Below are 55,158 nucleotides of genomic sequence, written 5' to 3' on the forward strand. Positions count from 1 at the left end.
TGAGGGCGGCGAGCCCGTCCACGTTGCCGTTCGCATTCGCCTTGGCCAGGCCGTTGAAGTCGTTGATGGACGCGTTCCCGATACCCGCGATCAGCAGGATGCCGAAGCCGAGCCCGCACACCAGGGCCAGCCAGCGCTGACCCTTGATGGTCTCCTTCAGGGAGTCCGCCGCGGTGACACCGACGAGCATGACCACGAAGAGGAACAGCATCATGATCGCGCCGGTGTAGACGATGATCTGGACGACGCCCAGGAAGTACGCGCCGTTGGCGAGGTAGAAAACCGCCAGGACGATCATGGTCCCGGCGAGACAGAGCGCGCTGTGCACGGCCTTCTTCATGAAGACGGTGCCCAGAGCGCCGATCACAGCGACGGTGCCGAGGACCCAGAACTGGAAGGCCTCTCCGGTGGAGGTGGAGTAGGCGGCCAGGTTGCTCATGCCTCCACCTCCTCACCCGCGGGCTTCTCACCTTTGGAGACGGCCACTTGGCGTTCCGTGCCGGGCGCCGCCTCCGTCACCAGGCCCCGGTAGTAGTCCTGCTCGTCCATGCCGGGGAAGATCGCGTGCGGCGTGTCGACCATGCCCTCTTCGAGACCGGCGAGCAGCTGCTCCTTGGTGTAGATGAGGTTGGCGCGGCTGCTGTCGGCGAGCTCGAACTCGTTCGTCATCGTGAGCGCGCGCGTGGGGCACGCCTCGATGCACAGGCCGCAGAGAATGCAGCGGGCGTAGTTGATCTGGTAGACGCGGCCGTACCGCTCGCCCGGCGAGTAGCGCTCCTCGTCGGTGTTGTCCGCGCCCTCCACATAGATGGCGTCCGCGGGGCAGGCCCAGGCGCACAGCTCGCAGCCGATGCACTTCTCCAGGCCGTCCGGGTGGCGGTTGAGCTGGTGCCGGCCGTGGAACCGCGGGGCGGTGGTCTTCTGCTGCTCCGGGTACTGCTCGGTCAGCCGCTTCTTGAACATGGCCTTGAAGGTCACGCCGAAGCCGGCGACGGGGTTCTGGAAACCGGGCTTGGTCTCCTTCGGCTCCTCAGCCATCGGACCCCTCCTTTCCGTCACGAGATCCGTCAATTGATCCGTCACTCGCAGTATCGGACCCACCACTGACAATCAACTCCCGCTCGCGGCGCGGGCGGCGCCGCGGCACCGGCGGAAGCTGCTGTCCCGGCAGCGGCGGTACGGGGAATCCGCCCGCCATCGGGTCGAAGGCGGCGGGTTCGGCGGGCGCCTCCTGAGCTCCGTGCTTGTCGCGGAAGATGTCCGCGGCGAACGAGAGCAGCAGCAGGACGAGGACGCCTCCCCCGACGTACAGGGCGATGTCCGCGAAGTCGTAGTTCTCGTTCCTCAGCGTCCGTACGGTCGCGACGAGCATCAGCCAGACCACGGAGACCGGGATGAGGACCTTCCAGCCGAGCTTCATCAGCTGGTCGTAGCGGACGCGCGGGAGCGTGCCGCGCAGCCAGATGAAGAAGAACAGCAGCAGCTGCACCTTCACCACGAACCAGAGCATCGGCCACCAGCCGTGGTTGGCGCCCTCCCAGAAGGTGCTGATCGGCCAGGGGGCCCGCCAGCCGCCCAGGAAGAGCGTGGCCGACACGGCCGAGACCGTCACCATGTTCACGTACTCGGCGAGCATGAACATCGCGAACTTGATGGACGAGTACTCGGTGTTGAAGCCGCCGACCAGGTCGCCCTCGGACTCCGGCATGTCGAAGGGGGCGCGGTTGGTCTCGCCGACCATCGTCACGATGTAGATCAGGAACGAGACCGGCAGCAGGATGATGTACCAGCGGTCGTGCTGCTGCTCGACGATCGTCGACGTCGACATCGACCCGGAGTAGAGGAACACCGAGGCGAAGGCGGCACCCATGGCGATCTCGTACGAGATCATCTGCGCGCAGGACCTCAGACCACCGAGCAGCGGGTAGGTGGATCCAGAACTCCAACCCGCGAGCACGATCCCGTAGATGCCCACCGAGGCGACCGCGAGGATGTAGAGCATCGCGATCGGCAGGTCGGTGAGCTGCATCGTGGTGCGGTGGCCGAAGATCGAGATCTCGTTGTCGGCCGGTCCGAAGGGGATCACCGCGATCGCCATGAAGGCCGGGATGGCCGCGACGATCGGCGCGAGGACGTAGACCACCTTGTCCGCGCGTTTGACGATGACGTCTTCCTTGAGCATCAGTTTGATGCCGTCGGCGAGCGACTGGAGCATGCCCCAGGGGCCGTGCCGGTTGGGGCCGATGCGCAGCTGCATCCAGGCGACGACCTTGCGTTCCCACACGATGGAGAACAGCACGGTCACCATCAGGAAGGCGAAGCAGAAGACCGCCTTGATGACGACCAGCCACCACGGGTCGCGGCCGAACATGGAGAGGTCTTCAGCGGCGAGGTACGGGCTCATGCCTCCACCTCCTTGGGGGCCTCGGCGGGCAGGGTCGCCGGGCCGATGCGGACGAGGGCGCCGGGCAGCGCCCCGGTGTCGGAGGCGACGCCTCCTCCGGTGGAGTTCAGCGGGAGCCAGACCACGCGGTCGGGCATCTCGGTGATCTGCAGCGGAAGTTCGGCCACTCCGGTGGGACCGGTCACGGCGAGGACGTCGCCGTCCTTGACGCCCGCCTCGGCGGCCGTGGCGGCCGACACGCGCGCGCGTGCTGCGTGCCGGGTCCCGGCGAGCGCTTCGTCGCCCTCCTGGAGGCGGCCCTGATCGAGCAGCAGCCGGTGCCCGGCCAGTACGGCCTCTCCGGCGGCCGGGCGCGGCAAGTGCGCCGCGACCTCCAGGGGCTCGGTGGCCCGCGGCCCGTCCCAGGCACCGAGCCGGTCCAGCTCCGCGCGCGCGGTGCGCAGATCCGGCAGACCCAGGTGTACGTCCATGGCGTCGGCCAGCATTTGCAGGACGCGCGCGTCGGTGGGCGACAGGCGGCGGGTCATCTGGTCGGGCTTGAGCGCTGCCTCGAAGAAGCGGACCCGGCCTTCCCAGTTGAGGAAGGTGCCCGCCTTCTCGGCGACCGCGGCGACCGGAAGGACGACATCGGCGTGCTCGGTGACCTCGCTTGGGCGCAGTTCCAGCGACACCAGGAAGCTCACTTCGGAAAGTGCCGCACGCGCGCGTGCCGGATCGGGAAGGTCGGCGACCTCCACACCCGCGACCACCAGGGCCTGCAGTCCGCCACCTGCGGCGGCCTCGACGATCTCACCGGTGTCGCGGCCGTAGCGGTGCGGGAGTTCGGAGACTCCCCAGGCCGCCGCGACCTCGTCCCGCGCGCGCGGGTCGGTGGCCGGACGTCCGCCCGGCAGCAGGGACGGGAGTGCGCCCGCCTCGATCGCGCCGCGCTCCCCGGCCCGGCGCGGAATCCACACCAGCTGGGCGCCGGTCGCGGACGAGGCCCGCACGGCGGCGGTGAGCCCGCCCGCCACGGCCGCGAGCCGCTCGCCGACGACGATCACCGCACCCTCGGCGCGCAGCGCCTCGGCGGCCTTGGCGCCGTCGCCCTCCAGGCCGACACCGCTCGCGAGCGCGTCCAGCCACTCGGTCTCGGTGCCGGGCGCGGCCGGCAGCAGCGTGCCACCCGCCTTCTCCAGGCCGCGCGTCGCGTGCGTGGCGAGTGAGAAGGTCTTCTGTCCGTGCCCGCGCCACGCCTTGCGCAGCCGCAGGAAGACGCCGGGCGCCTCCTCCTCGGACTCGAATCCGGCGAGCAGGACAGCGGGCGCCTTTTCCAGAGAGGTGTACGTGACGCCCGTACCGTCGAGGTCCCGGCCGCGTCCGGCGACCCGGGCCGCCAGGAAGTCGGCCTCCTCGGCGTTGTGCACGCGCGCGCGGAAGTCGATGTCGTTCGTGTCGAGGGCCACGCGCGCGAACTTGCTGTACGCGTAGGCGTCTTCGACGGTGAGCCGGCCACCGATGAGGACGCCGGTCCGGCCGCGGGCGCCCGACAGCCCCTCGGCGGCGATCGAGAGAGCCTCCGGCCAGGAAGCGGGCACGAGCTCACCGGACTCGTCGCGGACGAGAGGTGTCTCCAGCCGGTCCCGCTGCTGCGCGTACCGGAAGGCGAACCGCCCCTTGTCGCAGAGCCAATCTTCGTTGACCTCGGGGTCGGGAGCCGCGAGCCGCCGCATGACCTTGCCGCGCCGGTGGTCGGTGCGGGTGGCACAGCCGCCGGAGCAGTGCTCGCACACGGAGTGCGAGGAGATGAGGTCGAAGGGGCGCGAGCGGAAGCGATACGCCGCCGACGTCAGCGCGCCCACCGGGCAGATCTGGATCGTGTTCCCGGAGAAGTACGACTCGAAGGGGTCGCCCTCACCGGTGCCGACCTGCTGGAGCGCGCCCCGCTCGAGCAGCTCGATCATCGGGTCGCCCGCGATCTGGTTGGAGAACCGGGTGCACCGGGCGCACAGCACGCACCGCTCGCGGTCGAGCAGCACCTGGGTGGAGATCGGCACCGGCTTCTCGTACGTCCGCTTCTTGCCCTCGAAGCGGGACTCGGCGTTGCCGTGCGACATCGCCTGGTTCTGCAGGGGGCACTCGCCGCCCTTGTCGCAGACGGGGCAGTCCAGCGGGTGGTTGATGAGCAGCAGCTCCATCACACCGTGCTGGGCCTTCTCGGCCACCGGGGAGGTGAGGTGGGTCTTGACGACCATCCCGTCCGTACACGTGATCGTGCAGGACGCCATCGGCTTGCGCTGGCCCTCGACCTCGACGATGCACTGGCGGCAGGCGCCGGCCGGGTCGAGGAGCGGGTGGTCGCAGAAGCGGGGGATCTCGATGCCGAGTTGTTCGGCGGCCCGGATGACCAGGGTGCCCTTGGGCACGCTGATCTCCACGCCGTCGATCGTCAGCGAGACCAGGTCTTCCGGCGGAACCGCCGAGTCTCCTCCACCGGAGGGAGCGCTGGTGGTCACCGTCATGCGTTCACCTCCGTGCGGTCGGCCCAAGCCGTGGACTTGGCCGGGTCAAAGGGGCAGCCGCGGCCCGTGATGTGCTGCTCGTACTCCTCGCGGAAGTACTTGAGCGAGGAGAAGATCGGCGAGGCGGCACCGTCGCCGAGGGCGCAGAAGGACTTGCCGTTGATGTTGTCGGCGATGTCGTTCAGCTTGTCGAGGTCGGACATGACGCCCTTGCCTGCCTCGATGTCGCGCAGCAACTGCACGAGCCAGTACGTGCCTTCGCGGCACGGTGTGCACTTGCCGCAGGACTCATGGGCATAGAACTCGGTCCAGCGGGTGACGGCGCGGACGACGCACGTCGTCTCGTCGAAGCACTGCAGGGCCTTGGTCCCGAGCATGGAACCCGCGGCACCCACTCCTTCGTAGTCAAGAGGGACGTCGAGGTGCTCGTCGGTGAACATCGGCGTCGAGGAGCCGCCCGGCGTCCAGAACTTCAGCCGGTGGCCGGGCCGCATCCCGCCGCTCATGTCGAGGAGTTGACGGAGCGTGATGCCGAGCGGGGCCTCGTACTGGCCGGGATTGGCGACGTGGCCGCTGAGTGAGTACAGCGTGAAGCCCGGGGACTTCTCGCTTCCCATCGACCGGAACCATTCCTTGCCCTTTTGCAGAATTGCGGGAACTGACGCGATCGACTCGACGTTATTTACAACAGTTGGGCACGCATAGAGGCCCGCGACGGCAGGGAAGGGGGGACGAAGCCGCGGTTGACCACGGCGGCCTTCGAGCGAGTCGAGCAGTGCGGTCTCCTCACCACAGATGTACGCGCCCGCGCCCGCGTGCACGGTGAGCTTGAGGTCGAGTCCGCTGCCCAGGATGTTCTCGCCGAGGTAGCCCGCCGCATAGGCCTCACGTACGGCCTCGTGCAGCCGCCGCAGTACGGGGACCACTTCACCACGCAGATAGATGAACGCATGCGAAGACCGGATGGCATAACACGCGATCACAATGCCCTCGATGAGGCTGTGCGGGTTCGCGAAGAGGAGCGGGATGTCCTTGCAGGTTCCCGGCTCCGATTCGTCGGCGTTGACAACTAGATAGTGAGGCTTGCCATCACCTTGGGGAATGAACTGCCATTTCATTCCCGTCGGGAATCCCGCGCCGCCGCGGCCGCGCAGTCCGGATTCCTTGACATACGCGATCAGGTCGTCCGGCGACATGGCCAGCGCCTTGCGCAGCCCCTCGTACCCCTCGTGCCTCCGGTAGACGTCGAGCGTCCAGGACTCGTCCTCGTCCCAGAAGGCCGACAGTACGGGTACGAGCAGCTTCTCGGGGCTCGTCTCGTTGATCTCGGGTGCCAAGGTCATCACTCCCCCTCCTCGGCTGCAGGACCCGCCGGGTGGGACGGGTCGGAGGCCGATGTGTCCTGCGGCGCGTCGTGTGAGCTCAAGTGCTCGACAGGCGACTCGTCCTGAGGTGCCTCTCCGCCGCGCGGATGCACCACGCGCGCGGGGGCGGTCTCGCCCTTGGCCAGGCGGAGGCCGATCAGGGAGGCGGGTCCCGCGCTGCCGCCCGCTTCGACGGCACCGGCACGCTCGTCGGGGAAGCCCGCCAGGATCCGGGCGGTGTCCTTGAAGGTGCACAAGGGGGCGCCACGGGTGGGTTCGACCCGTGCTCCCGTGCGCAGGTCGTCGACGAGGCTCTTGGCGGAGTCCACGGTCTGGTTGTCGAAGAACTCCCAGTTGACCATCACGACCGGCGCGAAGTCGCAGGCCGCGTTGCACTCGATGTGCTCCAGGGTGACCTTGCCGTCGTCGGTGGTCTCGCCGTTGCCGACGCCCAAGTGGTCCTGGAGGGCCTCGAAGATCGCGTCGCCGCCCATGACCGCGCACAGGGTGTTGGTGCAGACACCCACCTGGTAGTCGCCGCTCGGCTTGCGCCGGTACATCGAGTAGAAGGTCGCGACCGCGGCGACCTCGGCCGTGGTCAGGCCGAGCATGTCCGCGCAGAACCGCTGCCCTGTGCGCGTGACATGGCCCTCCTCCGACTGCACGAGATGCAGCAGCGGAAGGAGCGCCGAGCGGGAGTCCGGGTAGCGGGCGATGATCTCGCGCGCATCCGCTTCGAGCCGGGCTCGAACGTCGTCCGGGTAGTCGGGCGCCGGCAGTTGGGGCATGCCCAGGCTGACGCCCTCGGGGGTGGTGGTCACCGGTCGACGCCTCCCATCACGGGGTCGATGGACGCGACGGCGACGATGACGTCGGCGACCTGGCCGCCCTCGCACATCGCCGCCATGGCCTGCAGGTTGGTGAAGGACGGGTCGCGGAAATGGACCCGGTAGGGGCGGGTGCCTCCGTCGGACACGGCGTGCACCCCGAGCTCGCCCTTGGGTGACTCGATCGCCGCGTACGCCTGTCCCGGCGGGACGCGGAAGCCCTCGGTCACCAGCTTGAAGTGGTGGATCAGAGCCTCCATGGAGGTGCCCATGATCTTCTTGATGTGGTCGAGGGAGTTGCCGAGACCGTCGGGGCCGAGCGCGAGCTGGGCGGGCCAGGCGATCTTCTTGTCGGCGACCATGACCGGGCCGGGCTGCAGCCGGTCGAGGCACTGTTCGACGATCCGCAGCGACTGGCGCATCTCCTCCAGGCGGATCAGGAAGCGCCCGTAGGAGTCGCAGGTGTCGGCGGTCGGGACATCGAAGTCGTACGTCTCGTAGCCGCAGTACGGCTGGCTCTTGCGCAGGTCGTGCGGCAGACCGGCGGAGCGCAGGATCGGGCCGGTGGCGCCGAGCGCCATGCAGCCGGCCAGGTCCAGGTAGCCGACGTCCTGCATGCGGGCCTTGAAGATGGGGTTCCCGGTGGCGAGCTTGTCGTACTCGGGAAGGTTCTTCTTCATCTTCTTCACGAACTCGCGGATCTGGTCCACCGCCCCCGGGGGCAGATCCTGGGCGAGTCCGCCGGGGCGGATGTACGCGTGGTTCATCCGCAGGCCGGTGATCAGCTCGTAGATATCGAGAATGAGTTCACGATCACGGAAGCCGTAGATCATGATCGTGGTGGCGCCCAGCTCCATGCCGCCGGTGGCGATGCACACCAGGTGGGAGGAGAGCCGGTTCAGCTCCATCAGGAGCACGCGGATGATCGTGGCCCGGTCGGGGATCTGGTCCGTGATGCCGAGGAGTCTCTCGACCGCGAGACAGTAGGCCGTCTCGTTGAAGAACGGCGTCAGGTAGTCCATGCGCGTCACGAAGGTGGTGCCCTGGGTCCACGTGCGGAACTCGAGGTTCTTCTCGATGCCGGTGTGGAGATAGCCGATGCCGCAGCGGGCCTCGGTGACCGTCTCGCCGTCGATCTCCAGGATGAGGCGGAGCACCCCGTGCGTGGAGGGGTGCTGCGGCCCCATGTTGACGATGATGCGCTCGTCGTCGGACTTCGCCGCGGACTGGGCGATCTCGTCCCAGTCGCCACCGGTGACCGTATATACGGTGCCCTCGGTCGTCTCCCGGGCCGCAGCGGATGCTGCAGAAGAAGGGGTCTGCGTGCTCATGAGTACGACCTCCGCTGGTCCGGAGCCGGGATCTGGGCGCCCTTGTACTCGACGGGGATGCCGCCGAGGGGGTAGTCCTTGCGCTGCGGGAAGCCCTGCCAGTCGTCCGGCATCATGATCCGCGTCAGCGCCGGGTGACCATCGAAGATCAGCCCGAAGAAGTCGTACGTCTCGCGCTCGTGCCAGTCGTTCGTCGGATAGACGGAGACGAGCGAGGGAACGTGCGGGTCGGCGTCGGGGGCGCTGACCTCCAGGCGGATCAGCCGGTTGTGGGTGATCGAGCGCAGGTGGTAGACGGCGTGCAGCTCGCGCCCCTTGTCGTTGGGGTAATGCACTCCGCTGACGCCCGTGCACAGTTCGAAGCGCAGGGCCGGGTCGTCGCGCAGGGTCTGGGCGACGCGGACCAGGTACTCGCGTTCGATGTGGAAGGTGATCTCGTCGCGGTCGACGACCGTCTTCTCGATGGCGTTCTCGGGGACGAGTCCCTGTTCCTCCAGGGCGCCTTCCAGCTCGTCGGCGACCTCGTCGAACCAGCCGCCGTAGGGGCGGGCAGCCGGACCGGGCAGCCGGATGGACCGGACCAGGCCGCCGTAGCCGGAGGTGTCGCCACCATTGTTGGCGCCGAACATGCCGCGCTGGACGCGGATCTCCTCGCCGCCCTCGCCGCGCTGGCCGGGGAGGTTCTGGGCGCCGAGGTCCTTCTCGGGGTTGACGCCGTTGCCCGGCGTGTTCGCCCCGTTACCGTTCGCGTTGCTCACCGCAGCAGGCCCTTCATCTCGATGGTGGGGAGCGCCTTGAGCGCCGCCTCCTCCGCCTCGCGGGCCGCCTCCTCGGCGTTCACGCCGAGCTTGGAGGTCTGGATCTTCTGGTGGAGCTTGAGAATCGCGTCCAACAGCATCTCGGGCCGCGGCGGACAGCCGGGCAAATAGATGTCGACCGGGACGATATGGTCGACGCCCTGCACAATGGCGTAGTTGTTGAACATTCCACCCGATGAGGCGCAAACCCCCATGGAGATCACCCACTTGGGGTTGGGCATCTGGTCATAGACCTGCCGCAGCACCGGCGCCATCTTCTGACTGACCCGGCCTGCCACGATCATCAGGTCCGCCTGGCGCGGTGACCCGCGGAACACCTCCATGCCGAAGCGGGCCAGGTCGTAGCGCCCGGCGCCGGTCGTCATCATCTCGATGGCGCAGCAGGCGAGTCCGAACGTGGCGGGGAAGACGGACGCCTTGCGCACCCAGCCCGCGGCCTGCTCGACGGTGGTCAGCAGGAATCCGCTCGGCAGTTTTTCTTCGAGTCCCATGTCTTAAAGGCCCCTCAGTCCCATTCCAGGCCGCCGCGCCGCCATACGTACGCGTACGCGACGAAGACGGTGAGCACGAAGAGCAACATCTCCACGAGCCCGAAAACACCCAGGGCGTCGAAGGTGACGGCCCAGGGGTAGAGGAAGACGATCTCGATGTCGAAGACGATGAAGAGCATCGCCGTCAGGTAGTACTTAATGGGGAAGCGCCCGCCGCCGGCCGGCGTGGGGGTCGGCTCGATACCGCACTCGTAGGCTTCGAGCTTGGCGCGGTTGTACCGCTTCGGACCGATCAGCGTGGCCATGACCACGGAGAAGATCGCAAAGCCTGCCCCGAGGGCTCCCAGTACGAGGATCGGCGCATACGCGTTCACGCTCCTCGCTCCTCTCAGTCGGCACTGACTGCTGGCGGTTGCGTCGGGCGAGCACTTCTGCCCCACGTGCCCCACGAGCCCCGTGCGTCCTGGCGAAGATCGCGAACATGTGAAGCAGGTCACAAGCCCAACTGCCTCGCATCTTATGCCCGGCGGTCTGTGATCTGCGACACGGGGTATTACACAAGCTTTGTGATCTCCACCACCTGACGAACGATCATGAAGTCGGATGAGCGGTGATCTTCATACCCGAAGCGTCCGAGCGATCACCAGAGGTGACATTTCCGCTCGTCACCGCAGGTCCCGGACGGCGTCTCCATATCAAGAGACTTCCGCTGCATGCAAATTCGTGCTGGACGCGACGCCTTGATAGAGGACCGCATTCACACCTCGGGGGGAGATGCGTGGACGGGTGTGGACGCGTGCACGCGTTCACGAGCGGAGGGGGTGGGGTCTCACGCGCGGGACGCCACCTCTGCGGTGACCGTTCCGTGACCTGCACCACATCTCCCTATGGGTCAGATAAGCCGGGCTTGGCCATCCGTTCCAAGCAGTGGTAGGTGGCGGGCAATTCGGACGTAATACGGAAAGCCCTTGATCACGGCCTTGATGGGTCGTGTCCGCAATGCCCGTTACGGCGTCAATAAAGAGTGACGCGGGCCAAATTCGGCCGCGGATTGAACAACTGTGGCGCACCACACGTTTCTTGAAGGTATGGAGGAGCCCCTGGTACCGCTTGTACTCATGTCCCACACCGCTCACATACGAAGCCACCGGAAGCCCCGTCGCAACGCGTCGTCGCTCGCGATGCGCGCCGGAGTTGCCGGTGGCGTTCTCAGCACCCTGGCAGTGGCCGGTGCGTCGGGTGCGGCGAACGCTGCCGAATCCACGACGCAGACTCTCGAACTGCCCACCCTGACGGCCGACCTGGCCACCCAGGTCGCCCAGTCGGCGGACGCCACGCAGCAGGCCGCGGCCAACTACGAGCTGCAGGCGGAGCGTGACGCGGCCGCCGCCAAGGCCGCCAAGCAGGCCAAGGCCGACCTCGCCGAGGCCAAGAAGAAGGCGGAGGCCAAGAAGAAGGCCGAGGCCGCCCGCAAGGCCGCCGCCGCCCAGGCCGCCTCGCGCTCCTCGGAGCGGACCACCCTGTCCGCCTCCACGAGCTCGAACGTCTCCGCCCCGGCCAGCGGCAGTGTCGCGACCGTCATCGCCTTCCTCAAGGCACAGGTCGGTGACGCCTACGTCATGGGTGGCACCGGCCCCAACGCGTGGGACTGCTCCGGTCTCGTGCAGGCCGCGTTCAAGCAGGTCGGCGTCGATCTGCCGCGCGTCTCGCAGAGCCAGTCGACGGCCGGTACGCCGGTCTCGCTGTCTAACATCCAGGTCGGCGACATCCTGTACTGGGGTTCGGCCGGTTCGGCGTACCACGTGGGTGTGTATATCGGTAACGGGCAGTACCTGGACGCCGCCAACCCCTCCAAGGGTGTGGTGATTCAGGACCTTTCGGGCTACCCGGCGACGGGTGCGGTGCGGGTCCTCTAAGGCGCACGAGTCACACGGCCTGAGGGCCGCCGCCTCGGGGGCGGCGGCCCTTTCGCCCCATCCAGGGTGAATTGCCCTGGAACGAACTCGCTCTATCCGAGGTCGAATGTGTTGGGCAGGCCCAGCTTGTAGCGGAGTTCGTCCACGCGCTTGAGGGCTTCCATCTCCGGCGGCCGGTACAGCTCCCAGATCTCACAGCGCTCGGCGCCCGAATTGTCCGCATCCAGGAGTGCGTTGACGGCGCGACGTGCGGACTCGTTGGCGCCTTCCATGGTCGCCAGGTCCACGTCAGTACGGACGTAGTCGCCCGCGAGGAAGAAGTTCGGCACCGCCGTGCGGGCGGACGGGCGGTTGTAGAGGGTTCCCGTCGGGTGGATGAGGAGCGGCTCGCGGTTCTGCGGGTCCGGGCCGCCGAGCCCTGTCACCGCCGGGTCCATGAACCAGCCGAGCCGGTCGGCGTCCGTGAGCGTCGTCTTCCCGGAGTCGTTGAGGCCGTCCTTGAGCTGCGCCCAGGTCTCGGCGACGATCTCCTCCTTGGTGCACTCACGGGCCGTCTTGCCGTACAGGATCCCCGGCTTGTCCCACTCCGAGACGATGGCCGAGAGGCAGTCGTGGGCGCTGCCGTCTCCGTAGTCGGCCGAAAAGTCGCGTATGTCCCAGAATTGGGCCTGTCCGATGCCCGTCACCGACCATGGCGAGTCGAGGCAGTTGATGTGTCCGTGCACCACGGGCGTCGGCGTGCGCAGATAGAACTGGATACCCACCATCCAGTCCGTCTTCAGGGCATCGCACTTGGCGAGCTGCGGGTCCGCGGCACGCAAGGCCGGGCCCCAGGTCCCCCGCGCATGCTCCACCGGCATCGCCGAGACGTAGTGGTCGGCGGTGACCGTACGTTCCTGGCTCCCGTCGGGAGCCGAGACGCGGACGCCGGTGACACGTCCGCCCGCGTACAGGACCTCGCGCACCTGGGTGCTCAGGACGAACTCGACGCCCAGCGAGCGCAGATATGCCTCCCACGGAGCGATCCACGCCTCACTCGTCGGGGCGTTGAGGACGCGGTCGATGTCGGCGTCGCCGTCCATGCCGCGGCCGAGCAGGCCCCACAGCAGCAGTGCCTCGATGATGACGCGGCCGACGGTGCGTGTGGAGGCGACCTCGGCGCGGGTGGCGACGAGGTTGCGGGTCTGGCCGATGCCGAGGAGTGTCCGGTACTCCTCGCTCATCTTCTCGGCGCGGATGAAGTCCCACCAGGAGGTCTTCTCCCACTGGTCCTCACGGCGCGCGTCGCAGCTGGTGAGGTGGACGAGGAGGCGGTCGGCGAAGTACGCGGCCTCGTGGGCCGGCAGCCGCGTCCCCAGGTCCAGGACGGACAGCAGCTGGTCGCGGATCCAGGACGGCGTGATGTCGCCGGGTGCGGGCGGAGTCGTCACCCGCCGCAGCGGGAAGTGCAGATCGGGGCGGCCGCCTTCGCGGGCGAACAGGGCCTCGGTGCCACCGCGGAGGTTGCCGTGGACGCCGTTCGCGTTGCCGGGGAAGGGGATCCGGCGCATCACATCCGGGAGGTTCCGGTAGAAACCGGGGAAGAACCGGAAGCCGTGTTCGCCGGGCAGCGGCTTGCGGCCGCCGCCCGCCGTTCCGGGGACGTCCATCGACCGGGCCTTGCCGCCGAGGACGTCGTAGTACTCGTAGACGGTCACCGCATAGCCGCGCTCGGCGAGTTCATGAGCGGCGCTGAGGCCGGAGACGCCGCCCCCGAGGACGGCGACGCGCTTGCCGGAGGCGGCGTTCGCGCTCCCGGGCCATAAGGCGACGGCGCCGAGGGCGCCTCCGGCACCGGCCAGGAAGCGTCTGCGTGAGTGTCCGAAGTGCTCCTGGGGCTGTTCCGAGTGTTCTGTTGTCATGAGTACGGGAGGGTAGGGAGCGGCGCCGAAGGCCGGAAGGCCGCCGCCCGGCCACCCACAGCATCCACACACCGACCGGAGGAGAACCAGCCATGCCCCGTGTGTTCGTCCAGGGAAAGCCCGTCACGTCGTACCCCCGGTTGACGCCGGAGGCCGCTCGCGGATCGGTGCGGCGGATCACCGAGGTGGGGGAAGAGGTGTTGCACAAGGCGTGCCGGGACGTGACCGAGTTCGGTCCCGACCTGGCCGCGCTCATCGACGGCATGTTCCTGACGATGTACGTCGCCGACGGGGCCGGGCTCGCGGCCAACCAAGTGGGTGTCGACCTGCGGCTGTTCGTGTACGACTGCCCGGACGACGACGGGGTCCGGCACGTCGGCCACATCGCCAACCCGGTCCTGGAGCAGCTCGATCCGGCCGGCCGGCGCCTCCTTGACGAGGGCGAGGGGTGCCTGTCCGTACCGGGCGCCGTGATGGACGTACCCCGCCCCGATCGCGCTGTCGTACGCGGACTCGACCGCGACGGGAACGCCCTGGTCATCGAGGGGACGGGGTACTTCGCCCGCTGTCTCCAGCACGAGACCGACCACGTCAGCGGTCGCGTCTACCTGGACCGGCTCTCCAAGCGGGAGCGGAAGGACGCCTTGCGGCAGGTGGCCGACCGGCGCGAGCGGGTGCTCGCCCGCCGCGCCGTCAAGGAAGCCGAACTCAGCCGGTAGTCCGGGAAGTCACGCCTTCGGAGCCACCTTCGACAGGCCGTTGATGATGCGGTCCATCGCGTCGCCGCCCGTCGGGTCCGTCAGGTTGGCGAGCATCTTCAGCGTGAACTTCATCAGCAGGGGGTGGGTCAGGCCGCGCTGGGTGGCGATCTTCATGACCTTCGGGTTGCCGATGAGCTTCACGAAGGCGCGGCCGAGGGTGTAGTAGCCGCCGTAGGTGTCCTTGAGGACGCGCGGATAGCGCTGCAGGGCCAGTTCGCGCTGGACCGGGGTGGCGCGCGCGTGGGCCTGGACGATGACGTCGGCGGCGATCTGGCCGGACTCCATGGCGTAGGCGATGCCCTCGCCGTTGAAGGGGTTCACCAGACCGCCGGCGTCGCCGACCAGCAACAGGCCCTTCGTGTAGTGCGGTTGACGGTTGAAGGCCATGGGAAGGGCGGCGCCGCGGATCGGGCCGGTCATGTTGTCGGGGGTGTAACCCCAGTCCTCCGGCATGGACGCGCACCACGCCTTCAGGACTTCCCGCCAGTCCAGCTCCTTGAAGGAGTTAGAGGTGTTGAGCACACCGAGGCCGACGTTCGACGTGCCGTCGCCCATGCCGAAGATCCAGCCGTAGCCGGGCAGGAGACGGTCCTCGGGACCGCGCCGGTCCCACAGCTCCAGCCAGGACTCCAGGTAGTCGTCGTCGTGACGCGGGGAGGTGAAGTACGTACGGACCGCGACACCCATCGGGCGGTCCTCGCGGCGGTGCAGGCCCATCGCCAGCGAGAGCCGGGTGGAGTTGCCGTCCGCGGCGACGACCAGCGGCGCGTGGAAGGTGACCTCACGCTTCTCGCCGGTGTCACCGAGCTTGGCGTGGACGCCGGTGATACGGCCGGTGCGGTCGTCGATGATCGGGGCGCCGACGTTGCAGCGCTCGTACAGCCGCGCGCCCGCCTTCTGCGCCTGCCGCGCCAGCTGCTCGTCGAAGTCGTCCCGCTTGCGTACGAGGCCGTAGTCGGGGAAGGAGGCGAGATCGGGCCAGTCCAGCTGGAGGCGGACGCCGCCGCCGATGATGCGCAGGCCCTTGTTCCGCAGCCAGCCGGCCTCCTCCGAAATGTCGATGCCCATCGAGACGAGCTGCTTGGTGGCGCGCGGGGTCAGGCCGTCACCGCAGACCTTCTCGCGCGGGAACGCGGTCTTCTCGAGGAGCAGGACGTCCAGTCCCGCCTTCGCCAGGTAGTACGCGGTGGTGGAACCGGCTGGCCCGGCCCCGACGACGATGACATCGGCGGTGTTTTCGGAGAGGGGCTGGGGCTCGGTCACGGCGGGTTCTCCCCAAGATGCGAAATCAACGTGCCGACGGGCACTGGACATGGGCAGTCTATGCAGCGGTACTGATCACCTGGATGAAGGGCTGCCCCCGTGAACCGAGCTCTGCCCGACGTACAGCTCCGTGTCCCCACCGACGAGGACGCCTTCGCCTGGCACCGGATCTTCGCCGACCCGGAGGTCATGGAGTTCCACGGCGGCCGGGCGGCCGAGCTGTCCGTGTACGAGGAGCTCACCGCGCGGCAGCGACGGCACGACGCGGAGCTCGGGTTCTGCCTGTGGACGATGGTCGACTCGGCGGGCGAGGTACTGGGCTTCACGGGCGCGCAGCCGTGGCCGCGGGACTGGGGCCCGAAGGGCGAGATCGAGATCGGCTGGCGGCTCGGCCGGGCGCACTGGGGCAAGGGATACGCCACGGCAGCCGCGACGGTCGCCCTGGAGAGGGTGCGGGCGGCGCGCGTCCCGCAGGTCGTCGCCGTGGTCAGACCCGGCAACGAACGGTCCATCGCCGTGACCCGTCGCCTGGGCATGGAGCTGTCCGAGGTCTTCACCCATCCGACGCTGGGAGAGTCCGCGCACTGCTACCGGCTCGCCCTCTGACGGTTGCGACAGGCCACGCGACGGTTCCGGGCAAGCCACCGACGGTTCCGGGCAAGCCATCCGACGGTTCCCGGCAAGCCATCCGACGGCTTCCAGAAGGGCCCGGGCGAGGCTTACCCTTCCGGTACCGCTGGGGGTGACGTCTGTGCGCATAACACCCAAGACACCCGAAGTGCGCGTACCGCGGCTCGTGGGCCTGATGGCCGTGGACGCGCGCGAGACGGCCGAGGCGCGAGGTGTGCTGCTCGCCGCGCCCGACCGGCCCGACTTCCATCTCACGGTCGTCGACTACGTCGTACGCCAATATCCCCTGCCCGGCGTCGAGGTCCCGCGCGGCGCCGTGGTCACCGTGTGGTTCGACCTCGGTGACTCCGAGGGCGGCGGCGCGGGGGTGCGCGAGCCACGGCTGCCGCGTCCGCCGTCGGGCGGGATGCGCCGCGAACTCGACGAGCCGGGCGACCCGTTCGAGGTCCTCAGGTGACCGGCACCCCGGTCAGACCTTGAAGCGCGTCACGCCTTGAGAAACCCCAGACCTTGAGGAACCTCAGGCCTTGAAGCCCCGGTGCAGCGCCACGACCCCGCCCGTCAGGTTCCGCCAGGCCACCTTCGACCAGCCGGCCTTGCGCAGCCGCTCGGCGAGCTCGGGCTGGTTCGGCCAGGCACGGATGGACTCGGCGAGATAGACGTACGCCTCGGGGTTGGAGGAGACCGCGCGGGCGACCGGCGGCAGCGTGCGCATCAGGTACTCGGTGTACACCGTGCGGAACGGCGCCCAGGTGGGGTGCGAGAACTCGCAGATCACGACGCGGCCGCCGGGCTTGGTCACCCGGTACAGCTCGCTCAGCGCGGCGTCGGTGTCCTGCACGTTGCGCAGTCCGAAGGAGATCGTGACGGCGTCGAAGGTGTCGTCCTTGAAGGGCAGCTTCGTCGCGTCGCCCGCGGTCAGGGGCAGCCAGGGGTGGTTCTTCTTGCCGACCCGCAGCATGCCGAGGGAGAAGTCGCAGGGCACGACGTACGCGCCCGTGCGGGCGAAGGGCAGGGACGAGGTCGCGGTACCGGCCGCCAGGTCCAGGATCTTCTGCGCGGGCCGCGCGTCGACCGCCTTCGCGACCTCCTTGCGCCATCGCCGGTCCTGGCCGAGGGACAGCACGTCATTCGTGAGGTCGTACCGTTCCGCCACGTTGTCGAACATCGAGGCGACTTCGTGCGGCTGCTTGTCCAGGGATGCGCGGGTCACGAACCCATTGTGGCAGTACGGACCGGGCGACTCTCCAGCGCCCGGCCCGTACGCCGGTCTCACGCAACCCCTCGGGTAGCACTCAAGGCAGCAGCTTCGGCTTCTTCTTCGCGGCCACGTCCTCGACCCACCCGACGAGCGGGATCGCGACCCAGATCAGCACCCAGCCGATGCCGAACATGAACCACTGGCTCTCCAGCGGCAGCCACTTCTCGAAGGCGGGCACCTTCCAGAACTGGTCGATCAGCGGGACCGCGAGCACCAGCGCGATCTCGTGCCAGAGGTAGATCGTCACCGCCCGCCCGTTGAAGATCGTCACGATCCGGTCGAGCCGCTTGAAGCGGGCGAGCCGGGCGAAGTCGACGTTGTAGTACGCCTTGAAGTACATCAGCAGCGTCACGAAGCCGGCCGACCAGAAGGTCTGGGCGAGCGGCACCTCGTCCAGGTCGTAGGTGCCGAACTCCGCCTGATGCCCCAAGGCGTACCAGCCGCCGTACGCCAGCAGGGCCCCCGACGCCAGGATCACCACGGCCGGCCTCAGGCGCTGGAGCACGCCCTCGCGGTGCGCGAAGCCGACCAACCAGCAGAACAGGAAGGTGGCGAAGTCCGTGAGACCGCTGCCGAAGCGGTTGTACGGCGGTTGCCAGCCGTACTGGAAGACCACGATCGGGACGAGGGAGAGGAGCAGGAGCGGAATCGGGGCCTTGCGGAAGACCTTCAGGAGCAGCGGGGACAGCAGGACGAACCAGAGGTACGTCCGCAGGTACCAGAGGATCTCCCAGGCCTGGACGCCCCACTGGTTGCCCGGCGGGTCGCCGACCGGCACGATCCAGAAGACGATCTGCCAGCCCGGCATCCAGTCATGGATCAGCATCGCCAGCACGACGAAGAATCCCCAGAACCAGAAGGGCGGCAGCAGTCGCCGCATCCGGCTCTTGACCACCTTGAACGCGGGGCGCTCCAGAGACTTGGCCAAGAGCGGGTGCATGCGCAATGAGGAGTTTCCTGAAGCCGGCCGCCGGGCTCGTCTGCCTGGTGGCTCTGGCCTGTGCGGGGTGCTCCTCGGGCGGTGACGACGCATCGGACGCGGCACCCGCGCAGACCCCGCGGACCAGCGCGGCGCCATCCGAGAGCGAGCCCTCGTCCACCACTTCGTACGACCCGTACGTGAGCGCCACCACCGCGTCCGGCACCGACTCCACCGGGTCGCCGACGACGTACAACCTGGCCTTCGTGATCTCCGGCAACAGCGACTGCGCGCCGAAGTGGAACGGGACGTACGCCATCGGCGACTCGGCCGTGAAGACCCGGATCTCGGCGCTCAAGGAGTCCGGCGCGAGCGTGCGTGTCTCCTTCGGCGGCGCGTCCGGCAAGGAGCTGGCCGAGGTCTGCGACAGCGCGACCGCGCTCGCGGCGGCCTACGGCGCTGCGCTGGATGCCGCCGGCTCGGCCCAGGCGGACTTCGACATCGAGGGCGACGCGCTGGCCGACTCCGACTCGGTCGCGCTGCGCTCCAAGGCGATCGCACTGCTCCAGAAGGAGCGCACCGACCTGAAGGTCTCCTTCACGCTGCCGGTGATGCCGTCCGGCCTCGACGACGACAGCCTGGCGCTCCTGGAGTCCGCCAACGACAACGCCGTGAAGGTCTCCACCGTCAACATCATGACGATGAACTACGGCAGTTCGTACACCGGCGACATGGGCGACTACGCCGAGACCTCCGCCAAGGCGGCCCACGATCAGCTGCGGGAGGTCTTCGGGCTGTCGAGCGCCGGCGCCTGGCAGGGGCTCGCCCTCACCTCGATGATCGGCGAACAGGACGTCTCGGGCGAGACGTTCAGCCTCTCGGACGCGGCGCAGGTACGGGCGTTCGCGGAGGAGAACGGGGTGGCCTGGGTGTCGATGTGGTCGACGTTCCGGGACCAGCAGTGCGAGGACGATGACTCCGCGTCCGACGATGCGGCGACCAACTGCAGTGGGGTGGCGCAGAGTTCGGGGGCGTTTGCGGAGGCGCTGGCAGGGTGAGCCGGGTGGGCACGCTGCGGATTGTCTGTGGCTGGTCGCGCAGTTCCCCGCGCCCCTAAAGGGCGGCTCAGCGCACGGGCTGGAATTGGTCAGCGGCGTCTGTGTACCAAGCGGCCCGCGCACACCGTGGCGATGCACACGCCGTCCGAGTCGAACACGGCCAGGTCGGCGCGCCCCGTCCGACGGATCGTGAGGACTCGCGTACGCGGGAGGACGGCGACGTCGTTACGGGAGGCCGCCGCGCGCAGTTCGGCCGTGTCGGCGTACTCCTCCAGTACGGCGGTGGCGCCCGACTTCAGAACGGCGTGGACGCGTTCGCGAGGGGACGGTGCCTCGGGCAGCGGCCCCTCGTGGACGTGGGCGGGCCCGAGGACCCCGGGCCACCTCCGTACGCGCGCCCCCGGAAACCGCTCCAACAGCTCGTCCAGCGGCCCGATGCCTGCGATCCGGTCGCCCTCGACGGCGACTCCGGCGTCCTTGACGGGCACCGCGTCCCAGGTGGACCGCAGCTCGTCAGCGGCGTGAATCGTCAGCATTCCCGGGTCAGTTGGACGCCAGCAGCTTCAGCTCGGGATGGGCCGTGCCGCCCTCGATCGCGGTCGAGGAGATGTGGGACATGACCCGCTCGTCGACCGGGTCGTTCGCCGGGTCGTCGTGGACGACGATGTGCTCGTACGTCGTCGTCCGCTGGGCCGGAACGCGTCCGGCCTTGCGGATCAGGTCGATGATCTCCATACGGTTGGAGCGGTGCTTGGCGCCGGCCGAGGAGACGACGTTCTCCTCCAGCATGATCGAGCCGAGGTCGTCCGCGCCGTAGTGCAGGGAGAGCTGGCCGACCTCCTTGCCGGTGGTGAGCCAGGAGCCCTGGATGTGGGCGATGTTGTCCATGAACAGCCGCGCGATGGCGATCATCCGCAGGTACTCGAAGAGCGTGGCCTGCGTACGGCCCTTCAGGTGGTTGTTCTCGGGCTGGTAGGTGTACGGGATGAAGGCGCGGAAGCCACCCGTCCGGTCCTGTACGTCACGGATCATCCGCAGGTGCTCGATGCGCTCGGCGTTGGTCTCGCCAGTGCCCATGAGCATGGTGGACGTGGACTCCACGCCCAGCCGGTGCGCGGTCTCCATGATCTCCAGCCATCGCTCGCCGCTCTCCTTCAGCGGGGCGATCGCCTTGCGCGGCCGCTCGGGGAGCAGCTCGGCGCCGGCGCCGGCGAAGGAGTCGAGGCCGGCCGCGTGAATCCGCTGGATGGCCTCCTCCACGCTCACCTTGGAGATACGGGCCATGTGCTCGACCTCGGACGCGCCGAGGGAGTGGATGACCAGCTGCGGGAATTCCTTCTTGATCGCGGCGAAGTGCTTCTCGTAGTACTCGACGCCGTAGTCCGGGTGGTGACCGCCCTGGAACATGATCTGCGTACCGCCGAGCTCGACGGTCTCGGCACAGCGCCGAAGGATGTCGTCGAGGTCGCGCGTCCAGCCCTTGTCCGTGTCCTTCGGGGCCGCGTAGAACGCGCAGAACTTGCACGCCGTGACGCACACGTTCGTGTAGTTGATGTTGCGCTCGATGATGTACGTGGCGATGTGCTCGGTAGCGGCGTACCGGCGTCGGCGTACGGCGTCGGCGGCGGCGCCCAGCGCGTGCAGCGGGGCGTCGCGGTAGAGGTCGAGCGCCTCTTCCGGGGTGATCCGCCCACCCTCTGCGGCACGGTCGAGGACGGACTGAAGGTCGGCCTTCTCGGTCACCGGGGCGTCCCTTTCGTAAGGGTTGTGGACGGACCGAACCAGCCTACGCCAGCCCCTCAGGTCACCCGACGTCAGGCCGCGTACGCCGTCGATCCCGCCCTGCTCAGGCCGCGTACGCCCCGATCAGGAGCCCGGCGTACGCCCCCGCGATCAGGAACGGCCCGAACGGGATCGACGTCTTCCGCCCGGCGCGCCGCACCACCACGAGCCCCATCCCGTACAGCCCGCCGAACAGGAACCCGGCGAAGGTCCCCAGGAACACCACGCTCCACCCGTACCAGCCGAGCAGGGCCCCGAGTCCCAGCGCGAGCTTCACATCCCCGAACCCCATGCCGTTCGGATTGACGAGGAAGAGTACGAAGTACCCGCCTCCGAGCGCGAGCGCCCCGAACAGCGCCGTCAGCCACTCCCCCGCGTGCTCGGGCACGACCGCGACCACCCCGAGCAGCGCGAGCGCGGAACCCGCGAGCGGCAGGGTGAGCACATCCGGCAGCCGCTGCACCCTGAAGTCCACGACGGCGAGCAGCACACCGAGCGGCGCGAGCAGCAGCCAGACGACCAGTTCCGGCCGCGTGCCGGTCGCGAGCGCGAGCCCGGCACAGACGAACGCGGTGGCGAGGGAGAGGAGGAGGGCACTGGGTCCGTACGAGGCGGGGGCGCGACCGCCGGCCACCCGTCCCGCGTCGCCGCGCACGGCCTCCGCCGTACGAGACGTACGAGACGTGCGAGACGTGCGAACGGAGCCGGCGCACCGGCCGCACCGGGCCAGTCCGAGCCAGCCGCCCGCGACCCCGGCGATCGCGTGCCCCTCGGGACACCGGTCCCGCCACGCCTCATCCGGCTCGACGGAAAACCGGTACGCGGCCCGGGGCACCAGCAGCCCGGCCGCGGCACCCCAGAGGGCGGCGCCTGCGGTCAGCCAGAGATCAAGGTCCACGCATTCACCCCAAGGAGTCGGTCACCACTGTGGGCAATCGTTCCACGGGGCGATGGGGGTCCCCCCGCTCGAGCGAAGCCGAGAGTGAAGGAGCGTGGGCACAGCCCGCGGTGCCAGGCGCCTGAACAGCGAGGTCCAGCCCCTCCGCCGGGCCCCATCACCCGACGGCGGCTACGCCACTGCGCCAGGTGGGCAGCAACTCGTCCAGCAGCGCCTCCGTGCGCGGAGGCAGCCCCCGCGCCCCGCTGCGCGAGACGAGGTCGGCGGCGAGCCGCTTCAAGCGGTCGCTGTCCCCCGTGGCATGCGTCGCCCGAAGCAACTCGTTCCAGAGCCGCTCGTCCCCCGGGGCGGACCCCAACGCCGCGTTCAGCGCCTCGATCGCCTTCTCCGCCCGGTCCTTCTCCAGATGGAACGCGGAGAGCGCGAGCCCGATGTCCGCGACGAGCAGCGGAAGCTGGGCGTCGATGATCTCGTGCGTGAGCCACCCGTACCGCCCCTGCGGACGATCGGCGAGCAGCGGCCCGCGCACGAGCACGAGCGCGTCCGTGAGCAACCGCCCGCGCACGGCACGGCTGTTGACACCCTTGCCCTGCGTCGCCTCGTGGTACAGCGAGCGCAGCACATCCAGGTCGGACACGACCGACTTGGCGAGCGTGAGCCGCCCGGCGGCGTCGCTGCCGAGGCGGGGCGTGCCGTCGGGGTCGTTGCCGAGCCAGCCGCGCAGCCGCTCGACGAGCGCGTCGCGTACGTCTTCGGTGACACCGCGCGGCCACAGCGCGGAGGACAGCACCCGCGGGTGCACACCCTCACGGTGCAGCAGCAGCAACGCCAGCGCCTCGTGCAGCAGCGGGCTGCGCTCGCCGTCTGGCGTCTCCAGACCGATGATCTCGTACGGGCCCACAAGGCGCGCGTACACCGCCGGACGCCCCTGCTCGCTGATGTCGACGAGGAACGGCGGTGCGGAAGCGTTGGTGCTCTCCCGCTCCGGGTCCGCCTCCACGAACAGCTCGACGACCGCCCGCTGCTGCTCCACCGGCAGCAGCTGCGCGTCGAGTTCGAGCCCGAGCAGCGGCGCGAGCAGCTTGCCCTGGCTGGTGATCTCCATCTCCCAGGCGGCGCCCGGCAGATCGCCGCTCTCGGTGCCGACGAGGTAGCCGATGCCCAACCGGCTTGCGTCGGCGGCGAGTTCGGCGAGCTTGACGGCGTCCTCGGCGGACGGCTGGGCGGCGAGCAGTACCAGGTGCGGCGCCCAACGGGTGTGCTGGGCGGGCCCGGTGCGGCCGGTGAGCACGGAGTCGTGTCCGGCGGCCCCCAGCGCACCGCGCCGCTGCCGCGTCTCCGCCTCCATGGTCTCCACCAGCGCCTCGACGTCGTCGAGGTGGCGCAGCCGGTTGGGCGCGAGCGGCGTCAGGTCCTGGCCGAAGCCGACGAGCGTGATCGTCATGCGGTCCGACCACCCATTGGTCGCCAACTCGGCCGCGACGGAGGCGAAGACGCCCGCGCGGTCGCGCTCGCTGCCGCTGAGCGAGACGATGCCGGGGACGGACTCGAGGTTGAGGAGAAGCCGGGAGTCGTCCATGGTGCCCAGGCTGACCAGCCCGGGGTAGGGCGCGGCGGTGTCGACGTCCTCGTACCGTTCCCCGTCCGTCCGCGCCAGCATCCAGAACGTCTGGTCCTGACCGAGCTGCCACGGTGCCGGCGGCTTCCCGGCCGGCTGGGCGAGCTGCAGATGCAGATCGCCGTTGCCGCTGAGCCAGGCCGCGTAGACGGTCGGCAGCGGGCGCGACTCGGCCGCGAGCGCCGCCGCGAGTCCGCGCAGCGACAGGTCGAGCAGGCGTACGCCCTCGGGGTCGGCGCCCACGAGCAACGCGTCCTGGGCGTCCGCGGCGGATCCGGTCGGGATCGGCGGCTCCATACCGCGCCGCCCGCCGACGGCACCGAGCGCCGACTGCCACAGCGCCTGACGGCGTCGACGGCCGAGGGCGCCGAGGAGGCCGGCGGCGAGCAGGGGCGCGCCGACAAGCGCTTCGGGAAGTCCGAAGGAGAAGCCACTCTCCTGCGAACCGGCCTGCTCGTGCTGCTGATTGTCGCTGCCCTGGTCACTGCTGGGCCGCTGCTGGGGCACGTGGATGTGCGCGGTGTCCCGGTCGCCGGAGCCGCCGCCCCGCTGACTGCCTCCGCCCTGCTGGTGATCCCCGGTCTTGGCGTAGTCGTGGATCTGCTGCTGGACCTGCTCCGAGACCTTGGGCGCCGCGTCGGGCATCTCGACGAGTTCGCCGCCGTGGGCGTCGCCGGGCATTTCGAGGATCCACCCGGGCCGGATCAGGCTGGCCTCGGAGAGCTTGGACCCGTCGGGCTGCGTACGGTCCTTGTTGAGCTGGTAGATCTCCTTGTACCGGCGCCCGTCCCCGAGATGCCGCTGAGCGATCTCCCAGAGCGAGTCGTGGTGGCGTCCCTCGGGCGGCTGGATCCGGTAGTACTTGGTGTCGCCTTGCTTGGCCGTACTGCCGCTGTCGGCATGCGAGGCCGCGTGGGCGGCCTGTTCGGCGATCGCGGCGGCCGTGTCGGCGGCGGCCTGCTCCTGCTGCTGCCCGAACAGCCCGCCGGGGGTCTGCTGGGCGACGGCGACCGTCCCCCGCTGGTTCCCCTCCAGGTTCTGCCCGAGCTGCGAGAGCCCGGGAGTGAAGCTGGCCGCGGTGGCCCCGACGAGGAGCAGCGCGGCGACGAGCTGGCGCGCGAGCAACTGGCTGGGGCCGGCACCGGGTACCCGGTTCGGCAGCCCCACGCCCGACAGCGCGGCCTTCACCTCGACGAGCACACAGGCGGTGAACTGGGCCCAGGCGAACCACACGATCACGGTGAGCACGTTGATGAACGTGTCGACGGTGATCTCCTGCTGCAGCCAGTCCAGCGACGGCTTCCCGCTCGGCAGCGGCCATCCGATCTGCGTGGCCAGCGCGCCCGGCACCCCGACCAGCAGCACGACCAGAGCGACGAACGCCCCGAACGCCTTCACGAAGTCCCCGAACGTCCGACGACGCCGGGGCAGGGGCTGCGGCGTCCGATTCCTCGGACCCGGCGAGCTTCCCGTCGAGTTGGAAGTGGTGCGTCGCGCCATGGCGGGTGTCCTGGGGTCGTGTGGGGAGGGAGTACAGCTGAGAGTGCTGGGGGGTGTGCTGAGCCTACCGAGATCGTACGGAGGTAGTCGAAGGCCAGACAGGGGGTGCGGCAGGCCGTGCGCCCGATTCCTGACCATCCGCCCCCTGAGCCCGAGTTACCGTTCGGACCGCAACCCCCGTGACGTCCAGCCTCCACTCCATTCGCAACCGTCATGTCACAGTTCTCACGGTCCCCACACAATCCCCCTCTGCTGCCCCGCTCCCCTTTACGCGCCCCTGGTAGCTTCGTTCTCTGTTGCACACATGCCTTACACCGGGGGAGATCGATCGTGGCCCGCCGCACCCTGACCACCGCCGCCGCGTTCGCCGCGACGGCGACCCTGCTGCTCACCGCCTGCGGCGGCAGCAACGACGACTCGTCCGACGACATCAAGGGGGCGGAGACGGGGTCGAGCAGTCCGTCGAGCTCGGCATCGAAGGCGTCCGACGCGCCCGACGTCTCGCTACCGAGCGACCTGCACCTCGTCTTCGACTTCGACAAGCCCTCCGACTCCAGGCAAGCGGCAGCGCTCGACACCGCCACGGACTACATCCGGGCGCTGAAGCACGGAATCGTGAAGCAGGACCCGGATGATCCGGCCTACCAGTACTACTCGGCCGGCGGCGCCGCCAAGTACGCCAAGTCGCAGATTCAGGCGTGGGTGGACGGCGGATGGACCCCCACCGGAACGGACAAGTACTCCAAGGCCGAGACCGCGAACGTCGGCTCCACGGGCGTCCTCGTCACCTTCTGCCGGAATCAGGCCAAGTCGTACAGCAAGAAGATCAAGACGGGGAAGACTCACTACACGAAGGAATCCCTGGACAGCTACCAGAAGTTCACGATCCTGATGCGCCCCTCACCCGGTTCCGCGCAGGCGTGGAAAGCACAGCAGATCGAGGTGCAGGGGCGGGTAAAGGAGTGCCAGGGATGACGACCGCACAGCACACGGCGCGCCGGGTCACCGCTCTGGCAGCGGCAGCTGTCCTGTGGTCGGCCGGCGCCGCGTACGCCGATGATGTTCCGGGCGGCACCACAACTCCGCCCGCGGACAAACCGAGCGGTGGCTCCCACAACCAGAACATCTACGCCTCCGCCACCCACTCCCAGATCAAAATCACCTACACAAAGGGCAACAGCGGCGGCAAGAAGGGCAACCTGGGGACCGTCGACCCGAATTGGGAGCCGCCGGCCTGCTGGTACGAGCCCGTCTTCACTCCCGAGGGACTCAAGAAGTTCGTGGACGAGTCGGACGGCAACGGGGACGTCGGAATCCACCAGTCGTGGTTCGGCAAGAAGTTGTGGACCGACCACTACAAGGACGGCAAGCCCGAGGACAACATGGACGAGAAGTGGACGTCCGCGTCGGGCTACGAGAACTACAACATCGGCAAGGACGGTTACTTCTGGCGGAGCGTCGCGCCCGACGACTCCGACCTGAGGTCCTGGGACTGCGGCCTGATCATGTTCTGGCAGGACGCAGGCCAGATCCCCAAGGTCCCGCACGCCCCCACGGCCAAGACCCTCGCCGAATACGCCTACGACAAGATCAAGGTCCCGGACACCGAGATCGAATTGAGGCCCGAGGCCAAGTCAACCGTGAACCTGCCGACTTGGGTCTGGCTCGACAAGGGCACCTTCCAAGAGGTCAAGGTCCGGGCCGAGCTCCCGAACACGGGCCTGTGGGCGGAGACCACCGCCAAGCCGATCGCCCTCCACCTGGAGCCGGGCACCGACGACGCCGAGACGTACCCGGCCTCAGGCGACTGCAAATTCAACGACGACGGCTCCATCGGCACCCCGTACAAGACGGGCGACGCCGACAAGACCCCGCCATGCGGGATCACCTATCTCCGCGCCACGAACGGGCAGCCGTACCAACTGAAGGCCAGCGTCACCTGGCAGATCACCTGGGAGGGAACCGGCGGCACCGGCGGCCCCCTCCCCAACGGCACCTTCGAGACCACCCAGGACATCAACGTCCAAGAGATCCAGTCGATCAACCGCTGAGCGGGCCTGCGGGGCGCCTTGGGGACCACGTCCCGCAACTGACCCACTGTCATTGCGCGTCACACCAGCAACGAGCAATGCGTTATGTTCGCATGCGCGTTCTACTGCAGGCATGGCATTACGTTGCATGTGTATACGGGGGAAACACGTGTCGCACCGCCCGACCGACTGGCACATACTCGACCTGGACCACGACCCGACGCCGGGCGACCCGCACCGGGTGCGCAAACTCGCCGGCTCCCTCCACGACTTCGCCGATGACGTCTCGCAAGTCCTGCGGGACATCAAGGGCATGGCGAACGAGGACGCGGTGTTGAAGTGGGCGGGCAAGACCGCGGACGCCTTTACCGCGGAGTTCGAGGACGTTCCCGGCAAGCTGAAGAAGCTCAAGAAGTCCTACGACCTCGCGGGCGACGCGCTCGCCACGTACTGGCCGGACCTGGAGGACGCCCAAACGAAGGCGGACAAGGCCCTGCGCGACGGCCGCAAGGCCCGCGAGGAACTTTCCACCGCGCAGACCGCGTTGACCGGCGCGAACGACTGGGTGCGTACCGCCACAGCGAAGGCGGACTCCTACGACCCGGACAAGAACCACGGCAAGGACATACCCAAGCCCGACGAGTCCGAGGTCCGCCGGGCCACCCGTAACGCCCAGCACGCCAAGGAGCAGCAGACCGCCGCCCAGAAGGACGTGGACGACGCCCAGGACCTGCTGGACGCCGCGAAGAAACTCGCCGCCCATGCGAAGGGCCTGCGCGAGGACGCCGCCCGCCGCACGGTGAAGAAGCTCCACGAGGCGTCCGACGCAGGCATCCACAACCGGCACTGGTGGGAAGAGGCCGTCGACTGGGTCACCGACCACTGGGACGAGATCGTCACCGTCTGCAAATGGGTCGTGACCATCGTCGGCATCATCGTGATGATCGTGGGCGGCCCACTGGGGTGGCTGGTGTTCGCCGCGGCCCTCGTCGTCCTCGCCGACACGATAAGAAAGATGGCCAACGGCCAAGCGGGCTGGGGGGACTTACTGTTCGCAGCCCTGGACTGCATCCCGGCCACGAAGGGCTTCACCAGCCTCGCCAAGATCGGCAAGTTGTGGAAAGCGGGCGGTCTGCGGGCTCTCGGCGCCGGCTTCATGGGTGGGATCGGTGGCGGTCTCAAGAATCTCGCCAACGGCATTCGAAACGGCGGTGCCGGACTCAAGTCGATTTTCCTGCGCACCATGGGCAAAGGTCATCCGGAGAGAACCGGCTCCAAGATCCCGGCACCTCCGAGAAAACCGGGGGACGACGCGCTCGCCTCCGGTATGCCCATCTATCACGGAGACGGTGTCCTCGCGATCGGCTACGACGGTGCGACACTACGGAACTTCGACGTGGCCGAGCGCCTTCCGGGGCACCACGACGTCGTCATCCATGGCAAACGCGACGGCACATTCCTGGCCGGAAACGAGAACATGGCAGGTTTCCGGGCGGCAGGCGAGGTCGTCAACCCCCACCAGATCGCGGATGCCATCCGCCGGTCTCCTGGCTATGACGGCGGGCCGGTGCGCTTGCTATCCTGCCACTCCGGCGCCATACCACCCAACGGAATAGCACCTGCCCAGGAGATGGCAAACATTCTCGGAACTCCGGTACGTGCACCCACCAATGCGGTGGGCGTTCCCCCCATCGGAAATGGCCCTTTCACCCCGTCCATTCGCGAAAGCGGGGACTGGCGAACCTTCCTACCCATGCTGTAGCAGACAGCCCGACATACAAGGCATTCGAATGATCAGGACCGTCGGATTCTTTCGAGAGCAGTCACCTCAGTGGGGAATCGAAAACAAGGACTCCATCCGGGGCTTCGTGCGTTCCACAGGAGAGACAGACGAGAACGAGATCGTCGCATACCTGGCAAATGGTGCCGACATCTTCAGCGAGATGGGGGCAGAAATCGACGTCCTGTCCTCGGACGACTTCGCCATCGCTGGCGGGGCATCACTTAAGACCGACGGAGAATGGGTATGGCGGTACGATCTGCCGCACTATGTTTCGAGTTACCACCTGGCCCTTCCCGAGGATTTCCTTCGGAGAATCAGGAGGCTTGACTACACGGTACCGAAACTTGATGATGACACCCTGTTCTCCATTCTCGAGGAAGTGACGGGCATTGACTTCCGTCAGTAGTGATCAGACAGCCGGTCCTGGCGGGACGCATCCGCCGTCCGCGGGTGTCGGCATCTCGCTCTCCGTGCCGGAGTCGTGGTGGGAATTCGACATCCGCCCCGAAGGCCGCGAGGCGACCATTCGGCGGCTCGTCGATGGACGGGCACGGGAGACTCCCGAACTGGGTCCCTACCGAGTCGAGCTGACGACCATGCTCCGCAAGATGGCAAAGGACGCCCACGACTCCGGTGCCATCTACATGGGCTGCATGGCGGAGAACTTCGAGGGCGTGCCATTGTCCGCGACCGTCACGGTCTCCGTGCTCGGGGCGAAGGACAAGCAGGGCGTGGCCCTCTCCACCGATCCGCGCGCCATCGCCGAGAGCCTGCGCACCATCACCGCCCGCCGCGAGGGCGACGCCTGGCGCACCGTGACCACCGTCGACATCCCCGAAGTCGGGGTCGCCGCCCGCACGTTCGGTGTCGAGGACGTACCCGTCGCGCAGGGCGACACGCGTACCCTTCGTATGGTGCTGACCCAGACGTACATTCCCGTCCCGGGAACCACCGACCAGGTCGTCCTCGTCTCCGGAGCCAGCCCGGTGCTGGACCTGGCGGAGGCGTTCCACGACATCTTCGACGCGGTGACCGGCACGCTCCGCTTCGTCTGACGAACCGAGCTTGGGGGACTTGAGACATGGGCAACGGCAAGAGCGACCTTGCGCTCCCGCTGAGCGAGCTAGAGGACTACGGCGGGCGGCTGCGTGACATCAAGACCCGCCTGAACCACACCAAGAAGCTCTTCGAGTCGTACAAGGAGGACCTCGGCGACCACACCGTCTACGACGCCCTCGACGACTTCGAGTCCGGCTGGGAGGACGGCCGCGAGGACATCACCCAGGCGCTCGACGCGCTCGCCGACATGTCCGACGCCGTCGTCCGTGAGTTCAAGAAGCTCGACGACAAGCTCGCCAAGGACGTCAAGGACGGCGTGAAGCAGGAGGGCGGCAAGGGCGGCAAGAAGGGCGACGGGAAGTAGCCCTCGGCTTCACGCTTCCCTCAACACCACAAGGCACGCAGTGGCGTGCGCGCCGCCCTTCACCGGGGCTGGGCGCCACGCCCCTCAGCCGACCTCGTTCTCCGCCACCGCCTGCCCGTGGACGACCACGTCGCCGCCGTAGAACATGCCCGTGAAGACCGGGGAGTAGGTGAGCTGGACCTCGACCTCGACCTGGTCGGCGTTGGCGGCCACGCAGTGGGTGGCCGCGATGTCGGCGCCAGACATGCCCATTTCGCGGGCGAAGGCCTTGACGCGGGCGCCGCAGTTCTCGTAGCGGATGGGAGCGGGACCGTTCTGGTTCTGGTAGAGGGCCTCGCGGTCTATGTCCTGGGCGGCGTAACGCGCGGCCTGTTCCGCGATGTCGGCGGCGCGTTCCCGCTTGGAGATGGACATGCCGCCGTCGATGACGAAGGCGGAGAGGGAGAGGAAGACGATCGCGAAGATGATGACCGCGCCGGCACCCGAGCCGCGGTCGTCGAGGCGGGTACGGCGGGCCGCCACCCAGGCAGGTGCGACCGCCACCCAAGAACGTCCGGCCGTCACCCGAGTGGGTCCAGCCGTCACCCTGGCAACGCGGGCCGCCCCCCGGCCCCGTACAGCGGGACGCAGCGTCATGCCGTCCTCCGGAACGGGTCGAGCGGCGAGCTGAAGCTGGCCGAGAGCGTCGTGGGCACGTCCAGACCGATCATCGCCAAGCCGCGCACCTCACAGCTCACCTCCACCGTGAAGAGGGTGTCGGGCACGAAGCCGGAGCTCGTCTGGTTCACGGTCACCGGGCCGGAGCAGACGTCCGTGAGATCCGCCTCCGCCGCTTTGCGCGCCTCGGCCATCGCCGTCGCGTGGTCCTTCTGGATCGACCCGGCGCGCGCGGCGTCACGCGCGGCACCGTCCAACGCACCGCGTCCGTCGACGAGTTGTCCGAACGCCACGAGCACCAGGATGAAGAGGATCATCACCGGCGCGAGGATCACGACCTCGATCGTGGACAACCCCCGGTCACCGGTGGACAGCCCCCGGTCACTACGAACGGACACCCGGTCGCGCAGGACAGAGAAGAGCCTCATCAGTTCCCCTCCTCCTTCACGAACCGCTCCACCGGCCCCGACGACTGCGCGTGCACCGTCAGGTCGAGCCCGGGAAAGACCGTGGGCACCTTCGCCGTGATCTCCACGCCCACCGTGTTCTGCTCGGGCTGGAGCATCGTCACGTTCGGCGAGAGCACCAACTGCGGACCGAGCTGGCTGATGTAGCTGTCGACGACGTCACGCGCCTCGCCACGCCACGCGCCGGGCTGTTCGTCGGCCACGGCGCGGGCCTTGCGGGCGCCCGCCTGGGCCGCCGCCTGGGCCACATGGTCCGCGAAGAAGTACAGCGCGAACTGCACCGTCGCGAAGATCATGAAGAAGAGCACCGGCGTGAGCAGCACGAACTCGATCGCGGTCATGCCGGAGTCGCCGCGGGCGGAGGCGGCCTCCACCCTGCGGCGCACCCAGCGACGTAGCCCTCGACGTGCGCGCACCCGTATCCCCGTAACAGAAAGAGAGCTCAGCAGGTCTTGCCCGCGTCCGCGCCCTTGATGCAGTCGCCCACCTTGTTGGCGCCGTCGCTCAGCGCGGCGTTGATGATCGCGGCGACCACGCCGACGATCGCGACGACGACGGCGGAGATGATGACCCATTCGACAGCGGAGGCACCGCGGTCGAGTTCGCCGGAGCGGGCGCGCTGCACCCGGCCCTGGAGGAAGGTGATCAGGAAGTCCACCCCCGGGATCCCGGTGCTGAAGTTCCGTCCGTTCATGGTGAGTTGTCCTCTCAAATACGTCGAGTACGAAGGAAGTTGCGGATCGTCGACTTCAGACACGTCACACCTGGAACACGCGCATCGCCGCCGGGAAGATCAGGAAGACCAGGAAGCCCGCGCACAGCAGCAGCTGGGCGACCAGCATCGACTGCGACTTCTCGCCCGCGCTGCCCTCGATCTCGGACAGCTCGCGGTGCCGCATCGTCTCGGCGCGCGAGGCGAGTGACTCGCGCACCTTCGCACCGTCGTCCGCGACCAGCGCCAGGGAGGCGGACAGGTCCTTGAGTTCCTCGACGCCGAGTTCCTCACCGAGCGAGCCGAGCGCCTGCCACTGGCTGATGCCGGTGATCCGGGCGTCGGCGAGCGCGTTGCGGATGCGCTGCGTGGCCCAGCCGTCGGAGACCTCGGCGGCGGCCATCAGCGCCTCGGGAAGACCCCGGCCGCCGGCCAGGCTCATCGACACCAGGTCCAGATACGCGCCGATGACGCGCCGCAGGTCACGCCGCTTGTCCGCCGCGTCCCGCCGCACCTCCACGTCCGGGAGGAAGAAGAAGACGAGCGCGAACATCAGCGCCAGCCAGACCGGGATGATCGGGCTGCTGCCGAAGCCGAGCGTCCAGACGACGGCGAAGAGGAACGGGCCGAAGAAGACACCCGCTGCGGCCAGCAGGACCTTCGTCGCGAGGAACTTCTCCCAACTCCGGTCAAGGACCGCCAGATCGGCCCGCAGCGAGCGCTGTTCCCAGCCTTGCTGCAGATAGAACTCGGCGACACGGGCGCCCACTTGAGCCCGTACGCTGCCGAGCCGCCCGGCCTCCTGCTGGGCATGGTGCGCGGACTCGTAGGCCGCGCCGCGCGCCCGCATCGCGTCGATACGCGCGACCTGCGCGACCGCACTGCGCTTCGACGGCATGAGGGCGCGTACGAGGGCGTAGATCCCGAGGCCCAGTACGGCGCCGATCAGGATCGGCATGGTCAGGTTCATCGGCGTACCCCCTCATCCGGTACGGACTGCGCGGGCGTACGCGGACGCACGAACTGCACCGACGACTCGTCCCGCACCAGGAACCGTTCCGGCGTCTCAATGGTGGACAGCTTGCGCAGCCACCAGAAGCCGAGCGCGAACAGACCGCAGACACAGGCGAGTACGAGCTGCCCGACCGCCGTGCCGTACGGCTTGACGAATTCGCGGTTGAAGATCGACAGACCGAGCACGAAGGCGATGGAGACGGCGACGACGATCTGGACCGAGCGTCGGGTCGACGCGCGCTGGGCCATCACCCGCTGCCGCATGTCGACCTCCTCGCGCGCCGACTTGGCGAGCGCGCCGAGCACCTGGCGCAGACCCGGGCCGCGCAGCCGGGCGTTGAGGATGAGCGCGGCGACGATGATGTCCGCCGACGCGTCATTGATCTCGTCGGCCAGCTGCTGCAGGGCCTCGGGCAGCGGCGTACGGGAACGCAGCCGGTCCACCAGCGCGTCCAGATGCGGCCGCAGTACGGGGGCGGAGGCGCGCGCGGAGGCGGGGATGGCCTGCTCCAGGCCGACCGCGCCCGCGATCGTGTCGCGCAGCGACTCGGTCCAGGAGGCGAGGGCCTCGACGCGGCGCATGGCGGCCCGCTCCTCCCCGGCGCCGCCGAAGAGCTTGTCCCAGAAGAAGACGAGGACACCGGCGGCGATGCCGGCCACCGCCCAGCGGGTGAGGAGCAGGACGACGAGACCGGCGATGGCCGCGATCGAACCGCGCTGCCCGGCGAAACGGACCAGCTCATTGGCCCGTTCACTGGCCTTCTGCTTCTCGTGCTCGGGCTTGGCGGGCAGCCCGCGAACGGCGACGGCGAACAGCGCGAGGCCACCACCGACCGCGACACCGGACGCGAGCGCGTACAGGACGGTCGTGGAGAACAGTCCGCCCATGGAACCGAGCGAGTCGAGCGCGGCGAGAGAAGTCGTATCCGTCATTCGCTGATCAGCCCCAATTCCCGCCGCCGGGCAGCCGGTAGCCCTGTGCGACGAGGTCGTCGAGGCAGGCGATCGGCGCGTGCGGGACGATCCGGCCGTCCGGCGCCTCGGCGAACACCTCGCTGGACAGCACGCGTCCGTCGACGCCATTGACCTCGCGGACGGAGGTGACCATGCGCTGGAGACGGCCGCCCGACTCGTAGTTGTTGCGCCGCTGGATGAAGACGACGAAGTTCACCGCGCCCGCTATGAGCATCTGGCTGGCCTCGATGGGCAGCCGCTCGTTCGCCTGCAGCGCGTACGTGGAAATACGGTTGAAGACCTCGCTGGAGCTGTTCGCGTGGATCGTGGACAGCGAACCGTCGTTGCCCTGCGACATCGCGTTGAGCATGGTCACGATCTCGTCGCCGAGGACCTCACCGACGATGACGCGGGAGGGGTTCATACGGAGCGACCGGCGCACCAACTCGGCCATGGAGATGGTGCCTTGACCCTCGGAGTTGGGCAGCCGCTCCTCGAACGCCACTACATTCGGGTGGAGGTCGGCGAAGGTGTCGAGCCCCAGTTCCAGGGCGCGTTCGACGGTGATGAGGCGCTCGTGCGGCGGGATCTCGTTGGCGAGGGCCCGCAGCAGCGTCGTCTTACCGGCGTTGGTCGCACCCGCGATCATGATGTTCTTACGGGCCCGGACCGCGCACGCGAGGAAGTGGGCCACCTCGGGCGTGATCGTCCCATTGCCGACGAGGTCCGAGACGAAAACCTTGCCCATGCGTGCCCGGCGGATGGACAGCGCGGGCCGGCGCGTCACGTCCATGACGGCGGAGAGCCGGGAACCGTCCGGCAGCCGCAGGTCGAGCTGGGGATTGGCGGAGTCGAAGGGCCGGGAGGAGAGGCCGGAGTACGCACCGAGGATCTGGATGAGCTCGATCAGCTCTTCGTCGGTCTCGGCGACGGGATCCCCCTTCTCCTCCCGTCCGTCGGCGTATCCGATGAAGACCTGGTCGTACCCGTTGATGTCGATGTTCTCGACTTCGGGGTTGTCGAGCAGCGGCTGGAGACGGCCGACGCCGAAGAGGGCGGCGTGCACGGCGGCCGCGTACTGCTCCTCGGTCTCGGCGTCGAGGGGGGTGCGGCCGAGGTTGATCTCGGTACGTGCGTAGTCCTCGAGTATCTGGGCGATGACGGCGCGCGCGTAGTGCCGCTCGTCCTCGTTGGACATCGGAGTGACGCCACGGACCTGGTCCTCGCGGCGCTGCTCGGCGATACGGTCACCGGCGTCCTGCCGGAACCGCTTGACCAACTGGTGGTCGACCGCGGTCATCGTCCGGCTCCCGCGGCGGGCTGACCGTGATGGCCACCGCCGGCCGGTACGGCCCAGGCGGCGCCGTACTGCTGGTACAGATCCGCGGTGACCTTGCGGGCCGAGCGGATGAGCAGCGACTTGTCGAGCCGTCCGCGCTTGCGCCCGGCCAACTGGTCGGCGCCGGCGGGGTCGTCGGCGAGCGTGCCCACGACGCGGGCCCCCGTCTGAGCGGCCACCAGCATGTCGTTGACCTGGTGGACGAGCTTGGCGGAGTCGCTCGGGTCGGCGATGAGGACGACGCCGATGAGGGGGGTGGCAAGGGAGGCGGCGCCGCGGGGCCCGCCGTGCAGCTTGGCGGAGAGCGCGGCGGCGCGATCGCGTACGCGGGCGATGGACTCCGGCTCGGTGCGGGCGATCAGCAGCACGAGGGCGGCCTGGGAGAACATCTCGACCGCGGGGGTGTCACCGCTGATCCGTCCGCAGTCGGCGATGACGTCGGCGGGCGCGTGCGGCGAGTCGGCGAGTTGGGCGAAGGCCCGCCCGAGCGTGGGCCACAGCCCGGCGAGCCCGGCGGCCTGCTCGGCGACCCCGAGCCCGACGAGGACTTCCAGCCCACCGCTCAACGGCTGTACGTGGTCCCACAGTTGATCGGGCACGAGCCCGCGCCGCGCGGTGGCCGCTATCGACAGCATGCCGGTGTTGGGGTTCAGCGGACCACCGTGGGCCGCCGCACTCCGGTACACGAGATCGCCGCCGGCGGGGTCCGTCTCGGCGAGCAGGACCCTGCGGGGCCAGACCGCGGACAGGGCCACCGCGGCGGTGGTGACGCCGGGGGAACCCTTGTCTGCGGCGAGGGCGATGAGCGCCATTTCTGTTTACTCACTCGCCTTTAGTTGCCGGGGACGAGAACGACGGAGACCTCGCCCGCGGCGGCGGCCGCGGTGAGGGCGGGCACATCGCTCTGGTCGACGAGCAGGGTGATGGAGAGATTGCCGGTGCTCACCGTGGCGTCACTGTCGTCGCTCTTGGTGTTGACGCGTGCGTTCTCCACGAGCAGCGAGTTGCTGCTGCCCGACGTGCCGGACGAACCGGTCTTGTCGGAGCTGCTGCTGCTGCTGTTGTCGCCGACGCGGTAGGCGGACACGATGTCGCCCGGCTTGATGTCGGCCGGGTACTGCCCTTCCTTGAGGGCGAGGCCCACGGAGGCCTTGCCCGCGGGGAGGGTGCTCTTACCGGCGAACATGTCGCCGATGACGACCGTGCCCTTGTAGATGGTGGACTTCGCCTTCAGCTTCTCGAGAGCGCCGAGCTGGCTCCACTTGACGTAGTGGATGCTGGCGTCGTCCGCGACCATGACCGAGGTCGTATTGCTCTTGCTGACGGACTCTCCGGCCTGGATGTCCTGCGTCACCTTGACGACCTCGACCCGATCCCCGGCGCGCAGCACCAGCATCGTCGCGCCCAGCGCGCCGACCAGAATCAGGAGCACCGCGAGAGCGGCGAGCGCGGGTTTGCGCTCGCGAGGCGGCGCGGGAAGGCGCTCACCCATCGCCGGCTGGGCCGACGCGGCGGAACGGTGGTTGCCCGCCCCCGGACGCTCTTGGATCTTCACGCAACCGCTCCCCGTACACCCAAGAAGATTTCTGCCAATTCACATGCCAATTGGGACACTTCGCCTCGGTATGCCCGAGCCGGACGTACCGCCCGACCTGGCCAAATAGCCAGCGCAGAAGCGAGTGTCAAGCCATGGCACCGTATCAGCCGCACATAAGCCCCTCAAGGCGCGCCAAGGCTCGCGAACCTCACGGGACTCGACGTTATCCACGCGCAACGGGGGGTGGGTGGTTCCCTGTTGAGCACGGGGGTGTGTGCGGGGGTGTGGCTGTGCGGCCGCGAATCTGTTGGCCGCCCGTGCTGGAGGTCTCGTCACGGGGTGCGCACTAGGCCTGCACGAGGTGCTCACCTGCGCGGGTGGTCGGCGTGCACGATGCTTCAGTCGTGAGTGTGATGGGCCGACTTCTCCAGGACCTTCACGGACAATCTCACCGATCAGGGCAAGAGGAGGTGCCTCATGGGCACTTGGCTATCGTCCATACCTCACTCCTCTCCTCCCCCACCCGCCACGCCAAGGAGCCCGTCCCCCCATGAAGCGAACCGCCTTCGTCGCCTCCGCACTCTCGCTGGCCGCGCTCTCCGGTCTCACCGGCTGCGGGAGCGGCGACGGCACGGCAACCGACACCGCGGACAAGCCCAAGGCGTCGGCCTCCCAGGCCAAGCAGGTCAGCCCGGCCGAGCAAGTCGCGCAACTCATGGTCACCAAGGCCGAGTCCGGCGGCTACACCGTCAAGAAGCCCGTCGCCGGCGACGCACTCGCCGAGTCCCAGGACAAGATGGACGTCGACAAGGCCGCCTGCACCCCTTTGGCGTACGCGATGAACGAACTCCCTGTCGGCGACCCGGAGGCCACGCTCACGCGCGAAGCCGACAAGTCCACCGGCATGCTCACCTACATCACCCTCTCCACCTACGCGGACGGCAAGGCGGAAACCGCCATGAAAGGCCTCTCCAAGGCGGCTGGCTCCTGCGACAGCGGCTTCACCGCGAAGTCGGACAGCGGCAGCACCACGTACCACTCGGCGACCGTGGAGACCGCCCCCTCGGGCGGCGACGAGTCCCTGGCCACCGCCGCCACCTTCAAGTTCCAGGGCTTGACCCAGACCATCCGCACCCAGACGTTCCGCTTCGGCGACACGATCGCCAACTACTTCACGCTGGACAGCAGCGCGTTCATGAGCACCCACCTCGGCAAGGCCAAGGTCCCGGCCGACCTCGTCAAGGCGCAGAACGCGAAGTTTGGGTGAGGCGGGGAAAGTTGCTGCCGACCCCCAAAGTGGTGCGCGGGACGACCCGCGCACCACTTTGGGGTTCCATTGGAGTTGGCTGCTCAGCGATTCAGGTCCATGACTCCGACTCCAAGCCCCTCGTAGGACTCCGGCGCAACAGTGGCGACGAGCGCTCCCTCGGGAAGCATCTGATTCGGCCGCGCGGCATGCACGGCGGCGGCGACGCTGAAGAGAACGCCGTTACGGCACAGTTCGGCAATGGTCACAGCCATCGCGTAGTCATCGTCGATCAGGTGCAGTATGTCGACCAGCACTCCGACATGGCCAACAATCCCCGCACGCTCGCGCTCCGCCTCCAGCAGACATAGGACGGGCACCCACAGGCGAACATCGCCGCTGGCCGCTGCGGCATGGACGAGACCGGAGACCTGCTTGTTGCCCCCCATCGCCAGGAGGGTCGGGGCGTCTAAGACGTAGTGCTCGGTCTCGTTCAACGGGAGGACTCCGTCACGGCGAGGGCGGCACGGTGAGCGGCAGTGGCCTCACGCATCTTGCGACGCATTTCGGCGGACTCCTCGTCCGTCACGTAATGCCCGAACCGCTCGGCGAGCAGGGCACGCGTGCGATCAGCTCGTTCCCTGATCTGCTCCGGGGTGAGCGTCTGAGCGGCTATCTCCTGCATGAGGGCGCGAAGGCTGGTGCCGCGGGCTTCGGCCACGGCGGCGAGCTGGTCACGGACATCGGCAGGGACGCGGATCATAACGTCGGACATGCGGTGAGTATACGTGACGTATACGCCTGGGGGCTACGGTCTCGGCTCAGGCCTGTGAGGCAGGCTTCACCCCGCCACCCCCCTCAGCCTCGGCAGTCGGCGGCGGTGTCGGACCTGAAGATGGAAGCCGCGTCCATACACAAGGCGGCCTCGGGGCTGCGCGGGGTGGGGCATCACACGGCGAAACCGTCGCAGGAGTTCAAGGCGGAGTCGCATGACCTGGGCGCGCTCGGGAAGCTCGGGTCGCTGCTGGGCGCGACGAACGAGATACGCCAGGGCATGACCACCCTCGCCAAGCTGACCAAGCAGCTGGACGAGGAGTGGGAGGCGGAGGCCAAGCTGCTGGGCGAGGTCTCCGACGCCTTCGACCTGCTGGACGTGCTGCTGGCCGCCGCGGCCCAGGCGAAGAAGGGCTGAGCGGCGCTCTCATGGTCGACCTCAACCCGCGCTCCCGTGCGATACCCGCGGGCTGTGGGCATCGTTGCGGGCCGGAGACGATCAGAGGGCCGCTACAAACGCCGTCCCGGCCGCAGCGCGGAATCTTTAGCGTGCGCGATCACTACGGCCGACGGTAAGTACTTCCACGGTCACCGTCTTCTCCTGGATCTCGTACATCACCCGGTAGTAGCCGAGAAGCATCCGGTAGATTTCGCTGGTGCCGAGGCGAGCGGCGTTGGTCGGGCAGGGGTTGTCCGCCAACTCGTACACCGCGGCCGTGATGAGCATGGCCGCGTCGGTGTGCCGTTCGTTGAGTGCGCTCAGCTGGTCGATGGCGGAGTCCGCCCAGACGATCTCGTTGGCCCGTGCCCTCCCCTGGCAACTCGATCCGGCTCGCCGTCCCGACACCGACCGCACGCATGCCGTCGTGACCGACCGTCGCCTCGTTCTCATCGGCATGCTCGACGATGACGAAGAGCCCTATGAAGAAGTCCTCTGGGAGCTCGGGCGGGCCGAGATCGCCGCGGTCGAGCGCAGGACGTTCGGCTACGGCGAGCCCGACATCCGGCTCGTCTTCGCGGACGGCTCCTGGTGCCGACTCGCGTCGAGCCGCAGCGGCGCGCTGATCCGCCACTTGTCCCCCGCGTCCGAACCGATCGGACCCGAGGTCCTCACCCCCGGTCAGCGGAAGGCGGTCGCCGACTTCTTGGCCAAGGTGGGAGCCGTCGGCCCGGCCGTGGTCACCCGCCGTCCCAGTGGCAGCTACTTGATCGAGGCCAGGAAATCCCTGGACGTCACCGCAGGTCACGGCGCCCAGGTCGACTGGCGGCTGATGGGGCCGGAAGGCGAAGACGTGACGTATCAGGAGGGCGACCTCTGAGCGTGGTCGCGGCAGCCGCCGTGTGGTCGCGCGGTCGGCACACATGGGCGGCCGCGGTTGTGTCGCACGGCGTACGTCGAGGAAGGGCGGGCGTACGCGTCGGGCTCGTACTCCTCATCCTCGGTTTCTGGTGGGCGGCGCTCGCGAGCAGGACCCCGGCGGTGGCCGGGGCCCGACAGTCCCGGCGGGTGGCGGCCTGTGCAGCCTGCGCCACGGCAGTCTGTACGTACCCGCCGCGCACCGGAGATCCTCACGGCACGACGGAGGATGGGAGCGTCGTACCGCATGGCCCTCGAGGGTGACACGGATGACACCGGCACAGACGGCTGATCCCTCCGTACCGCACCGCAGGGACTACGGAGCCTGTCTGACCATGATGGGCGGGGTCGTCGTGCTTTTCGCCGTCCCCATCCCAGGCAAGTCGCTTTGGGGACAGGAAACTTGGCGCTGGGCCGACGCGTCGTGGCCGGGCGGCGCCTACAGCTTCGCCGTGACGGCAGGGCAGACCATACCCATCCTGGTCCTGGCCTTCGCGATCTGCGTGACGCATATCGACTGGAAGGCCCGCAGAGTCCGCTCGCTTGCTTGCACCGCGGCAGCTCTCGCCTGCGTCATCGTCTTCGACGCGATCGGCGGCGCCATCCTGGAGACCATGCCGTTCGGCGGCGGACGCCACGGTGGTCCGGGCGGCACGTGGACCTCTCGGCACTTTCCAGCGGTGTGGGTGACCGGCCTGGCCGCCACGCTCGCGGCGATTGCCGTACTGGCCCTGGCAGTCCGCATATGCAACAGACTCCGTCCGTCGCGCCTGACGCCGGGCCGACGAACAGCGGCTCCATGACGGGTGTTCACCATCACCTCCGCCGCCCCGCCCGGCTCTTCCCCTTGTCCACTCAGGACGACTTCTTGTCGCCGCCCCGGCCCGTCTTCCCGCCCTTGGCGTCCTTCGCCTTGCGCTGAAGGTCCCGCATGAACTGGTCCCTCAGATGGGGAGCGTTGTCCACGCCTCGGAACGTGCGCTCGGCGAGGGCGACGATGCCGCGGTCGCGTTCGTCCGGGTCCAACAAGGGCTGGAACCAGCCGTCCGGAACGATGACGTTGTGGTCCTTGGGCGGCGAGGTGAACTGATCGGCCGTCTTCATGCGGTGTCTTAGCCGGCGACGGCCGCGGAGCCTCCCGCGGTATGCGAGACGTCCGCACCTTGCGCCCACTGCCCATCAACTCCAGGCGGCAGCCCGGGTATTCGGCGGCAACGGCCCAACGAGGACGAGCAGTGCCCCCACGCCCAGAACCTCCACGGTCACCGTGTACCCCATCGGGTCTTACCGATCACTGATCCGCGACGAAGGAGCCCATACCGCGGGTGGTGGTGATGAGGCCTTCTGCGCGGAGGGCGGCGGTGGCTTTGCGGACCGTTTCGCGGGCCACCCCGAATTCCTGCTCCAGCTTCACTTCGGAGATCAGTCCACGTACGGGGTACTCCCCGCTGGCAATCCGCTGCCGGACCACCTCGGCGATCTGCTGCCACTTGGGCCTGGTCGGATCAAATTCGAACATCAGTGAACTGTACGTACCGCCCAGCATGAAGTCATAGAGACCCTCGTCACCCCATAAGGGTAGACAACAAGCACCTCTACGGTTTTGAGGACAGACCCCGGCGACGGATGCAAGCCGTCCCGGGGCGTGGCCGAACGCTTCGAAGGAGCTCCGACATGCGAAACCCTATCCTCCGGCTCCTCGGATGGATCCTCACTTTCCTCACACCGCCCCCGAGCGGCCGACACCGAGCAGCGGGTCTCTTTCGGCATCCCTCGACACCCACCGCGCCTCAACTCCCCCGCCATGGCGCTTTACTTGACGGCAACGCGTCGCCTGTCGTGCACTCCTACTTCTTGGGCGACGCCGAATCACACCTGGAACGCAGCCGCCAACGCGAACGCCGCCGCGCCCTCTACCTCGCGACCCTCGGCATCGACACCGGCCCGGACCACATCCACGGCATCACAGTGGGAGCCACCCGGTGACCGCGCGCCCACCGGTCCGGATGTGCGCCCGCTGCCAGTGCACGACAAGCGAACCGGTCCTGGTCCACGAGGTGCACGCGGCCACCGGTCCCGGCTTCAACGTCTACGCCTGCCCGGAGTGCGCCGACCACTACCCGCCCCTGACCGACCCCCTGGACGTCCTCGAAGCCACTCCGAGGGCATCCCGGATGACGATCCGCGTCTACAAGGTCGCCACTGAGGGTGCGGCCGTCGATGACCGCGGCGAGGTCCGGACCTGGACAGGCAGCCGAATCGACCCACCCCCTCAGACGGCCGCCTTCCCGCCCTGCATGTGTCCAAGATGCCGACCGACCCGATAGCTCCATAACTCCCGCGAAGACTCACAGATGAACTTGACCCCGGACGCACTCCAGGCGTCCGGGACCGAGTGTTTCCGGGTGGACACGATCAGGGCACAGAAGGCAACCGTTTTACTCTGCTAAGTCCAAGATTCCCCCCATCCCAAAGGAAGTTCATCCTGGCGAAACCACAAGCCCCACCGATACCGTCATTGCCCTTGACTGACTTGACTGAACTGACGTCTCACGGGGAGTTCACTCTGATGCGCCGCTCTTTGCCCGTTGCTGCCGCGTTCGCCGCGACCGCAGCCCTGCTGCTGACGGCGTGCGGCAGCGGGGACAGCAACTCGAAGGACAACGACAAGATCGCGGGGGCCGCTACCGGCGACACGAAGCCGTCGGCTTCGCCGAGCGCCAGCGCGTCGGACGACGTCGACCGGCCGGACATCACACTGCCGAGCGACGTCAAGGACGACTTCGCGAACTGGAAGACGGGGGACGCGACCAAGGACGCCGTCCTCGCGGACGCCGGTCGCGCTCAGACGGCCATGAACAACGCCATCATCAAGGGCAAGTCGCAGACCCCCGGCCTGACGTTCTACTACAAGGGCAAGGCCCTCACTTCGTCCGTCAAATGGGTACAGAAGTGGCTGGACGCCGGAATCACGTACACCGGAACCACGCGCTACTACAGCCCGAAGGTCGAGATGTTCGACAGTAAATCCGCGGGCGTCTCGTACTGCGCCGACGAGACTAAGGCGTACAACAAGGACCGCAAGACCAACAAGGCCGACAAGACGCCTGCCGGCGACGACTCGTACGTGCTGTACAACACGCGCCTGGAGAAGAACGAACAGGGCGTCTGGCAGACGTCCAACGGAACTTCCGTACGCGGGAGCAAGACATGCGTTCAGTGACAAAGGCCCGCACCGTCACCACCATCGGAGCGCTCACCATCGTCTGCGTGCTCGCCCTGCCCACCTCTGCCTTCGCCAAGGGCCCGGGAGGGTCCCAGTTCGATGTCGGGGGAAGCAACGAGAAGGACAGCGGCCAGACGCTTGAGTCGCGCATCGTCTACAGCGGTGCCACCGGGGGTTCTGGAGACAAGAGTTCCACAGGGTTCACACCCGTCGGCGACTGGTCTCCGCCCGCCTGCTGGTACGAGCCCAAGTGGACGCCGGCGGAGTTCGCCACGGAATTTCAGAAGGAGTGGGACATCCCGCACGCCAGTGGCGTGGGAGAGGCATACAGCCTCGCCCAGGACCACTACAAAAACGGCCACCCCTATAAGGACTTCAACAAGTCCGAGACAGGCAAGGGAATATGGTGGGATACGGTCCGGGACAAGGCTCGCGAAGAATCCGGCGATCCGGCGGCCTTCGCATGCGATACGGCCACATTCTGGGTGGAGAACGGCAAAACCCCGAACGTGAAGAACGCGGTAACGCCTGAGATCCTCGCCCAACTCGCGTACAACCGAATCAAGGTTCCCGACACCAAGGTCACCCTCGCTCCAGAGAACACAACCAAGGTGAACCTGCCGACTTGGGCCTGGCTCGACAAGGCCAAATTCAAGGAAGTCTCAGTCACCGCGTCACTCAATGTCGGCGGAGTAAGCATCCAAGCCACCACCACTGCCAAGCCCGTCTCTCTCAAACTTGAGCCGGGGACAGAGGACGCCGAGACCTACCCCGCCTCCGGCCAATGCAAGATCAACGACGACGGTTCAATCGGAGAGCCCTATGCCAAGGGCAAGGCCGACGAGACCCCGCCGTGCGGCATCGAGTACCTCCGGTCCTCAGGCGACGGCACGTACAAGCTCAGGGCGACCGTCACCTGGGACATCGCCTGGACCGGTACCGGCGGCGCGGGCGGCGACCTTCCCGACGGGACCTTTGGGACGACCCAAGACATCACCGTTCAGGAAATCCAAGCCGTCAACCGCTGACAGACCAACTGACCCCCGGACCCGTGCCGTTCACGGTCCGGGGCCGAGGTCTTGGGTGCGCCACAGCTGAAGAAGCTGAAGTGAGAGTGTTCTTCGTGTCACGCCCCGGCGCCGGGGCCCCGCTTGCACGGTTTTGCCCGGCTATTTCTCCTGGCGGAACCAATAACCCACAGATATCGTCGACCTCTTGGGGACACCCTCGCCCCGACGAGCTCAAGAACCACCAAGGAGCAGACCCGTGGGCTTCAAGGGAATGAATGACGTCCAGGCACCCAAATTGGCAGCTGCCGTTGACGTCATGGGCGGAACCCTCACCATCCAAGGCGGCTTGATCGACGGCATTCTCGAAAAGTGGAATGCCAAGGCCGAAGGGGTCTCCGACTTCCCCAAGAAGGCGTCCTGGGCCACGGACGAGGCCAAGGACATCCGCCGCCGCCTCGGAATCGCCAAGGACGACCCCGAAGCCGTCCTCACCTTCGCCAGTCTCGCGGGCGCCCTGGAAACCTGGAAGGAATTCAAAGAGGGCACCCTCAAGGACATCAAGACCCCTCTCAAAATCCTCAAGATTCCCACGGCCATCGAAGCCTCACTGCACCTCTACGCGCGCTGGCAGCAGGGACAGAACGTCGCGGGCGCGCGGGCGGTCTGGGAGCTCAACAAGTACTTCGGCTCGTCGGCCGAGCGCATCAAGGCGACGCGCGGCGAGCTCCTCACGGAACTCCTCAAGGACCAGAAGATCCGCAACTGGTACAAGGAGCCCTGGAAGTGGCAGCAGGCGGTCCGCCGCACCGCAGTCCGGCTGAAGATCCCGTTCGCGGAGAAGCTCTTCCAGAACGCGCCGGGCGTCAGCAAGCTCGCGAACCGCGTCTTCCTACCGCTGAGCATCCTGCACGGCGTCAAGGAAATGTTCATTCCGGACCACAAGGGCGCCTACGGCGTGGCCGACCGCGGTATGGGCTTCCTGGAGGCGGGTGGCGCTGCGGCCGTGCTCGGCGGCGCCGGCGCGGCCACGGCACTCGGCGCCTCGGCGGCCGTGGCAGCCGCCGTCCCCGTCGTAGGCTGGGTCGCGCTCGGCGTGGCCGGGGCCTATTTCCTTGGCAGTTGGGCCTGGGACAAGTGGGGCGATGACATCAAGTCCGGCGCCAAACAGGCCTGGAAGGCCACCAAGGAGTGGGGCGGAAAAATCAAGGACAAGGGCAAGGAAATCGTCGACGGCGCCAAGAGCGCGGTCACGAACCTAGTGCCCAACACCATAATGAAATACAAATTCTGGTAACGGCCTTCCGCTGACGATCAACATCTGACAACGAGCAAGTGAGCATCGGACGCACCATCATCATGCAGAGCAGCAGAAATAACACTCCTGGAATCGGCGCCAACATCAATGTCGACCTGGACATGGAGCTCCAGGAGTTCCGCGGCATTCTGGCCGAGGCGCTCGCCGAGGGCGGCACGCAGCCGCTTCTCCGGCTCACGGACGAGGAGATCGCGGTCCTCGATCCCGACTCGCTGACGGAATGCGTGGCCCCCACTCCCCGTATCAGTGAACTCTCCGCCCAGGAGCGGGAATGGGCGTACGCCACCGCGCTGCGCTCCCTGGTCTCCCGCGAGGCGGTGGAGCTCGGCAACATTGAGGAGCTCGACGCGGTCCTGCGCGCCGCCGAGGCCGACCCCGCTTCGGCGGACACCCCCTCCGGTGTGGACGCGGACCTGCGCATCACCCCCGAGGTCAGCCTCGCCCTGACCCTGCGCCGCACCGCCGCCCGCGCCCTGGCCGTCGAGCAGCACACCTCCAACGGGTTCACCCACCTCCTGGTGTACCTCCACGCCAAGGACCTCTACCTGGTCGAGCGGGTCACCTCCGGCGGCCTGCACATGTTCACGCTGGCTGCCTCCGCGAAGGACGCGGCGGACATGGTGCTGCTGTTCGTCGATCCCTTCGAGGTCGCCGACAAGGACGGCCGCACCCTGCAGCTCACCCCCGAGCAGATCAGCACGGAGAACGTCGGCACCGCCCTGTCCGCGGCCATCAACAACGCCCTAGTGGTGGGCCAGACGGTCCTGCTCTCCGACGCCCCGGGTCCGCTCCTCACCACGTACGCCACGGACAAGGCCCTGTGGACGGTGTACGTCGAGAAGCCCAACGCGGCCACCGGCATCCAGGCGCGCCCGGTCGGCAAGAACACCCTGCGCAAGATGATTACCAACCTGATCTCTGAAAGCTGAGAAGGGCGGCGACGGCGAGATGTCCCGTGAGAACGACTGCCGTAAGGATGTACACAAGCTCAAGCAGTACGCGGACGAGTTGGAGCGCTCGATCCACAGCGTCCAGACGCTGTGCGGCACAGACACCTGGAAAGGCCCCAAGAGCGAGCGCTTCCGCCACGAGTTCTCCGGCCACAAGAAGCAGATCAAGGACGCGGTGGCGAGCGCCCGCGCCGCGATAGACAAGGCGCTCAAGCGCGTGGAGGCGGAAGAGGAAGAGAAGAAGAAGCCCGGAGCAGGCAAGTAACCGAATATCCCGGACTACCGGGCTACCCGGACGTACCGGAAACCAGCCGGAAGCAAACGAGAAGTAGAACCACCGTGGCCAACCAGACACAGCGCACCCCCGCCCAACCCCAAGCCCCCGCTCAGGCGCGTCGGATCACCGCGGCATGCGCGGACGCGATCCTCGCCCTCCTGTGCGGCCTCGTGGCCGGGGGCGCGGCGGGCGGCGTCAAGGTGGTCGACGGGGTTGTCGAAATCCGCCCGCAGTCCCTCACGGTGTGGGGCACGGCAATAGGCGCGGCCCTCGCCGTCTCCTTCCTCAACCACGTCCTGCTCACCGTCGCGGTCCGCGCCAGCCTCGGAAAGCTACTCACGGGCCTGCGAGTGGTCCGCTCCTCCGACGGCGGCCGCCCCGGCTTCTTCCGCCTCATCGGCCGCTGGCTGTGTGGCTTCTATCTGGCGTTCGTCATCGTGCCGCTCTCGGTGGTGCTTGAGGACGACCCGGAGCATCTGGACGCGGTGGGGCTGCGCGCAGTGCGCCGTTGACTCATTCCAGGTGTGAACTTCCGTATACACCTCGACGTACGGCCCCTGCTCCTGCTCCAGCTGCATGGGCCGGGAACAATAGCGGCAGCGAACGCCACCCCCTTCCCTCAGGACCCCGGCCCCATGGCGGCCGGGGTCACGCTCCGCTGCGGTCTTCGCGTCACGACCCGATGACAGTCCAGCGAGATCGACCAAGTTGCCCCACTATTGCGCCTGGTGCAACCAACAACCCCACGGATAGCGTCGGCCCGTTGCAGACGCCCTCGCCTCACCGGGAGCCGACCGTGAACCGCCGTACCACGACCGTCGCCACCGCGCTCGCCGCGACCGCTGCGCGTACCAGCACATGGAGCTCCCGGAACCGAAGGTCACGCTCGCGCCCGACGGCAAGGCCAAGGTGAACCTGCCAACCTGGGCCTGGCTCGACCACGCCACCGTCGACACGGCCCAGGCTACGGCGGCCATCGACGTCACCGGCTTCAACATCCAGGCGACGACGGCCAAGCCCAAGTCGCTTACCCTCACCCCGGGGACCGAGGACGCCACCACCATCCCCGCCAACGGTGAATGCCCCATCGTCGGCGGCAAGATCGGCGAGCCTTACGCCAAGGGGAAGTCCGACAAGACCCCGCCCTGCGGCATCACGTACCACCGCTCCCCCAAAGGCGGGGCCTTCCCTCTCAAAGCCCTCTTCACCTGGGAGATCAGCTGGACGGTCAAGGGCCAGTCGGGGGTGACCAGGATGCCGGACGGCACCATGAAGTCTGTTCAGGACGTGACGGTCGAGGAAGTCCAGTCGGTCAACCGCTGAGCACTTCAACCGCTGAGCGCTTAAGGAAGAACCACATGTCGAACGCCGAAACGCCTTCCGACGACGTGCTACCCCCGAGCACGCGCCCCATCGACTGGGCGGCCACCAGGGAGAGGCAGGCACGGCTGAGCCGACGCCGCAAGGTAATCGGTGGAGCCGTCGCCGTCGTCCTGGTGGCCGGGGCAGCGCTCGGGATCTGGCTTGCCACGGGAGGCGAGGAGAAGGCGCCGGTCAAGCACACGGCCGAGATGCCGACCGGCTTCGGTGAGTACCGGCTCGCAGGCAAGGACGACAACTCTCTGTGGTCGGCGTCGCACGGTGGTGACAACCTCGACCCGACGAAGGAGACCGCGCACGCGACCTATGTGCGCCCGGACGGCAAGAAGTCCTACATGGTCACTCTGGAACTCGACCCGTCCGTCGATGTCTCCGATCCGGGTGAGAACGACGACGTCGTCTCCGCGCTCCTCAACACCCCTGTCCATTCCGGCAAGGTGCGGAGCTATGACCCCGGCTCCATTGGAGGGAAGCTGCGGTGCGTGAAGTACGGGGTCGCCAACACGACCAGTTCGCGCTGTGTCTGGGGCGACGACACGGCCACCGTCACTGCCCAGCCCGTGATCCCCTCCGGTCCCCGGCCGACACCGGATCAGACGGCCGCCGACGTCAAGGCCTTCCTCACCGAACTCCATGTCCGCCCGGTCAATGAGAAGTGACGCCCGGCACGGCGGCCGGGCGCCTCGCATCAGTTCACTTGGACGCCTTGTCCAGCTTCCGTTTCTGCGCGTCCATGATCTCCTTTGGCACGGCAACGAACGTGTGGGCAAACTGGTCCTCGGCCGAAATACTGATCAGAGAAGCGCCATCCCGCGCCACGACGAAGCGAGTCTTCATACCCATCCGGTATTCCAACGAGAAGTCCACGACGTCATCGCCGAAGCTGGACTTGTTCGCGGTCACACTGCGAATACTCTTGCTGCGGCCGGAAAGGTTGGTGTCGAAACCCACGTCGCAAGCCGAGACCGCGGCCTTGAGTTCTTTCACCGACTGCTCAGCCTCCGACTCCGACTTAGCACTCGACAGGGTGAGCAGGTATGCGGCGGCGGGATTCTGCGACCCCTCTGGTGTCTTGGCGATGCTCCGTCGCGCCAGCCGCTTGTCGTAGGTCGAGAACTCGGGGTACATCGCGTTGAGGATGGGCTGGCAGGACTTGTTCACCGCCCGGGCTGACCTGACGCCGGCTGATACTTCCGTGATCGTGTAGCCCGCCACATCTCCCTGAGCCAGTGCGGCACTTGATATCTGTGCCCGGCTCAACGGCTTCGATGACGAGGATCCCTTGTCGTCCCCGCATGCCGCAGCACCCAACAGGACCGCGGTGAAAGAGATCGCTGCAATCACCTTCTTTCCGACAGCCGCCGCAGCCCCGGTTTCCCTTGCGCGCACCTCAGTCACTTCGCTCTCGCTCTCGCCTTCGAACTCACACCGACTGTTGCCCGTCTGGCCCCTCAGTCCTTGTTCTGGCCGGGCCAGTCCCATGCGTTCCGCCCATCGGAGAACGGCTCATAGACCTTCTGGACCACGGCGGGGTCCTGCAACCACTCGGAGTAGGCCGTGCGCTGCGTGCCCGACATTTTGTCGATCTCCATCACGGTCCCGTCCTTCGTCAGGAAGTTACGCGTGGAGTCTCCCTTGATGTACTTCGCCGGGTCTCCGCTGTACGTCTCGTGGCTGCCGTCGACCTTCCACACCTCAACCGGTGGAATATAGCGCTTGTCGAACCCGCCGTTCTTCTGGCGGAGGAGGTCGTTCGCCTGGTCCTGATAGGACTTCTGCCAACTCGTGTCGACGGTCTCCTTGTTCACGTCTTCGATCTGGTGCCGCAACTCCGCAGGGGCATCTGACGCCTTGACGTGAACGCCTTCCTTGATCCAGCCGGTGAGAATGTCCGAGCCCATGCCGTAGGCGGCACCGATCGCGGCTCCCTTGGCCCCGGCAAGCCCCGCCCCGCCAGTGGCACCCATGGCGATACCGGTGACCTGGTCAATGAGCCCGTCGCGGAAGGCATTGGTGTCCTTGACCCACTTGTCCCGGTCGCCCTCCAATTCCTTGGCCGACTGACGCATGTTCTCGAAGTAGAAACGGTTCATCATCCCCTTTTGCGCGGAGATGTATCGCACGGAGTCTCCCGTACGATCCCTGTTGATGTCGTTCTCCCTCGCGATCATCTTCTGGTTGTAACCCTCGAAGAGAGCACCCATCATGCCGGCGCCCTTGGGATCGCGGCCGGCCTCAACCATCATTTCGTTCCACATGTCCTGGGAGATTTCGAGGCCCGGACGCTTCTTGTCCTGACCGCCGAAGAAGGATTTGTCATCCCACTTCTTTCCCCCGCTCCAGAGTTTGTCACTCACGGGCGACGTCACGCTGTACTCGACGTCTTTCCAGTAGGCCGTCATGATGCCCGCGTAGAGCTGCCCCGTCCCCTCGATCGGGTGCACGCTCTTCATGTCGCCCTTCCTGTGCTGGGCGTTCTCATAGATCAGACGCGCGGCATTCTTCTCCGCCAGTGCGGGGTGATCCTTCTTCAGGGTCACACTCCCGGCGTGAAGAATGTTCAGGAACGCGACACCGCGCCCTGCCGGCTCGTCCACCTTGAAGGGACCAGTGGGGTACAGCAACGACTGCACGCTGTCCGGGTTATGGTCCATCCACTCACCGGATGCCTCCGGATTCTTGGAGATGGAGTCGAAGAGCTGCTGATAGTTGTCTTTGCCCCACTCGCCTTCACCCATCCCGCTGTTACCAAAGAAGCGAAGTTCGTCCGCCTTGCCCTGCTTACCCTTCTGGAAGACGCGGTCACCGAAGGCGACAAGGAAGTCCTTGTCGTGCGAGCCATCCTTAAGGAGGGGGGTCAGGAAGTCCGGCCGAAAACCTTCATACTCTCCCAGCGCCGCGTCGTCGAACCACTTGTTCCACGCCTGCTGCTTCGCCTTGGGCGACTTACCCTCGAAGGCCACCTTCGTGAAAGTCCCGAACGTTTCCGCAATGGTCTTGCGATCCTCCTCACGCCGTTCAGGATGGTCCTTGTACTGGTCGTTGAAGCGGTCACCCATCTCATTGGACAGCCACATCAGCCGCTGCGAACCAAGCTCGTTGTAAAACGACCTGATGTAGTCCGCGTCCGCCTTGTTGGCGCGAAGATCAGCAAACATCTCCGGGGTGACATCGTCCCCGTTTTCCAGCTTCTCCTTGAACTTCTCACCCAGCTTCTTGCCGTCGTCCTGCGACTTCTTCGTCGAGCCGACCATGCTCTCCTTGATCGCCACCATTCCCTTGTAGCCGTGGCCGTACTTCTGGTCCTCAGCAATGGAAAGGTGGTGCCGGCGCCGCAGCATGGGGATTTCTTTCTCGGCCCAGCTTGCAATGGAGAACAATTCGGTCAGCATCGCGGTCTCGACGCCGTACCTCTGGAAGCTGGACTTGATCCACGTCGCGCTGGACCTGAGACTGTCCTGATCCCTATTGAGCGAGCTGATCGTCTTGGCCAGGTTCTCCGGATCGATGCCGGAGAATCCGTCGCCGCCGTCACCCATGAATGTCTCCCCGTTCAGACTTGACTCTTGATCAGCTCACTCATGACCGTCACCGCGCGCGGGTCACATGTACTGCATTTCCTTGTTCATCATTCTCGCCGTGGACGCGGGAACCTTGGGTGGCAGTTCCTTGATCCGCGCATCAACGGCCGGGATGAGCTTCTCGATCTCCTTGATCATTCGGCCACGGTTGCCCTGGACCTCGTCATGCCATTTGTTGGCCGTCTTGCCGACCCAGGACTTGCCCGTCTTCCCGTCACCGCCTACGTCCTGAGTTGCGGTTTTGAGGCACTTCTTCAGCTCTTTGACCTCGTCCACGAGATTCGTCTTCAATGTCTCAAGACGGGTCACATAAGGGTTATCGACCTGCGGCTCATCGTCCGCGCCCTTGCCCTTGCCGTCGTCCCCCACTGCCCCTCCAGCGTTGCATCAGGATGTTGTCGGCCAGATTTCCAGGTTGATCCAGGTCAAGAATACGGAGCCCCCGACCCCCCAGGCAAGCGAACTCCGGGAGGGTACAAGGCCGGATGACGAATGTCTGCCCATTGCGATAGCATCGACTCCGGCGGACGTAAGGTTCGTCTGGCTTTCGATACACGGGGAGGAACGCCATGAGCGGCGGCAATGCCGGCATGAAGGGCGCAGACACTACTCGGCTCCGGTCTCTTTCCGGGACCTTCAAGACTCAGCACGGCAACCTCGATGACCTGATCCGCGCCATTTCGAATGGCACGAGCCACAGCGAGGAGTTCTGGAAGGGCGGCCGAGCCAACCGATTCCGGGAGGAATGGGACAAGCTGAAGCCGCAGCTGAAGAACTTCCTGACGTCTCTTGAGAATGCCCGCAAGGAGACACACGACGCCGCCCAGGCGAACGACACGATCAACGACTAGTCAAGGACTGGTTAAAGGTCGAGCAAATACATTCGGGCCGGACAGCTTCCAAGCTGTCCGGCCCGAATGTATTTGCCATTTCAGGACGTTGAGGAGCGGGCACCCGAAGACGCGCCACCCCGCTCAACTCTCAGTCCGGCAACACCGCCTGAGCTGGCATCACTTCCCCACCCTGCACAAACAGTCCACGCCCCGTCGGTCCCCCGGTCGCGCTGTTCGACGAGATGCGGATGTTGAACATCTCGCCGTCCGCCGAGCCCTGTGGCGACAGGAGCAGGCCGTTCCGCGACTTCCGGGCCTGCACCACGGAGCCGCGGTACTGCGAGGACAGCGTGTCCACCGCGCCCGCCATGATCACGCCGATGCCGCCGTCCATGCCGCGGCGGATCTCCTCCTCCAGGGCCTCGTCCAGCGAGGTGTCGTAGATCAACTCGGCGTCGTCCACCACGATCACGTACGGACCGCGTGCACTCTGCGTCAGCGCCTCCAGCTCGTCACTCGAACTTTCGGCGTTGAGCGAGCCCAACACACCGTCCTCCGAGGCGAACTCCCGCAAAGGCGACCGCCTCGGCGTCACCAGGATCACCTCGGTCCCCCGTTGCAGCAGCGACACCGTCGCCGCCACCAGCGTGCTGGAGCGGCCCGACTTCGGCGGGCCGGAGATGACGAAGCCGGGGCCGGACTCCTCCAAGTCCATCCCGAGCGGCGAGAGTTCGTCGCCGCCCGCCGCGAAGAGCGCCCACAGGTCCGAGGGTGGGGTGAAGTCGGGCTGGAGGGCCATGGCCTCCGACGCCTTGATGCGGGCAGGGAGCACGTCGACGCGGATCGGGCGCTGTTCGGGAGCTGGGCGGGGCCAGGTCTGGGTAGCCGTCCGGGCGATCTCCTGGAGCGCGGCCACCTGCGACTGGCCGTTCGGGTTCTCGGCGAGGAGCGCGATCTGGCTCTCCCGGACGCCCTCGTCGGTGCCCTTGAGTGCGCGGCCCGACGGGACCTCCTTGGGCACGTCCTTCGGCATGATGCCCGCAAACGAGTAGTCCTGCGGGTCGGCGAGACGGAGGACTAGGCGCTCCGCGAAAGAGCTGGCGATCTCACCCATGAGACCGCTACGGTCCACGCCGAGGACGACCTTGACGCCGACAGCGGCGCCCTCGCGGAAGATCCGTTTCGCCGACTCGACCAGGCGGCCGTAGTCGTAGTTCTCGAAGGCGAGACGGAACGCGTCCCAGCCGTCGAAGACGACCACCATCCACGGCAGCCGGTCCTCCGGCTCGGCCGTCGCGCGCTGCTCGGCCGCGCTGGACTGGCCCTTCTCGGCTAGCAGCAGTTGACGCCGTCCGACCTCGTCGAGGAGCCTGCCGAGGAGACGGTCGACGCGGGCCGTCTGGTCGCGGGTCACCACGGCGCCGCAGTGCGGAAGGGTGGTCAGCGGCAGCAGCGCGTTGGCGCCGCAGTCGATGCCGTAGATGTGGACGTCGCTGGGGCTGCAGTTCTGTGCGACCGCGCCGGCGATCGTACGCAGGGCCGTGGAGCGTCCGGAACGGGGGCCGCCCGCGATCATCAGGTGCTCGCCGTCGGCCAGGTCCAGCGCGAGCGCGGCACGCGCCTGCTCGGCCGGCAGGTCGGTGAGGCCGAAAGCGATCGGCCGGACGGTGTCGGCGCCTACGGGTGCCGGTGGCAGCTCGGGAAGTTCGGTGAGCTGTACCTGGTCGGGGATGGGCGGCAGCCAGGGGGTGCGGGGCGTGGCGCAGTCCAGCTGCTTCGCGCCGTCGGCGATGGCGTCCACCAGGACGGCGAGGTCGGTGACCAGCGTGCCGTCGTCGCCGTCGTCCTGGGCCGCGCGCGGCGGCGGATGCCCGTACGCCGTCCAGTTCAGCAGGTTCACGGTGACCTGTGGTGCCGTGTCGAGCCCGGGGCGGCGGCCACCGATGCGGGCAGTCTGGACTCCGACGAGTGACTGGGCGCCGGAGCGGACGTAACAACGGCCCGGTGTGGCCTTGGAGATGTTGCCGGAGTCGGCGGCATCGATGACGTC

60 protein-coding genes and 1 pseudogene (2 of these 61 cut by a window edge) are annotated in these 55,158 nt (G+C 67.6%); 25 read left to right on the plus strand and 36 right to left on the minus strand.

Annotated elements, in window-relative coordinates; translation table 11 throughout:
• The 10 genes in view from ACZ4RZ_RS30725 to ACZ4RZ_RS30770 are tightly spaced (at most 29 nt apart) and all read right to left on the minus strand, a layout consistent with a single transcriptional unit that may run on beyond the window.
• Nucleotides 1-439, minus strand: the 5' portion of a protein-coding gene (locus ACZ4RZ_RS30725) for an NADH-quinone oxidoreductase subunit J (RefSeq protein WP_467749493.1). Its footprint begins 377 nt before the window's first position; 439 of the gene's 816 nt are visible here — the first part of the coding sequence; the start codon lies at nt 437-439; its stop codon lies off the left edge, out of view.
• Nucleotides 436-1,038 (minus strand): NADH-quinone oxidoreductase subunit NuoI, encoded by a 603-nt coding sequence (gene nuoI, locus ACZ4RZ_RS30730; protein WP_467749494.1) that lies wholly within the window; start codon nt 1,036-1,038, stop codon nt 436-438. The genes ACZ4RZ_RS30725 and nuoI overlap by 4 nt, the downstream gene beginning before the upstream one ends.
• Nucleotides 1,031-2,404: an NADH-quinone oxidoreductase subunit NuoH gene (gene nuoH / locus ACZ4RZ_RS30735; protein WP_467749496.1), complete on the minus strand. Its 1,374-nt coding sequence runs from the start codon at nt 2,402-2,404 to the stop codon at nt 1,031-1,033. The genes nuoI and nuoH overlap by 8 nt, the downstream gene beginning before the upstream one ends.
• Entirely contained in the window at nt 2,401-4,905 is a 2,505-nt protein-coding gene (locus ACZ4RZ_RS30740; RefSeq protein WP_467749498.1) for an NADH-quinone oxidoreductase subunit G, read from the minus strand. Before ACZ4RZ_RS30740 ends, nuoH begins: the two co-directional genes overlap by 4 nt.
• Complete coding sequence (gene nuoF, locus ACZ4RZ_RS30745) at nt 4,902-6,251, minus strand: NADH-quinone oxidoreductase subunit NuoF (protein ID WP_467749499.1); 1,350 nt, start codon at nt 6,249-6,251, stop codon at nt 4,902-4,904. Before nuoF ends, ACZ4RZ_RS30740 begins: the two co-directional genes overlap by 4 nt.
• Nucleotides 6,248-7,057: an NADH-quinone oxidoreductase subunit NuoE gene (nuoE, locus tag ACZ4RZ_RS30750; RefSeq protein ID WP_467749795.1), complete on the minus strand. Its 810-nt coding sequence runs from the start codon at nt 7,055-7,057 to the stop codon at nt 6,248-6,250. Before nuoE ends, nuoF begins: the two co-directional genes overlap by 4 nt.
• Before the next feature lie 29 nt (nt 7,058-7,086).
• Nucleotides 7,087-8,427, minus strand: a complete 1,341-nt coding sequence (locus ACZ4RZ_RS30755; RefSeq protein ID WP_467749501.1) for an NADH-quinone oxidoreductase subunit D — start codon at nt 8,425-8,427, stop codon at nt 7,087-7,089.
• Nucleotides 8,424-9,185: an NADH-quinone oxidoreductase subunit C gene (locus tag ACZ4RZ_RS30760; RefSeq protein WP_467749503.1), complete on the minus strand. Its 762-nt coding sequence runs from the start codon at nt 9,183-9,185 to the stop codon at nt 8,424-8,426. Before ACZ4RZ_RS30760 ends, ACZ4RZ_RS30755 begins: the two co-directional genes overlap by 4 nt.
• Nucleotides 9,182-9,736 (minus strand): NuoB/complex I 20 kDa subunit family protein, encoded by a 555-nt coding sequence (locus tag ACZ4RZ_RS30765; protein ID WP_056552623.1) that lies wholly within the window; start codon nt 9,734-9,736, stop codon nt 9,182-9,184. The genes ACZ4RZ_RS30760 and ACZ4RZ_RS30765 overlap by 4 nt, the downstream gene beginning before the upstream one ends.
• Before the next feature lie 14 nt (nt 9,737-9,750).
• A complete protein-coding gene (locus tag ACZ4RZ_RS30770; RefSeq protein WP_007383963.1) occupies nt 9,751-10,110 on the minus strand; it encodes an NADH-quinone oxidoreductase subunit A in 360 nt (119 codons plus the stop codon).
• Nucleotides 10,111-10,824: 714 nt separating this feature from the next.
• On the opposite strand from ACZ4RZ_RS30770, the gene ACZ4RZ_RS30775 reads away from it, so the two are divergent.
• Entirely contained in the window at nt 10,825-11,652 is an 828-nt protein-coding gene (locus tag ACZ4RZ_RS30775; RefSeq protein WP_467749505.1) for a C40 family peptidase, read from the plus strand.
• A 92-nt stretch (nt 11,653-11,744) separates the two neighbouring features.
• On the opposite strand, the gene ACZ4RZ_RS30780 is transcribed toward ACZ4RZ_RS30775, so the two are convergent.
• Nucleotides 11,745-13,553, minus strand: coding sequence for a hydroxysqualene dehydroxylase (locus ACZ4RZ_RS30780; RefSeq protein ID WP_467749507.1), 1,809 nt, complete (start codon nt 13,551-13,553; stop codon nt 11,745-11,747).
• Between the two features lie 92 nt (nt 13,554-13,645).
• On the opposite strand from ACZ4RZ_RS30780, the gene def reads away from it, so the two are divergent.
• Nucleotides 13,646-14,272 (plus strand): peptide deformylase, encoded by a 627-nt coding sequence (gene def / locus ACZ4RZ_RS30785; protein WP_467749508.1) that lies wholly within the window; start codon nt 13,646-13,648, stop codon nt 14,270-14,272.
• A 9-nt stretch (nt 14,273-14,281) separates the two neighbouring features.
• Here the strand turns inward: def and ACZ4RZ_RS30790 are convergent, their stop codons facing one another.
• Nucleotides 14,282-15,577, minus strand: a complete 1,296-nt coding sequence (locus ACZ4RZ_RS30790) for a geranylgeranyl reductase family protein (RefSeq protein ID WP_467749509.1) — start codon at nt 15,575-15,577, stop codon at nt 14,282-14,284.
• A gap of 99 nt (nt 15,578-15,676) precedes the next feature.
• On the opposite strand from ACZ4RZ_RS30790, the gene ACZ4RZ_RS30795 reads away from it, so the two are divergent.
• Nucleotides 15,677-16,183, plus strand: a complete 507-nt coding sequence (locus tag ACZ4RZ_RS30795) for a GNAT family N-acetyltransferase (RefSeq protein ID WP_467749511.1) — start codon at nt 15,677-15,679, stop codon at nt 16,181-16,183.
• Between the two features lie 145 nt (nt 16,184-16,328).
• On the plus strand, nt 16,329-16,664 hold the full coding sequence (locus ACZ4RZ_RS30800; RefSeq protein ID WP_467749513.1) for a PASTA domain-containing protein: 336 nt from the start codon (nt 16,329-16,331) through the stop codon (nt 16,662-16,664).
• A gap of 63 nt (nt 16,665-16,727) precedes the next feature.
• On the opposite strand, the gene ACZ4RZ_RS30805 is transcribed toward ACZ4RZ_RS30800, so the two are convergent.
• Entirely contained in the window at nt 16,728-17,420 is a 693-nt protein-coding gene (locus tag ACZ4RZ_RS30805; RefSeq protein WP_467749514.1) for a demethylmenaquinone methyltransferase, read from the minus strand.
• An 82-nt stretch (nt 17,421-17,502) separates the two neighbouring features.
• Nucleotides 17,503-18,399: pseudogene (locus ACZ4RZ_RS30810) on the minus strand (acyltransferase family protein); the annotation flags it as partial.
• Nucleotides 18,400-18,413: 14 nt separating this feature from the next.
• On the opposite strand from ACZ4RZ_RS30810, the gene ACZ4RZ_RS30815 reads away from it, so the two are divergent.
• Entirely contained in the window at nt 18,414-19,445 is a 1,032-nt protein-coding gene (locus ACZ4RZ_RS30815) for a chitinase (RefSeq protein WP_467749516.1), read from the plus strand.
• 89 nt (nt 19,446-19,534) lie between these two features.
• On the opposite strand, the gene ACZ4RZ_RS30820 is transcribed toward ACZ4RZ_RS30815, so the two are convergent.
• From ACZ4RZ_RS30820 to ACZ4RZ_RS30835, 4 genes are all read right to left on the minus strand, one after another.
• Complete coding sequence (locus ACZ4RZ_RS30820; protein WP_467749517.1) at nt 19,535-19,981, minus strand: imidazolonepropionase-like domain-containing protein; 447 nt, start codon at nt 19,979-19,981, stop codon at nt 19,535-19,537.
• 7 nt (nt 19,982-19,988) lie between these two features.
• Nucleotides 19,989-21,188, minus strand: a complete 1,200-nt coding sequence (gene mqnC / locus ACZ4RZ_RS30825; RefSeq protein ID WP_467749519.1) for a cyclic dehypoxanthinyl futalosine synthase — start codon at nt 21,186-21,188, stop codon at nt 19,989-19,991.
• Between the two features lie 103 nt (nt 21,189-21,291).
• Nucleotides 21,292-22,125 carry a prepilin peptidase gene (locus ACZ4RZ_RS30830; protein ID WP_467749520.1) on the minus strand — a complete coding sequence of 278 codons (834 nt, stop codon included), beginning with the start codon at nt 22,123-22,125 and terminating at the stop codon, nt 21,292-21,294.
• A 157-nt stretch (nt 22,126-22,282) separates the two neighbouring features.
• Nucleotides 22,283-25,243 (minus strand): BTAD domain-containing putative transcriptional regulator, encoded by a 2,961-nt coding sequence (locus tag ACZ4RZ_RS30835; protein ID WP_467749521.1) that lies wholly within the window; start codon nt 25,241-25,243, stop codon nt 22,283-22,285.
• Between the two features lie 330 nt (nt 25,244-25,573).
• On the opposite strand from ACZ4RZ_RS30835, the gene ACZ4RZ_RS30840 reads away from it, so the two are divergent.
• The 6 genes from ACZ4RZ_RS30840 (at nt 25,574) to ACZ4RZ_RS30865 (ending at nt 30,479) form a co-directional block, all read left to right on the plus strand.
• Nucleotides 25,574-26,218 (plus strand): hypothetical protein, encoded by a 645-nt coding sequence (locus ACZ4RZ_RS30840; protein ID WP_467749522.1) that lies wholly within the window; start codon nt 25,574-25,576, stop codon nt 26,216-26,218.
• On the plus strand, nt 26,215-27,294 hold the full coding sequence (locus ACZ4RZ_RS30845) for a hypothetical protein (protein WP_467749524.1): 1,080 nt from the start codon (nt 26,215-26,217) through the stop codon (nt 27,292-27,294). The genes ACZ4RZ_RS30840 and ACZ4RZ_RS30845 overlap by 4 nt, the downstream gene beginning before the upstream one ends.
• 52 nt (nt 27,295-27,346) lie before the next feature.
• Nucleotides 27,347-29,035, plus strand: a complete 1,689-nt coding sequence (locus ACZ4RZ_RS30850) for a putative T7SS-secreted protein (protein WP_467749526.1) — start codon at nt 27,347-27,349, stop codon at nt 29,033-29,035.
• 28 nt (nt 29,036-29,063) lie between these two features.
• Entirely contained in the window at nt 29,064-29,462 is a 399-nt protein-coding gene (locus ACZ4RZ_RS30855; RefSeq protein WP_467749527.1) for a hypothetical protein, read from the plus strand.
• 190 nt (nt 29,463-29,652) lie between these two features.
• Nucleotides 29,653-30,111: a hypothetical protein gene (locus ACZ4RZ_RS30860; protein WP_467749797.1), complete on the plus strand. Its 459-nt coding sequence runs from the start codon at nt 29,653-29,655 to the stop codon at nt 30,109-30,111.
• Nucleotides 30,112-30,137: 26 nt separating this feature from the next.
• Nucleotides 30,138-30,479 (plus strand): hypothetical protein, encoded by a 342-nt coding sequence (locus ACZ4RZ_RS30865; RefSeq protein WP_467749529.1) that lies wholly within the window; start codon nt 30,138-30,140, stop codon nt 30,477-30,479.
• An 84-nt stretch (nt 30,480-30,563) separates the two neighbouring features.
• On the opposite strand, the gene ACZ4RZ_RS30870 is transcribed toward ACZ4RZ_RS30865, so the two are convergent.
• From ACZ4RZ_RS30870 to ACZ4RZ_RS30910, 9 genes are all read right to left on the minus strand, one after another.
• Complete coding sequence (locus ACZ4RZ_RS30870) at nt 30,564-31,022, minus strand: TadE/TadG family type IV pilus assembly protein (protein ID WP_467749531.1); 459 nt, start codon at nt 31,020-31,022, stop codon at nt 30,564-30,566.
• A gap of 89 nt (nt 31,023-31,111) precedes the next feature.
• Entirely contained in the window at nt 31,112-31,564 is a 453-nt protein-coding gene (locus ACZ4RZ_RS30875) for a TadE/TadG family type IV pilus assembly protein (RefSeq protein ID WP_467749533.1), read from the minus strand.
• A complete protein-coding gene (locus ACZ4RZ_RS30880; protein ID WP_467749799.1) occupies nt 31,564-31,944 on the minus strand; it encodes a TadE family protein in 381 nt (126 codons plus the stop codon). Before ACZ4RZ_RS30880 ends, ACZ4RZ_RS30875 begins: the two co-directional genes overlap by 1 nt.
• A 101-nt stretch (nt 31,945-32,045) precedes the next feature.
• Nucleotides 32,046-32,297: a hypothetical protein gene (locus ACZ4RZ_RS30885; protein ID WP_028805786.1), complete on the minus strand. Its 252-nt coding sequence runs from the start codon at nt 32,295-32,297 to the stop codon at nt 32,046-32,048.
• A gap of 64 nt (nt 32,298-32,361) precedes the next feature.
• Entirely contained in the window at nt 32,362-33,285 is a 924-nt protein-coding gene (locus ACZ4RZ_RS30890; RefSeq protein ID WP_467749535.1) for a type II secretion system F family protein, read from the minus strand.
• On the minus strand, nt 33,282-34,262 hold the full coding sequence (locus tag ACZ4RZ_RS30895) for a type II secretion system F family protein (RefSeq protein ID WP_467749537.1): 981 nt from the start codon (nt 34,260-34,262) through the stop codon (nt 33,282-33,284). The genes ACZ4RZ_RS30890 and ACZ4RZ_RS30895 overlap by 4 nt, the downstream gene beginning before the upstream one ends.
• Nucleotides 34,263-34,269: 7 nt before the next feature.
• Nucleotides 34,270-35,583, minus strand: a complete 1,314-nt coding sequence (locus ACZ4RZ_RS30900) for a CpaF family protein (protein WP_369248423.1) — start codon at nt 35,581-35,583, stop codon at nt 34,270-34,272.
• Complete coding sequence (locus ACZ4RZ_RS30905) at nt 35,580-36,434, minus strand: hypothetical protein (protein ID WP_467749539.1); 855 nt, start codon at nt 36,432-36,434, stop codon at nt 35,580-35,582. The genes ACZ4RZ_RS30900 and ACZ4RZ_RS30905 overlap by 4 nt, the downstream gene beginning before the upstream one ends.
• A gap of 20 nt (nt 36,435-36,454) precedes the next feature.
• Nucleotides 36,455-37,177, minus strand: a complete 723-nt coding sequence (locus tag ACZ4RZ_RS30910; RefSeq protein ID WP_467749541.1) for a CpaB family protein — start codon at nt 37,175-37,177, stop codon at nt 36,455-36,457.
• A gap of 532 nt (nt 37,178-37,709) precedes the next feature.
• Between ACZ4RZ_RS30910 and ACZ4RZ_RS30915 the strand changes: the two genes are divergently transcribed.
• Entirely contained in the window at nt 37,710-38,426 is a 717-nt protein-coding gene (locus ACZ4RZ_RS30915) for a hypothetical protein (RefSeq protein ID WP_467749542.1), read from the plus strand.
• A gap of 83 nt (nt 38,427-38,509) precedes the next feature.
• Here the strand turns inward: ACZ4RZ_RS30915 and ACZ4RZ_RS30920 are convergent, their stop codons facing one another.
• Both ACZ4RZ_RS30920 and ACZ4RZ_RS30925 read right to left on the minus strand, forming a co-directional pair.
• A complete protein-coding gene (locus ACZ4RZ_RS30920; RefSeq protein WP_467749544.1) occupies nt 38,510-38,902 on the minus strand; it encodes a PIN domain-containing protein in 393 nt (130 codons plus the stop codon).
• Nucleotides 38,899-39,180 carry a hypothetical protein gene (locus ACZ4RZ_RS30925; RefSeq protein WP_467749546.1) on the minus strand — a complete coding sequence of 94 codons (282 nt, stop codon included), beginning with the start codon at nt 39,178-39,180 and terminating at the stop codon, nt 38,899-38,901. Before ACZ4RZ_RS30925 ends, ACZ4RZ_RS30920 begins: the two co-directional genes overlap by 4 nt.
• Before the next feature lie 105 nt (nt 39,181-39,285).
• Between ACZ4RZ_RS30925 and ACZ4RZ_RS30930 the strand changes: the two genes are divergently transcribed.
• Nucleotides 39,286-39,597 (plus strand): hypothetical protein, encoded by a 312-nt coding sequence (locus ACZ4RZ_RS30930; protein ID WP_467749548.1) that lies wholly within the window; start codon nt 39,286-39,288, stop codon nt 39,595-39,597.
• Between the two features lie 126 nt (nt 39,598-39,723).
• On the opposite strand, the gene ACZ4RZ_RS30935 is transcribed toward ACZ4RZ_RS30930, so the two are convergent.
• On the minus strand, nt 39,724-40,026 hold the full coding sequence (locus ACZ4RZ_RS30935; RefSeq protein WP_467749550.1) for a type II toxin-antitoxin system RelE family toxin: 303 nt from the start codon (nt 40,024-40,026) through the stop codon (nt 39,724-39,726).
• Nucleotides 40,027-40,045: 19 nt separating this feature from the next.
• Here ACZ4RZ_RS30935 and ACZ4RZ_RS30940 point away from each other — a divergent pair, with 19 nt between their 5' ends.
• Both ACZ4RZ_RS30940 and ACZ4RZ_RS30945 read left to right on the plus strand, forming a co-directional pair.
• Nucleotides 40,046-40,498, plus strand: a complete 453-nt coding sequence (locus ACZ4RZ_RS30940; RefSeq protein WP_467749551.1) for a hypothetical protein — start codon at nt 40,046-40,048, stop codon at nt 40,496-40,498.
• 373 nt (nt 40,499-40,871) lie between these two features.
• Complete coding sequence (locus ACZ4RZ_RS30945; protein WP_467749553.1) at nt 40,872-41,339, plus strand: hypothetical protein; 468 nt, start codon at nt 40,872-40,874, stop codon at nt 41,337-41,339.
• Between the two features lie 52 nt (nt 41,340-41,391).
• Here the strand turns inward: ACZ4RZ_RS30945 and ACZ4RZ_RS30950 are convergent, their stop codons facing one another.
• Together ACZ4RZ_RS30950 and ACZ4RZ_RS30955 are read right to left on the minus strand one after the other, a co-directional pair.
• Nucleotides 41,392-41,640 (minus strand): hypothetical protein, encoded by a 249-nt coding sequence (locus ACZ4RZ_RS30950; protein WP_467749555.1) that lies wholly within the window; start codon nt 41,638-41,640, stop codon nt 41,392-41,394.
• A gap of 187 nt (nt 41,641-41,827) precedes the next feature.
• Nucleotides 41,828-42,055 carry a GntR family transcriptional regulator gene (locus ACZ4RZ_RS30955; protein ID WP_467749557.1) on the minus strand — a complete coding sequence of 76 codons (228 nt, stop codon included), beginning with the start codon at nt 42,053-42,055 and terminating at the stop codon, nt 41,828-41,830.
• A 335-nt stretch (nt 42,056-42,390) separates the two neighbouring features.
• Here ACZ4RZ_RS30955 and ACZ4RZ_RS30960 point away from each other — a divergent pair, with 335 nt between their 5' ends.
• The 9 genes from ACZ4RZ_RS30960 (at nt 42,391) to ACZ4RZ_RS31000 (ending at nt 49,353) form a co-directional block, all read left to right on the plus strand.
• Nucleotides 42,391-42,522 carry a hypothetical protein gene (locus tag ACZ4RZ_RS30960; protein WP_467749558.1) on the plus strand — a complete coding sequence of 44 codons (132 nt, stop codon included), beginning with the start codon at nt 42,391-42,393 and terminating at the stop codon, nt 42,520-42,522.
• A 538-nt stretch (nt 42,523-43,060) separates the two neighbouring features.
• Nucleotides 43,061-43,759 carry a hypothetical protein gene (locus ACZ4RZ_RS30965; RefSeq protein ID WP_467749560.1) on the plus strand — a complete coding sequence of 233 codons (699 nt, stop codon included), beginning with the start codon at nt 43,061-43,063 and terminating at the stop codon, nt 43,757-43,759.
• Nucleotides 43,747-44,790: a hypothetical protein gene (locus tag ACZ4RZ_RS30970; protein WP_467749562.1), complete on the plus strand. Its 1,044-nt coding sequence runs from the start codon at nt 43,747-43,749 to the stop codon at nt 44,788-44,790. Before ACZ4RZ_RS30965 ends, ACZ4RZ_RS30970 begins: the two co-directional genes overlap by 13 nt.
• 238 nt (nt 44,791-45,028) lie before the next feature.
• Nucleotides 45,029-46,066, plus strand: coding sequence for a hypothetical protein (locus ACZ4RZ_RS30975; protein WP_467749564.1), 1,038 nt, complete (start codon nt 45,029-45,031; stop codon nt 46,064-46,066).
• A 38-nt stretch (nt 46,067-46,104) separates the two neighbouring features.
• Nucleotides 46,105-47,016 (plus strand): hypothetical protein, encoded by a 912-nt coding sequence (locus ACZ4RZ_RS30980; protein WP_467749566.1) that lies wholly within the window; start codon nt 46,105-46,107, stop codon nt 47,014-47,016.
• Between the two features lie 19 nt (nt 47,017-47,035).
• Nucleotides 47,036-47,302 (plus strand): hypothetical protein, encoded by a 267-nt coding sequence (locus ACZ4RZ_RS30985; RefSeq protein WP_467749568.1) that lies wholly within the window; start codon nt 47,036-47,038, stop codon nt 47,300-47,302.
• 74 nt (nt 47,303-47,376) lie between these two features.
• Nucleotides 47,377-47,826 (plus strand): RDD family protein, encoded by a 450-nt coding sequence (locus ACZ4RZ_RS30990; RefSeq protein WP_467749569.1) that lies wholly within the window; start codon nt 47,377-47,379, stop codon nt 47,824-47,826.
• Between the two features lie 346 nt (nt 47,827-48,172).
• Nucleotides 48,173-48,637 carry a hypothetical protein gene (locus ACZ4RZ_RS30995; protein WP_467749571.1) on the plus strand — a complete coding sequence of 155 codons (465 nt, stop codon included), beginning with the start codon at nt 48,173-48,175 and terminating at the stop codon, nt 48,635-48,637.
• A 35-nt stretch (nt 48,638-48,672) separates the two neighbouring features.
• Nucleotides 48,673-49,353, plus strand: a complete 681-nt coding sequence (locus ACZ4RZ_RS31000; protein WP_467749572.1) for a hypothetical protein — start codon at nt 48,673-48,675, stop codon at nt 49,351-49,353.
• A gap of 34 nt (nt 49,354-49,387) precedes the next feature.
• On the opposite strand, the gene ACZ4RZ_RS31005 is transcribed toward ACZ4RZ_RS31000, so the two are convergent.
• The 3 genes from ACZ4RZ_RS31005 to ACZ4RZ_RS31015 form a co-directional block, all read right to left on the minus strand.
• Nucleotides 49,388-50,092, minus strand: coding sequence for a hypothetical protein (locus ACZ4RZ_RS31005; protein WP_467749574.1), 705 nt, complete (start codon nt 50,090-50,092; stop codon nt 49,388-49,390).
• Between the two features lie 53 nt (nt 50,093-50,145).
• The gene (locus tag ACZ4RZ_RS31010; RefSeq protein ID WP_467749576.1) at nt 50,146-52,233 is read right to left on the minus strand and encodes a hypothetical protein; all 2,088 of its coding nucleotides are present in this window, start codon (nt 52,231-52,233) and stop codon (nt 50,146-50,148) included.
• 63 nt (nt 52,234-52,296) lie between these two features.
• Nucleotides 52,297-52,644, minus strand: coding sequence for a hypothetical protein (locus tag ACZ4RZ_RS31015; protein ID WP_467749578.1), 348 nt, complete (start codon nt 52,642-52,644; stop codon nt 52,297-52,299).
• Between the two features lie 200 nt (nt 52,645-52,844).
• Here ACZ4RZ_RS31015 and ACZ4RZ_RS31020 point away from each other — a divergent pair, with 200 nt between their 5' ends.
• Nucleotides 52,845-53,126: a WXG100 family type VII secretion target gene (locus ACZ4RZ_RS31020; RefSeq protein ID WP_467749579.1), complete on the plus strand. Its 282-nt coding sequence runs from the start codon at nt 52,845-52,847 to the stop codon at nt 53,124-53,126.
• Nucleotides 53,127-53,256: 130 nt separating this feature from the next.
• Here ACZ4RZ_RS31020 and ACZ4RZ_RS31025 read toward each other — a convergent pair whose 3' ends face one another.
• Nucleotides 53,257-55,158: the 3' portion of an FtsK/SpoIIIE domain-containing protein gene (locus tag ACZ4RZ_RS31025; protein WP_467749581.1), read on the minus strand. It continues 2,562 nt past the right edge of the window; only the last 1,902 of its 4,464 coding nucleotides appear in the window; its start codon lies off the right edge, out of view — the gene reads right to left on this strand; it ends in the stop codon at nt 53,257-53,259.

The sequence above is a fragment of the Streptomyces sp. NPDC027189 genome, from assembly GCF_055566975.1.

What these genes read in the sequence shown, in the direction of transcription:
- ACZ4RZ_RS30995 (WP_467749571.1), top strand. Translation starts at nt 48,173, where the DNA reads ATGGAGCTCCCGGAACCGAAGGTCACGCTCGCGCCCGACGGCAAGGCC.
- ACZ4RZ_RS30865 (WP_467749529.1), top strand. Translation starts at nt 30,138, where the DNA reads ATGGGCAACGGCAAGAGCGACCTTGCGCTCCCGCTGAGCGAGCTAGAG.
- ACZ4RZ_RS30855 (WP_467749527.1), top strand. Translation starts at nt 29,064, where the DNA reads ATGATCAGGACCGTCGGATTCTTTCGAGAGCAGTCACCTCAGTGGGGA.
- ACZ4RZ_RS30775 (WP_467749505.1), top strand. Translation starts at nt 10,825, where the DNA reads ATGGAGGAGCCCCTGGTACCGCTTGTACTCATGTCCCACACCGCTCAC.
- ACZ4RZ_RS30780 (WP_467749507.1), bottom strand. Translation starts at nt 13,553, where the DNA reads ATGACAACAGAACACTCGGAACAGCCCCAGGAGCACTTCGGACACTCA.
- ACZ4RZ_RS30835 (WP_467749521.1), bottom strand. Translation starts at nt 25,243, where the DNA reads ATGGCGCGACGCACCACTTCCAACTCGACGGGAAGCTCGCCGGGTCCG.
- ACZ4RZ_RS30820 (WP_467749517.1), bottom strand. Translation starts at nt 19,981, where the DNA reads ATGCTGACGATTCACGCCGCTGACGAGCTGCGGTCCACCTGGGACGCG.
- nuoH (WP_467749496.1), bottom strand. Translation starts at nt 2,404, where the DNA reads ATGAGCCCGTACCTCGCCGCTGAAGACCTCTCCATGTTCGGCCGCGAC.
- ACZ4RZ_RS31000 (WP_467749572.1), top strand. Translation starts at nt 48,673, where the DNA reads ATGTCGAACGCCGAAACGCCTTCCGACGACGTGCTACCCCCGAGCACG.
- ACZ4RZ_RS30905 (WP_467749539.1), bottom strand. Translation starts at nt 36,434, where the DNA reads ATGGCGCTCATCGCCCTCGCCGCAGACAAGGGTTCCCCCGGCGTCACC.
- ACZ4RZ_RS30875 (WP_467749533.1), bottom strand. Translation starts at nt 31,564, where the DNA reads ATGAGGCTCTTCTCTGTCCTGCGCGACCGGGTGTCCGTTCGTAGTGAC.
- ACZ4RZ_RS30950 (WP_467749555.1), bottom strand. Translation starts at nt 41,640, where the DNA reads ATGAAGACGGCCGATCAGTTCACCTCGCCGCCCAAGGACCACAACGTC.
- ACZ4RZ_RS30895 (WP_467749537.1), bottom strand. Translation starts at nt 34,262, where the DNA reads ATGACGGATACGACTTCTCTCGCCGCGCTCGACTCGCTCGGTTCCATG.
- ACZ4RZ_RS30955 (WP_467749557.1), bottom strand. Translation starts at nt 42,055, where the DNA reads ATGTTCGAATTTGATCCGACCAGGCCCAAGTGGCAGCAGATCGCCGAG.
- def (WP_467749508.1), top strand. Translation starts at nt 13,646, where the DNA reads ATGCCCCGTGTGTTCGTCCAGGGAAAGCCCGTCACGTCGTACCCCCGG.
- ACZ4RZ_RS30755 (WP_467749501.1), bottom strand. Translation starts at nt 8,427, where the DNA reads ATGAGCACGCAGACCCCTTCTTCTGCAGCATCCGCTGCGGCCCGGGAG.
- ACZ4RZ_RS30915 (WP_467749542.1), top strand. Translation starts at nt 37,710, where the DNA reads ATGAAGCGAACCGCCTTCGTCGCCTCCGCACTCTCGCTGGCCGCGCTC.
- ACZ4RZ_RS30845 (WP_467749524.1), top strand. Translation starts at nt 26,215, where the DNA reads ATGACGACCGCACAGCACACGGCGCGCCGGGTCACCGCTCTGGCAGCG.
- ACZ4RZ_RS30925 (WP_467749546.1), bottom strand. Translation starts at nt 39,180, where the DNA reads ATGTCCGACGTTATGATCCGCGTCCCTGCCGATGTCCGTGACCAGCTC.
- ACZ4RZ_RS30740 (WP_467749498.1), bottom strand. Translation starts at nt 4,905, where the DNA reads ATGACGGTGACCACCAGCGCTCCCTCCGGTGGAGGAGACTCGGCGGTT.
- nuoE (WP_467749795.1), bottom strand. Translation starts at nt 7,057, where the DNA reads ATGCCCCAACTGCCGGCGCCCGACTACCCGGACGACGTTCGAGCCCGG.
- ACZ4RZ_RS30900 (WP_369248423.1), bottom strand. Translation starts at nt 35,583, where the DNA reads ATGACCGCGGTCGACCACCAGTTGGTCAAGCGGTTCCGGCAGGACGCC.
- ACZ4RZ_RS30815 (WP_467749516.1), top strand. Translation starts at nt 18,414, where the DNA reads ATGAGGAGTTTCCTGAAGCCGGCCGCCGGGCTCGTCTGCCTGGTGGCT.
- ACZ4RZ_RS30860 (WP_467749797.1), top strand. Translation starts at nt 29,653, where the DNA reads ATGCTCCGCAAGATGGCAAAGGACGCCCACGACTCCGGTGCCATCTAC.
- ACZ4RZ_RS30970 (WP_467749562.1), top strand. Translation starts at nt 43,747, where the DNA reads ATGCGTTCAGTGACAAAGGCCCGCACCGTCACCACCATCGGAGCGCTC.
- ACZ4RZ_RS31010 (WP_467749576.1), bottom strand. Translation starts at nt 52,233, where the DNA reads ATGGGTGACGGCGGCGACGGATTCTCCGGCATCGATCCGGAGAACCTG.
- ACZ4RZ_RS30885 (WP_028805786.1), bottom strand. Translation starts at nt 32,297, where the DNA reads ATGAACGGACGGAACTTCAGCACCGGGATCCCGGGGGTGGACTTCCTG.
- ACZ4RZ_RS30985 (WP_467749568.1), top strand. Translation starts at nt 47,036, where the DNA reads ATGTCCCGTGAGAACGACTGCCGTAAGGATGTACACAAGCTCAAGCAG.
- ACZ4RZ_RS30890 (WP_467749535.1), bottom strand. Translation starts at nt 33,285, where the DNA reads ATGAACCTGACCATGCCGATCCTGATCGGCGCCGTACTGGGCCTCGGG.
- ACZ4RZ_RS31020 (WP_467749579.1), top strand. Translation starts at nt 52,845, where the DNA reads ATGAGCGGCGGCAATGCCGGCATGAAGGGCGCAGACACTACTCGGCTC.
- nuoI (WP_467749494.1), bottom strand. Translation starts at nt 1,038, where the DNA reads ATGGCTGAGGAGCCGAAGGAGACCAAGCCCGGTTTCCAGAACCCCGTC.
- ACZ4RZ_RS30880 (WP_467749799.1), bottom strand. Translation starts at nt 31,944, where the DNA reads ATGACCGCGATCGAGTTCGTGCTGCTCACGCCGGTGCTCTTCTTCATG.
- ACZ4RZ_RS30945 (WP_467749553.1), top strand. Translation starts at nt 40,872, where the DNA reads ATGATGGGCGGGGTCGTCGTGCTTTTCGCCGTCCCCATCCCAGGCAAG.
- ACZ4RZ_RS30765 (WP_056552623.1), bottom strand. Translation starts at nt 9,736, where the DNA reads ATGGGACTCGAAGAAAAACTGCCGAGCGGATTCCTGCTGACCACCGTC.